Below are 57,671 nucleotides of genomic sequence, written 5' to 3'. Positions count from 1 at the left end.
GTGCTTTTTGCAGCAGATAGAACTGTGCTGTGGTTGGCATCGAAGCGCTGTTTCACATGTTGTTGCTATTGTTGTTGCGCATTGAATTTGTTGTCGATGGCCTCCAACACAGATTTTGGATTGGCGGACTGATCATTCGTCACATTGCTTTGCGCCTGCAACAGGTCATCCCACAGTTCGCCGCCAAAAGGTGTGACAGGGCGCGTGTGGGTTTCAGGGAGCAGTTTTGCCGCCAGTTTATCTACCGTCTGATTGACAATGATGTCACCTGGCTTCCCCAGATTTTTAACCATGGAGATGAGCGGCGGATACTCAGTGCTCACCTTGTTGAATTCCATCTCTTGCTTGGGTTGATTCAACCACTTCATAAATTCAAACGCCGCTTTTGGATGCTTTGATCCTGTAGGAACAGCCCAGGAAATGCCCCCTGACCAGGTTGTCCCTTTGCCGTCGACGGTTGGAATGGGCTCGACACCGTATTTCAGATTGGGCGCCTGTTGCCGCAAGGTCGCGATGGCAAATTCTCCGTTAATCTCCATCGCCAGCTTGCCGGCATTGAACGGATCGATACTTTGCGGAACTGAACTGACAAACGCGTTGAGGCGTGAAATGCCGTATTTTTTGGCAAACTGCTGCTGCCAGACAAATGATTGCACCCCTTTTGGACAAGCCAAGTTCAGTTTCCCGGACTTGTTGACAAAGTTTGCGCCAAATGCCCATGCCCAGGTGTAATAGCTTGCACCTTGGCTCTCCCAGGGAACGAAGCCAGCTTGTGTGATGTTTCCCTGCTGATTGACTTTGGTCAGCTTAGCCGCGTCTTTGTCCAGTTGCGCGATGGTTTTTGGCGGATCGTTCGGGTTGAGACCAGCCTTTTGGAAGAGTGTCTTATTCCAAAATAAAAAGCGAACATCTGTATACCAGGGCATGGCGTACAAGTCGCCGTTGTAACTGTTGGAATCCCACACGGCAGGGATATACTGTGATTTTTTCACACCATCCGCTTTCGCGTATGGAGCGAGATCGACCAATGCGCCTTTGGAGGCGTATTCAGGAATGGTCAAACTGTCGACTTCGGCCACGTCAGGCGGGTTTCCTCCGGCGATGGCGGCAATCAGTTTTTGCGCATTTTGGCCATTTGAGGCCACATACGTGGCATTGACATGAATATTTTTGTGGGTCTCATTAAACTCTTTGACCAATTTCAATGTTTCGTCGCCCGTGGCGGATCCTTCTACATACCACGCAGTCAGTTGGATGACATGGTTGGCAGATGATGATGTTTGCTCGGAACCACATCCACTGATCAGGCTTAAAAGACCGACGGTACAAAGTGGGACAGAAATCGCTTTCTTGTTCATGATTACACCCCCATCAAATTGATGAATTGATGAGTCTACAATTTCTTGTTTCGGAAATTTCTATAAACGAAATAATGGTAATGCCTATGCACAGTTGAGCGTTACACAAGGCTGATTGCGCCCTCTAACCAATGGATTCGGTACGGAAAAGGTATTTAGAAGGAAGTCGTGCTGCAAAGTGTGAGGAGATTGCTTCAAAGAAGAAATGGATTTGCCAATTGTGGTGTTCAGTGTAAACAAAGATGTGTTCCCGTGACCATATTGGTTGAGGGATACATAAGCCACAATATTGAATTGTCAAAATCCAGGTCGATTTTACCAGTCTTACTTTGATTGCGCCTAAACAGTTGTATGTTTGAAATTTGTTATATATTATACGCCCCACTTTCTCATTTGTCTAGTTTATAAACAAAATTCAGCATGAAAACATATGAAATATTATGTGTTTTCATGCTTTGATTTTCGTGCGTAAAAAACCGGGCACACGAATGACCGTGTGTCCGGATCCATCACGCATGGCGGTCTATCAACGGAATACATCTGTACTGTTTTGGTACGCCACATCTTTTCGCACATGTCTTGCATTGACCGCGCGAGCAAGGACGAAAAGCAGGTCGGATAGACGGTTTAAATATTTTAGCGTCGGCGTGTGGATTTCCTCCACCTGCATCAATGCCACCGTTCGTCGCTCTGCTCGACGCACAACTGTACAGGCGACGTGCAGGTGGGCTGCGCCAAGCGTTCCGCCACGCAGTACGAACTTCTGTATTTTATCAGCTTCCGCTTGGAACTGATCAATCCAAGGTTCTAATTCAGCCGCAGCTTCTTCTTTTGTGCGAAAGGTATATTTTTCGTCGTTGATGGCTGCCAGATCCGCCCCGACATCCCACAAGGTCTGTTGGATTGTGGTTAAGACATCGACGATGTCGGTCTGCCCTTCCTGTTCCAGATAGCTGCTGGCAAGACCAATTACTGCACCAGCTTCATCAACCGTGCCATAGGCCTCCACCCTTTTGTCATTCTTATATCGCCGTATTCCGCCAATGAGCGCGGTCTGTCCTTTGTCTCCGCCTCGTGTGTACATACGCATATGATGTGCTCCTTTTGTTTGCATTTTGTAAAATGACGATGTGCAGATGTGCAATGGATACTTAAATCTTAGCAAATAAACTTGTGATCCCATATACCAAGTGAAAGATAGATATCATTTGCTGCTTGCGCGTGAGTCTGCAATACTGGAAATGATATAGAGCAAACAAAGGAGGCGGTTGCAATGCATTTGCGCGCACTCACCATCCAAGCGACTGATACTGAACGCTGTCAGTTCCCATTTACCATTCCTTCTATTGCACCTTTGCATGAAATGACACTCAATCAATCTGTCACGCTGTTTGTCGGAGAGAACGGCACGGGAAAATCTACGCTTTTGGAATCTGTTGCGGTGGCAGCACAGTCCATCACGGTTGGCATGGAAAGCGTGCAGACCGACGCGCACATGGAGCCAGCTAAGTCGTTGGCGGATGCATTGAAACTCGTATGGAACAAACGAACACGGACAGGGTTTTTTTTGCGGGCTGAAGACTTTATTGGCTATACGCGACAAATTGATTGGATGCGCAAAGATCTAGAAGCGCGCTTGGCGGAGGTCACTGAGGAATACAAAGATAGAGAAGGGCTGTCTGCTTCGCTAGCCAAGCTTCCATTGCTGAAATCACTCTCTGAACTGAAGCAGGCGCATGGGGATGGTCTGGAACACATGTCACATGGGGAAAGCTTTCTTTCACTGTTTCAGTCACGAGTCAGGCCGAATGGATTGTATCTACTGGACGAGCCAGAGACCCCACTCTCCCCTATGAAACAACTTGCTTTGCTGTCCATGATTGTCGATTGGACCAAGCAAGGCTGCCAATTTATCATTGCCACGCACTCGCCCATTCTGATGGCCATACCCGGTGCGCAAATTTACAATTTTGACGATCCGCCCATTCATTCGGTCGCCTACGACGATTTGGACCATGTCAATCTGATGCGCGATTTTCTCAATCGTCCCGAACAGTTTCTTCGTCACCTCAGCTGACAAATATTTCGCATTATTTCCGTTTGTGCTCTGTTCCCGCCAAGGCATTGCGCAGCCAGCTGAGGACATCCTGATATACCAGTTCGCGAATCGTTTCGTGCAATAGTTCATGTCGCGCTTTTGCATAGAGTTGATAATGTATATTTTTTAGGCCAGCTTTCCCGTAGGCGCGAACCAAGCGGCGAACACCTTTGCCGCGCCGACTCAATGGATCTTCTTCCCCGGAAATCAGTAAAATCGGCAAACGTGACGGAATCTGCCGCAAGGCCTGTGGACGGTAAATGGTTTGCAGAGCAGTAAACAGATCATACATGGAGGCGGCAGACAAGGGAAAGCCGCAGAGGGGATCCGCCAGAAAGGCCTGGATTTCGTTCGCATCGCTCGAAAGCCAATCATATGCGGTTTGATTGGGGCGAAATTGGCGATTGTACATGCCAAATGTCAATCTTGTGAGCATTTTACTTGAAGCGATTGGGCCATTTTGCCGCGCGTACAACTTGGCGATAAAGCGTCCCAACTGCAATATTGGCCCCTGAGATCCGGTTGTGCCGGATAAGATGCATGCATCCAGATGCTTGCCAAATTCATTCAGATACGCTTGCGCTACAAAAGATCCCATACTGTGTCCGAACAACACAACAGGTGTTTTACCATACTGAGCTCGGACATGTTGAACAACCAAATGCGTGTCTTGGACAAGACGTGTAAATCCGTCTACTCCTAAATACCCGCGAGTCCCCTCTTGCCCACCTGTATCTCCATGCCCTCGTTGGTCATATCCCACGACGTGATAACCGGAGGATGCCAGCGCGCGAGCAAACCCATCATAGCGGCCAATATGCTCACCCATACCGTGTAGTATGACAATGACACCCATTGTGCGCACCAAATCAGACGATGGCCAGTGACGACAATAGAGCATTGTGTCATCTGGCGTTCGCAGTTGAAACCGTTCTTCTTCCATGCGCGTAAGACCTCGCTTTACATGGATTTCCTAGTTTCCTGTGAATTGGCGTCGACCGATTTCATCAACCTGGTTTTGGGATAAAAATAGGCATAAAAATCATACATCTGATGTTTGTCATAAACGGATTGATCCGGCATCGGATTCGGAATCCTGATTTCCTGCCCCAACGAAGAACCGTAGTGGCTAAAAACATCTCCCTGATAACGGTAATCCTTTACGTCGGCGACATCGGCGACCTGCTTGTGGAAATGTGTTCCAATCGAGTCAAATACCGTTGCCCCAAGCACATGCCAATCCGTATATTTGGCATGGTATGCGAGATACATCCGCTGTGACAGCCATGCGCCCAAAGAATGGCCCGTGAAGACGACATTATACTGCCCTTTAGGCAAACTGGTCCGCACTTGCTCCACGAAATTCTTGGCAGGCTTGAGTTGATTGATCCAATCGGGCATATCAAGATAAATGCCTGCGTCATTGACCAGATCTGCAGCGTCATCCGTGCCCCGGAAGGCCACGACCACCGTATTTCCTTTTTGGAACGCGATCGCGTAAAATCCATTTTTGTTGTGTAAATCATCAATGGCGATGATTCGCCAATTGTTCAGATCAGAGAAAAAATAGCGATTTGCATCGGAATATGACACATGCCAATCATGTTTATTTACATATGCGACCTGGTGATAAATGCCACTTGGTCCCTTTTTTTCTGCCGACAGCGTATCCAGTGCCTGCAGTGTATCATTTTGATAACTGTCCAGATTGGCATATGCCAAATCCGACATTTTCATGAGCACACCATCATATACGCCGCCGGTGATATCTTTTGCTTGGTTCTCTTGCGGCGACGGGATTTTCTCGTGATTGACAACTGCATGGACGACAAGAAAGCGGCAAGGAATGAACAAAATGGCAAACATCACAGTAAAACCGATTATGCGTCTAAAATATGTGGAAGCCAACATGTTAAAGCTTGTCTCATCCCTTCAGTGGCTGTTCTGCTGTACGAATTTAAACAAACCAATTTACGCGCGCAGAATACAGTCCCTGGTACCAACTACCTGTCGTCACAGTATATCACGTACTGGAAATGGTGTGGACATTCTTTTCCGTGTCCTGTTGCTTGAGTATTTCCTGCCGCAGGCGCAGGCGTTGAATTTTACCAGTGGCCCCGGTGGGCAATTGTTCGACAATGCAGATTTCGGATGGTCGCTTGAATTTACTTAATAACTCCAAGCAAATTTTGTTGAGCGATTCGCGCATGTCGGATACAAGCATTGCTTGATGCACCGTGACATATGCGACAATTCGCTCACCGAGCACTGCATCTGGAACGCCGATGACTGCGGCCTGTTTCACGTTGGCGTGCGTCAACAAGACTTCCTCGATTTCCCGCGGACTGACTTTTTCACCAGCTCGATTGATCAGTTCTTTTTTGCGTGCGACAAGGTAGACGTACCCATCATTATCACGATACCCAATGTCGCCAGTTAAAAACCACCCATCGACAAATGAATCTGCTCCTGCACCACCAGCGTATTCCGAAATGACAGATTGACCACGCAAGGCGATTTCCCCTGTTTCGTTTGGCGGCAATGTTTCAAACTGGTCATTGACCACCTTCAATTCAACGCCATATGGCAAGCCAACAGAACCTGCTTTGCGCGGTTGCGGTGGCAACGGATTGACGCAAATTTGGCTTGCGGCTTCCGTCATGCCATACGATTCAATCACTGGAATGCCAAAACGCTGTTCAAACTGCCGCAAGGTGTTCGCTGGCAGGGGCGCTGAAGCCGACCTGACAAAACGCAACGTCGTCGTTGAAACCGGTCCTGAAGTTTGCAGCAGAATGGTGATGATGGCTGGAACCGCTGAGACCCACGTGATCTGGTTTGCCGCAATCGTGGACCAGAAGCGGCGGGCGCTGAATTTGCGCTGTAAAATCAGCTGACCACCAGACAACAAAGTCGACCACAGCACGACCACCTGTGCATTGATATGAAACAGCGGCAAAAAACAATACGCAGTATCTGCATCGGTCAGCGCATGGCTGCGAATGACATTGTCCGCGTTTGCCCGCATAATCCGATGACTCAATGTAACACCTTTTGGTCGCCCAGTTGTTCCGGAAGTAAAGAGCATAACGGCGGCTGCCTCGTCGTCTATTTCGTAGGCAAAACCGGAATTTTTGGATGTCGCCATCAGTGGACAACCGAGGAGCACGCCGTCGGCTCCGACCCGAATATAAGGCAAATGATGCATAGACGCTTCCCGGCAAAGGGCATCGCCATTCTCTGTGTCCACAGTCACGACGGCCGCTTTCGCTTCGCTTTGTTCCATCAAACGACTCCATTCGTGTTGTGTGGCATCCGCATGAACGGGCACTGCCACGCGACCAGACAATATCACGCCCAGATATGCCGTCACAAACGCGAATGTGTTGCTGCCAGCAACTAACACGCGCTCACCTTTCTGCACGTGCTCCTTTCCCAACCAAGTTGCCAACTGTCCGGTGCGGACCAGCAGCTCATTGTGTGTGAACCAGCGGCCTTGGCTATCGTCCCAGATTCGTGCGTTGTCATGGCTTGTGGATAAACGTTCAAGCGTATCTTGAATCAGTTTTGACATGGTGGTCACCTCTGGATGGGATTTTTATCTTAAAAATGCATTTCATTGTCCGATATTATTTTGTTGAATAAGCTGCGCCGACAACCCTGTCCAATTGACGTTGTGTCAAACGTGTTCCTGCTTCTTCCACAGACATATTGGCCGTTTCCCTTCCCCAGATGATAAAGGGCATTGCCAAAATGATGAATACAGCGGCGATCCCGATGAACAGGCGGTCAGGTCCAATATGCGCAATCAGAGTCGGAATGAAAAACAGTGTGACACAGCCACTGAGTGCGCGTGCGGTCATTTCACTGATATAGACCCCTTCCCCACGCAAGCTGTTCGGATATTGTTCCGCAACGCACAGTTTGCTGACCGGGAAGATGCCAAGTCCGAAAAAGGAAGCCAGAAATGCGGCCAGAATCGCAATCCCAACCGAAATGTGTGTCGCGAACAACAGACAGCCAATGGTAGAGAGAATCACGTACATGCAAAGCACGCGTTTGCGTCCAAATTTTTCGGCTAAATACCCTTGTACAAGTGAGCCGATCCCCGCCGAAAGCATCATCAGTCCGGCATATAAAATCGCATGGCTCTCATCCATTCCTCGTGCGACGAGCAAAGTTGGCCCGTACACCTGTAAGACGTAAAACAGCAGCAGCGCGGCTGTGAGTTGCGCGATGACGAAGATGGTCCGCTGTAGATACGGCGGTTTGCGCAATTGCGCAAAAATGTGGTGCGTATCTTTCTCGTCGCGCCTTGCTGTTTGTATCCGCACATCGTGTAACTTGGTGTCATGCGGGAGATTTGCCTCTTTTTCCAAACGCTCCACCAGTGTTTGCACCTTGTTGAATTGCCCTTTTTGCAGCAGATAACGCGGCGATTCTGGCAACCACAGGAACAGCGGAATCAACATCAACAAAGGAATGCCGCCGAGCAGAAAGGGCACTCGCCAAGAGATGTCGGCCGAGAAGGTATTTAATGCCCAACTGGAAGCCAAATTCGGAATCAGGTAGGCAGCTGTCAAAATGCCGTTTGAGTAACCTACACTCACAGCCCGGCGGCGATTGTGGACAAACTCTGACAGGAACAAATAGGGCATTGGCAGAACCGCGCCTTCGCCAAGTCCAGCAACGAGGCGAATACACAATAATTGGCCGAAATCGTTCACCAACGCGCCCACCAACGTGACGACAGCAAACAGGGCGATGCCGAAAAGGACGACTTTGCGGCGACCAAATTTACCGGCCAAAAGGCCAGCAGGCGCCATGCCGATGACGACGCCGATGGTGGAAATCACACTCAACCAGCCCATTTGCGTGTTATCTAGCTGCCAGTGTGTGTGCAAAGAAGTCAATACTGGACCAAGAACCCCGATGTCAAAAGCTTCAGCGAGCCAAACAAGTGAAAGGAGCGCGATGACACCGACAATAGAGCGCGTGATTGGAATGCGAGACAAACGTGTTAGCAAATTCTCTGCCTGAAATTCTTTGTTCATCGTTGTTCCCTCCATCACGCTGATTTAGATGTTGAAGCGTTCACCAGACGTAAATTGTTGCGGCGTGTATAGCGTCTGCCGACTAAGTAAGAGAGCGCCGGCAGATTGCTAAGTCCTGCGGCCACCAATCCCGCGCACGCATAAATGACGACTACTGTTGGCAGGATGAGAAGTGTGAGTCCCCAATGTGGCCAATGGAGCTTGTTTAAGACAATTTCCGCATAGTGCAATCCAAACGGATGCAAGAGAAAAATGCCAAAAGAATGTTTGCTGAAAAACTTGAGTATATAGTTGATAAATGACGGCACAGACGCTTGATTGGCGACCCAAATGCGCCCCACTTGCCATAAAAGGACAGCCGTGATGAAGCTGTATGGAATCATGATGGGTTGCAACACGGAAATGGCCATGTCGTCCGTTTCATGCAGAACCAGTCTGTCCAATAGCAAATGTCCCCATAGAATGGCGGTCATGCCAAGGAACACGTATAAGATCATGCGGCGCCGCGCTTCCACCCACGCTTTGACTTTGTCGTAGTGAATGGCAAGCAAGCCGCCAGCGACAAACCAGAACTGATAAGTCAGCACGAATCGATCCCGATAGTGATCTAACCAGGCAATCCATCCTGGCAGCTTGTATACATCGACGACCTGCAATACCTCTTTGTTGAACACCATCATGGCGATTTGCAAGATGAAGCTGCCGATGAGCAATGTCATGTGATGGCGTTCCAACTTGCGCAAAAGCGCGACCAAAGCTGGAAAAACGACGTACAATTGCATAGTGACCAATACGTAGTAGAGGAAAAATTGATTGCCGGTAATGAGCGCATGAAAAATTTTGTGTGAGAGCGGCCCAATACTCCAATTAAAATTGTGCACGTACATACCTTCAAACAGAATATAGAGAATGGTCCATCCGATATAAGGCACTGCGATGAACGCAAACCGTTTTTTCCAAAAAGCCAAAATGGAAGTAGGTCGGTTGTAGTACGTAATGAACAGCACGATGCCCGTGATGAACATGAAAGCTTCACGCGTGTAGTGGAGAGAAGAAAGCGCTGCTTCAAGCGACAAATTTAAATGTGAGAGATTGGCCGTTTTGGCATTGATAAACGAACTGACATGAACAGCGACGACGGAAAACATAATACATGCCCGCATCAAATCAATTTCCAGTAGATAGGGCCGTTTTTTCTTTGGTTTATCATGTGCTAAGGCTGTATTGGCGCTAGACATCGACCGCAAAGCCTCCTTTTATTTATCAAATCCCGTGGGTTGTTATGCTCAAAATTGCTTCTTGAATAAGATAACGAGGAAAGATTGAATTCGGATTGAAACCACATCATGTGGAGACAATTGGAGTCGTTTCCTAACCGTAATTCTCTTATATCAAAACAAGCAAGTTTTGTCATTGAGCAATTGATAACATTCAACCCTATGGCGATTTATCTCAGAATAGCCTACCGGGATCGAGCACATGATGCAAGCGGTCATGTATGTCATTGACGCCGTCCTTTTCTAATGGTCTGCCTTCTCCGCTTGTTTTTTGATTTCACCTTCTAATATTTTCAATCCTTGTTCGGCTTGGCGTCTTTGCTCATCAGATTCCGAAAGTCTTGTATAGCGCACGGCCATGTACACTTTTGTCAGTGTATCAACCGCCATGCTAAATGTTTTTGTGCGTGGTTTTGCATTGTCTTGTTGCAAGCGCCGAGCGTACTCGGCTGCAGTTTCACTCGGCCGCGGCGGCATTCCCTCCACTGTCATCAGACGCAAAAGCCCCTGATACTTTGCGCGCACAAATGATTGTGTTTCGGCGAATTGTAAAGTTGTCGAGGTTTGCAAGCGTTGCCGTATAGTAGTGACCTTCATCCCCTCCGTTTCCTTCGAATCATGATGTTCTATCCGGTAGACAAACCATAAAATCGCAATGATGCCAAGCAAAATCAAGAGCCAGAGCCAAAATGGAAATGTCATGGTCGCATGCTGGCTCTTACTTTGAAGGAGATGTACAGTGTTGTCGCGTGTACTCGTGTTGGATGCAACCGGCTTGGTGCCTGCTTGTTTTGGTGTGACGGCGTGCGCCGGAATCAAAAAGCCAATCACATAGCCAACGGCTCCACCGAATAAGGCCAAATAAGGAAGGATAAACTCAATGGCCAAGAGCGAGAGCGCGATGATGGACAAAAAGGTCAGCGAGAACCAATTTGGTCGATAATGATCCCGTTTCATGACCAGACGTTGAACGGTGAGCAAAGAAATCAATCGAAGGCCAAGATAAGCGGCCGCCGCCACCATCATTGATGCATGCGGGAGATAGCTGTGCGGGAACACGACCAGGGAGAAGATGATAAATACCGGCAGGATCATCGATTCCAGTCGAAACAAGGAGACGATAAATTTACTCAAACCTGCTTCTTGATAAGCATGTTTTTCATCACTTACTTCAAATTCGTAGCGAACTTTAAAGAGAAGAAGCCGCTGCAAGTAAAGAAAGCTAAAGATAGGTATTCCTAATAAGAGGAACGGATTATTTTGGAACACGATTGCGCTGACAACTGTGCTGATGAGGGCGATGCCACCGCCAACACTCCAAACCCACTTTGTACTTCTTGCGGCAGCTAAACTGATAAACACGATGGCCAACAAGGCGAGTATCATAGCAATGCCGGCACATGAGAGAATGCCTGCAAAATCATCTGAAAGCGCCGCAAACTGCACCAGATATGTGACCAACACGCACCATTCAATCATCGCCAAAAAAAATCGCATCGAGGTATGTAACATCTGTCATCACCTCACAGAGACCGACTCATAGGAAACTTGAGACGGAGATTCAACATATATTGGAAATTGAGAAATTTGATGTGGGTGGATATGTGCATCATTCAATAAATATACGTGTAAACTGCGGCGGCTTTGTTGCAGTTGCGCGCATCTGGCTGCCACAGCGTCGTCCCAGTACCCTGTGACGAGAATTACGAGATCGCCATTGGAGGTGTAGTGAGGAATGTGCTGCAACGCATCTGCCAGAGAAAAGGACGGAAATTCAATCGCGCCCATGCGAGTTCTAATTTTCTCCAATTGCCAATTTGCGGATGCTGGCGGTTCAAAGTGCGTGTGTGACATATTGTCGTACATATTCGTATACAAGCCTACGGCGATGCCGGCTTGCAACAATTGTTCTGTCATTTGTAAAACCCGTGTGCACAATAAGTCGAACAGCGTTTCGTTCACGCCGAGCCAAAATGGATTGTCAAACTGTCCAGATAGGATAATCAGACAGCGCGCGGTGGTCGTATAGCCGAACTGTTTCACCATCAATTGCTGGCTGCGTGCTGTGGTCAACCAAGAGATATATTTGAAGGGGTCTCCAGCTTGGTACGGGCGAATGCCCAGCAGCAAACTGGGATCTTCATTGTAAAATCGCTGTGTGCGCACATCGCCCAGTAAGTCCAACAGTCGGATGGGTGTCTGCGTCGGGGCTACTGGCGTCGGACGAACGACGACACCGACGGAAAGTGGGATGGTGTGATAAAACTTGCGCAGGCCAAAGCCGTCGATAAACATAAAATCCCCTTGTACAATTTTCCCATAGCCCCGCTTTACACTCTTTAATGTAAAAGTGACATCTGTTTTTTGACGGGCCCACACGTAGGTCGAAAATTCGACGAACTCCACTCGATCCGGCAGATTGCTTTCGAGTTGCTGCGGCAACCGGATGGAACAATGGACGCGTGGACAAGGCAGATACGATTCGTTGATGATGGTGCAACGCACATTCACGGGCGCCCCTTTGTCGACGATGGGATCTAGAATTTCGACCGACAAGCGAATTTTTGGTTTGACGAGTCGCTCCCAAAATTGGGGCCAAATCCAGATTGCCATTAAAATAGCCGCTAGGAAAAGCCACATCCTGGCCCGCCTTCTTTCACACTGGGTTCTAAGCGTTTGTGTGGAACTTAATTGGAAACCGAATCTGTGATTTCTGTGGGTACGCTCACTTCCTCCAACAAAGCGGCAAGCATTGCTGCTTCCGTTTTTCCTAGCGCGCGCTGTTCTGGCGCAATTTGCACGCGATGGCCTAAGACCGGAATCATCGCTTCTTTCACATCATCTGGCAGGACGTAATTCCGGCCGTCGATGAACGCAAGCGCCTGCGCCATGGCCGTGAGCGCCAATGTGGCGCGTGGGCTGGCGCCCATGAGAAATTCCGCTTTTGTGCGCGTGGTGCGAACGATGGTCAGAATGTACGACTCTACGTCAGGATGGACGGTGATGTCCCGACATGCTTGTTGAATTTGTAAGATGTCGCTTGCATCGAGCACCGGCTGTGACGGTTGTATTTGCGCTGTCTGCGGAGTGCGAAATCGTCGAATGATGGACTGCTCCTCGTCCCAAGTTGGATATCCCAGTGTCACTTTGATGAGAAAGCGGTCTAGCTGAGCTTCTGGCAGAGGAAAGACACCTTGGGATTCCAGCGGGTTTTGTGTCGCCATGACGAAAAAGGGCGGATTTAATGGATCCGTGTTGCCGTCGATGCTGACTTGGTTCTCGGCCATTGCCTCCAAGAGCGCTGCCGCCGTTCTTGGTGTGGCCCGATTGATCTCGTCGAACAGCAAGATCTGCGTAAAAATCGGCCCGCGCCGCAATTCAAAATCTCCAGTTTGCGGACGGTATATGAGCGCGCCCAGCAAATCCTGCGGCAGCAAGTCGGGGGTTGCCTGCACACGCCGAAAATCCAGTCGAAGCGCTTCAGCCAGTGTCTTTGCCAACGTCGTTTTCCCAACACCAGGCACATCTTCCAGCAGCACATGGCCGGAAGCAAACAAAGCAGCTGTAATGAGCCGCAGCGGTTTATCCTGTCCAATCACTTGTTTATGCACTTCGTTGGTCAAATCTTGAAAAATCTGGTCATTTGTCATGCAAAGCCGCCCCCTGTTCGAACGCTCTGATAATTTCGCGTGTACCGATTTGCACTGTTGCTTCGTTGTTCACATCATTAAAATATTCCATCCCGCCGCTTCCAAGAAGCTTGGCGTGTCTCCATTTGCGATCCGCCCAAGTTTTGAAACTGCACATGCAGGCAAATTTCCCATCAGTAAGCGCATACATAAAATCGTATATAAATTGTGAAATAGCGGATAGTGTTTCGTGTTTGCAATGTTTACAGTTGATGATTTCGGTTTCTGACGTGTCACATGTCACAATATGCCGGGATGCCTTGAACACTGGTTGCTGCGCGGATGGCGCGCGCCACTGCGTCAGCGAGCACATCGGCAGCCAGTGTGCCAACCAAATCCACCGTTGATTCCATTTCGCCAGTCGCGAGCGCAAACACCGTATCCCCATCGTGCATGGTGTGGATGGGGTAAATGCTGCGCGCAAGTCCATCATGCGCCATTTGCGCAACTTTGCCAGCTTGTGCTTTGTTCAGTCGCGCGTTGCATGCGACGACAGCAATCGTCGTGTTGGTGCCAGGAAGCTGTCGCTCCGCTGCGCGCGCAAGCAGATCAATGTGGTTTTTCATCAGTCTGCCATGCGCATCACGCGGTCCAGCCAACTGAACGTTTGTGCGCGGATCAAAAACACTGCCCACTGCGTTGACCGCCACCAGCGCCCCCACTATCAACCCGCTTTGATGGCGATAGGACGTGGAGCCGATCCCGCCTTTCATCGCGCGGTGTATCCCCGCGAGTTTGCCGACTGTCGCGCCTGTGCCTGCCCCCACGTTCCCTTCGGCGACGGGGGTCGTTGCTGCTTGTGTCGCTGCCAGATAGCCCATTTCCGCATCAGGTCGCACCTGCGCGTTGCCCACACCTAAATCGAACAATACTGCGGCCGGAACAATCGGCACTTTGGCCACACCGACATCTAACCCACAATCATTATCTTCCAAATAGCGCATCACGCCGTCGGCTGCTGCCAATCCGTAGGCGCTTCCGCCAGTCAAACAGATGCCGTGCACATACTGAACGAGGTTGAACGGCGACAGGAGATCAGTCTCGCGTGTCCCTGGGGCCGCGCCGCGCACATCGACACCGCACACGGCCCCTTTTTCGGTCAGTATCACGGTACAACCGGTTAATGCTTCTGCATCTTGGGCATGCCCTACTTTAATGCCAGGTATGTCGACAAGTGAACTCATCTTTTGCTCCTATTCTGGAGATCTTACACCATTGTCATTTGTTCAATCGCAAAACCGATCTGAAATAATCTTGCTTCGTTGTACATGGGGCCGACCACTTGCACAGCCATCGGCAATCCGGCTTGTCCTCTGCCACAAGGGACAGACAATGCTGGATGACCAGTCAAGTTGAACGGCGATGTACAGCGAAGTAACGCATCGCGTACAGTAGTTTGCTTTTCGTCGACGATGATGTCGCGTTCATCGATATAAGGCGCAAATATCGGCAAAGTCGGCGTGAGGATGCAATCCACGTTCGCCCATAACTCATCTACCATTCTTTTTGCTTCTTGCTGAAATGATTTGGCCTGAACGTACTCATAGCCAAATACTTTCATACTCAGGTTCAATCGGTCAAGCAATTCTGCATCCATCACGGCGGCAAAATCACGGATGTGCACTGTATGGACAGTATAGGCCTCACTTCGTTGAATGGCTTGATGGGCTGAGACAAATTGCGTGATGTGCGTCAAATCGACTGGAACGATGACTGCGCCTTGCCCCTCTAATTGCTCAATCACCCACGTATTTCGCTGCCTGATTTCAGGCTCAAGCATATCCCAGAAATACTGGCGCGGAACGCCGATCCGCAGCTCACTCACACCGTCGTACAAAGTCTGGCGGTATTGATCTGTAAAATGGAACTTGCTGTCGGTGTTGGTCTCGTCACTTCTCACCATGGCCGCAAGCATGTGTGCGCAATCGCTGACCGACTGTGCAAGCGGACCCACGTGATCGAGCGAAGCAGACAGTGGATAGACGCCGGTTCTGGCGATGAGATCATATGTGGGTTTCAACCCCACGACACCGCAACATGCTGCTGGAATGCGGATGGAACCGCCTGTATCCGTACCGACGCCAGCGGCAATCCAATCCAGTGCCACGGCTGCTGCTGCGCCCGAGCTGGAACCACCTGTCACGCGCGCTGGATCATGAGGGTTGCGGGCCGGGCCGCAAAAGGATCTGTCTCCAGTGGGACCATAGGCAAATTCGTGCGTGTGCAACTTGCCAAGGATAATGGCCCCTGCCGCTTTGAGACGAGCGACAACCAGCGCGTCCTCCTGCGGGACGAAGTCCTGGTAGACAGCGGACCCCATCGTCGTCCGCATTTCATCCGTGTAGATGATATCTTTGATGCCAATGGGGATACCGTGCAGAAAGCCGCGGACGTCTCCTCGGAGAATTTCGCGTTCTGCGGCGCTGGCGGCTTCTAAGGCTTGTTCTCTGGCAACGGTCACAAACGCATTGTACTTTTGATTGTCGGCTTCCACTTTCGCGAGGGCGTCTTCAACCAGTTCGACAGGTGAAATCTTTTTGGCGATGATATCCGCGTGCAATTGTCCGATATTCATCTGGTTTGACACTCCCTTGTGAATGATAGGAAAACGCGCCCTAGGGGACTTGTGAAAAAAGTTTCAATATTGATGGATTTTCACATGTCCCCAAATCTATGCAATTGGGCGCTCGTAAGTTGGAATCCGTCTTTGTTGAATCTGAGTGCTACGCTGCCAACCAGGCGGTCATGCTTGCGGCAGGCGGTCGTTGATATAACCGAAAATGGCTTCCAGGCGCTTCACGCGCAGTTTGGGTTTGCCATCCCGCGACAAGCCGTGACTGGCGTTTGGAATCCGCAACAATTCAGTGTCTTTGCCCCGCCGACGCAACCAGGTGTAAAACTGTTCAGCTTGCTCAATCGGGCAACGCAAATCTTGCTCTGAGTGGAGCATCAGAATCGGCGTCTCAACTTGTTCTACGTACGCTAGTGGCGACATCCGCCACAAAGCATCCAAATTGCCGCTGGCGGCCTCCACCAACTGCGATTCCACAAACAACGGGCCGATGTCACTACAACCGAAGAAGGAAATCCAATTGGAGATGGAGCGCTGCGAAACAGCGGCAAAGAAGCGATTGGTATGTCCGACAAGCCAGTTGGTCATGAAGCCGCCGTAGCTGCCGCCAGTGACAGCGACGCGCTTTGCATCGATGAAGTCAAACTGCTCACAAGCGACTTCCAAGCCATTGAGGACATCTGCGGCGTCGCCTTCTCCGTAGTGGTGCCGCACAGCATTGACAAAATCCTGGCCATAGCTTTTGCCGCCGCGCGGATTGGTCAATACAATGGCGTAGCCTTGCGCGGCCAACCACTGCATCTCGTGGAAGACGGCGTAGCCGTAGTTCAATTGAGGGCCGCCATGGATTTCAAGAATGGTTGGATACTGATTCCCCGCTTGAAAATCTGTCGGGCGCATCACCCAACCTTGCACCCACCAATTGTTTGCCGATTGATACCAAAATGGCTCTGGTTCAACCAGGTTTAATGATTCGACCAACGCTTCGTTTGGCGCGAACAACAACTGCTCGTTTTGCGGCGCAAACGGTGTTGCAGCCACTTGGTTCATCGGTTCTGTCGGCCCGCGGTATGTTCTTGTGGCAAACGGTCCATTGCCAAGTTCGGCGACTGCCAGGCGACTAGGATTGGTCGAAGTGGCATAAGCGAAGACAAACTGGGATTCGCCCACAAAATCGTAAGCGTAGATGTCGCGTTTCCCGCCGAGCACAACTTCTCCCTGCGGCGTTGAGCCATCCGTTTGGAAGCGCAAGATCTCGCTTTGGCCTTCACGTGTCGACAGCAAATAGAGCGCTTGGCTGTCTTCTGCAAAGCGCAGATATGTCGATCCGACCGACGCACGCAAGTCTGTCAGGTTGGAATTGGACAAATCATCGGGAAAATCTGCAGTGAGATGGCGAATCATCTGCCCTTCTGGCGTCAACAAATACAACTTTGTGTGGGTTGCCGACTTGTATGTATTGTAGGTGTCATCATACGCGAGGGCAGCCAATGTTTTGCCATCTGGCGAAAATTTGACTTCGTGAAATAGCAATTCATCAGACAGGCGTTCTATTTGTTCGCTGTCGACGGCGATGCGGTATAAATCCGAGTACCACCATTCTAAATCAGATTCATGCCCTTGCGTAAAATAGACGTACTGACCATCTGGCGAAGGTGTGATGCTGCGTATGCCAACATGACCCTTTGTCAATTGTTTGACTGTGCCGTCAGCGACATCAATGGCCACCAACTGCGGGTAAAGATGTTTGGATAAACCGGAGCCATCCATTTTATAATGCAGTTTGCCAAATCGTTTTGGGTTTTCTGCCCATTCTTTTTGCGCCTTGTCCATTGTATCTTTTGCTTCCGTTTCGCTTGTGTCGTCGGCAAAACAAAGGACCTCATCATCAGCCTGTGTCGGAACCAAAGCGAAAATGGTGCTGCCGTCGGATGACCAGCGCGGGGACTGTACGCCGTTTTGGAAACGGGTTAGTTGAACCGCTTCACCGCCGTCCGCTGGGATGAGCCAAATTTGGGAACCCATTGCCCTGTCGCTGATAAAGGCGATTTGTTTGCCATCTGGCGACCACTGTACATTGTGATTGCGTTTTCCCGCCGTGGTGAGTAAGCGTGTCTTCTGACTCCGTACATCCGCCAACATCAGCTGTGTGCGGTACCCATCTTCCTTCAGCGAGGCGGTCTGATATTCGAAGATAACCTGTTGACCATCTGGCGAAGCCGCAAGTGAACCGATCAGTTTGAATGATGTGAAATCTTCTACAGTGATTTTTCGCTTTTCCATGGATTCACATGCCCCTTTACTTCGGTGAGCGAATGATTGTATCTAGGGTATTATGACATAACTCTCGTAATCTTTCATTTAAAAATAAAATAGAAAGAAACTTTAAGCGATATATCCTCAGGCGTCATAGCGGGTATGATTTTATCATTTTTTTTCTGCCCCGTTTTTCTATACATGGAATTTTCGAGTCTTTGATCTGAGGCGGTCTGTGAGGAGTTGGGAATCCAGGTAATCACGCGAACTGATGGTGGGTGTCGCATCTGTATTTTCGGCGGCAAATGTGAGGAACAGCCGCTTTGGCTTGCCAAACTGTTCAATCAGTCGCGCTTTGGACAGCCCATGTTCCTTGATACAATGCACAGAGGTAAGTTCTTGGAGTAATTCTTTACAAATCGGACAGGTAACCACCTAGCATTCCTCCTTCATCGCCGCTATGGCGATTTGTCTTCGGATAGGAACTTTCAGTGAACTGCTTATATTCAGTTTAGCGAATATACCGACAAAAGGAAACGAATTGATTGTTCCAATTTTATGACGAGATCGAGAACATGATTCGGTCTTTTGTCTGGCATCCGCCCTGTCGGCATTGTCAGCGCATCAAGTACAAGAACCAGGAACAGAGGGATCTTTCACGCACAGCTTCCCCCGTTCCTGTATTCGTATGAATGATGTTCGTCGATTTGCAAATGGCCTCAATGAGGAAGTGATCAGATCACTTTTCTGCTGTCCCCACTTCAGATGTGGTCAGCGCCGCGACAATTCGTTCCAAGTGCATACCGCGCGAAGCTTTGACCAGTACAGTGGTTTGCGGTTCTATCCACGCTGCCAACTGTGAAATCGCCGTTTCCACTGTCGGCGCATGGATGACGTCTTTTACACCGCCAGTTCGGGCCGCTTCGGCTATCCAACGAGCGTCATCACCGACAGCCATCAGCCGTGATACGCCGACTTGGGCAGCGTGTTCTCCAACTTGTCGATGGCCCTGCTCGGCAAACCATCCGAGTTCGAACATATCGCCTAAAATGGCGATCCGCTGGTTTTCCGGCGCCAACTCGGCGAGCACATTCAAACTGGCTGTCACAGATAAGGGGCTGGCATTGTAGCAGTCGTCGATGATGGTTGTCTGGTCTTTGCCTTGTAGGATGTTCAACCTGCCGCTCAGTTCTTCAAGCGCAGCCAAACGCTCGCTGATTTGCGGCAGCGGAATGTCCGTGGCGTGGCCGACTGCCGTCGCGGCCAGCGCGTTTAAGATGTTGTGATGTCCATAGGTCGGCAGAAACATCTGCTGTGTCTGGCCGAAGACGACCGCAGTAAAACGCATGCCTTCTTTGGTCCAGGTGATGTCTCGTGCATGCACGTCCGCATCCGATTGTAGCCCGTACCAGATGACGGGCGCCTTTGTCTGCTCGGCTACTTGTACTAAGAAATCGTCGTCTTGATTGAGAATGGCGCATCCGCTCGCCGGTAAGGCCGCCAGCAATTCCGCTTTGGCTTTCGCGATGCCGGCTTGACTGCCTAACAGTTCAATGTGACTTTGGCCGATATTTGTGATAATGCCGATATTTGGTTGGGCAATATCGCAAAGTGAAGCGATTTGACCAAATCCACGCATCCCCATTTCAAGGACCATGGCACGATGTGCAGGTGTTCGTTGTAATATAGTCAGAGGTAAGCCCAATTCGTTGTTGAAATTGCCCTGCGTGTACAGACAGGATTTGGCGCCCCCCAGCACGGCGGCCACCATTTGTTTGGTCGTGGTCTTACCGTTGCTGCCAGTGACGCCGACGACAGGTCCTGTAAATGTCGAACGCTCATGCTTTGCCAACGCCTGAATGGCCGTTAGCGGCGCTTCAACCTGTATGACGCAACCGCCATCTGTCTTGACGGGCTTGCCAACAATCGCTACACTGGCACCGCAGTCAAAGGCGTTGTTCACAAACAGATGTCCATCCGTTTGTGCGCCTTCAAATGCGACAAATGCGTCACCAGGCTGGATTTTGCGAGTGTCCACCTGAACGCCGCTGACTGTGACCGCACGGTTGTTATCGTCGCCAGTGACGGCTGTGGCGTGGACAATTTTTGCGAATTCGCGAACTGTGATAGGAATCATGAGCATCCCCTATCCTTTCTATGTTGAATGAACCTTCCTGTACAAAGGAGTTGCGACACGTGCCTTTTAAACGAATTAAAGTTGGCGTCGTATTTGGTGGAAAATCTGGCGAACATGAAGTCTCACTTCAGTCCGCGAAGTCAATGATCGAGGCGCTTGATCCACATCAGTATACCATTGTTCCCATTGGCATTTCGAAGGCAGGCAACTGGCATATCGGGAAGAATGCCATGAAAACGTTGGAGGAAGAGCAAAAGCAGGCAAAGAAAGTCTCCTCTTCGTCTCCCGTGCGCTACATCAATCAACAAGTCGGCGGATTGACACCCATCGCCGAACAGCCTTCGCCTGACCCTGTTCCGTCGAATCTTGTGAACGACGTAGATGTCATCATACCGGTCATCCATGGCACCTCGGGGGAAGATGGATCGATTCAGGGATTACTTGAACTGCTTGACGTGGCCTATGTCGGGGCTGGCATTCTTGCTTCAGCGGTCGGATTGGATAAGATTGTCATGAAACAACTGTTTGGAGCAGCCGGATTGCCGCAAGTGTCCTATATCGGAACTACGCGAAAAGTTTGGAAGTCAAGTCCCAACGAGACGATGGAACAGATTGAACGGAAGATTGGCTATCCCTGCTTCGTGAAACCGGCCAATCTTGGTTCGAGTGTCGGCATTTCCAAAGCGAAAAATCGCGCGGAACTGGAACGGGCGATGGAACTGGCTGCACAGTATGATCGCAAAATCATTATTGAAGAGGGCTTGGATGTCCGCGAAATCGAGGTTTCCGTACTCGGCAATGACGATCCCATCGTATCTGTAGCTGGTGAAATTCTGCCTTCAAATGAATTTTATGATTACAAAGCGAAGTATGTGGGCGGCACGTCGACACTCGTGATTCCGGCAGAATTGACAGATGAGCAACGTCAGCAAATTGAAACCTACGCGATTCAGGCATTTCAGACCATCGATTGCAGTGGCTTAGCACGTATCGACTTTTTCATCGAGAAGTCGAGCGGGCGCGTATTGCTCAACGAGATCAACACCATGCCAGGGTTCACGCGCTATAGTATGTATCCGAAACTGTGGGAAGCATCGGGCATGGCGTATTCAAAACTGCTTGACACCCTGATTCAGTTGGCGATTGAACGCCAGGCTGAAAAGCGTCAAACCGTCCGTACATTTGATGTGGAGTAAGTGGCAACTGAATGGGGTTTCGCTCCGTCTGATGGGAAGTCAGGCGGAGCTTTTTTAGGTGGACAATTGTTCAGGCGGGATCGAAAATGGGATGGGTGCAACGTCAAACGTGTCATATAGGCGGTTTGGCGCGCTGCAGACATTGCCTTCGCGCAGCATCGTCAGTTGATCCGCCGTGAGTGGAAAAGCGGGCATCCAGCCCAGAACTTTGACCAACTGCTCCATCACTGCCAATGGTATATGTACGGTCGGCTTGCGGGTATTCAATCGGTCGGTGATTTTCTCGACAATTTCTTCGTACATCACCACTTCAGGACCGCCAACTTCGAATGTCTCGCCTATTGTTTCATCCTTTTCGAGTGCCTGTGCAAATACAGAAGCCACAGTATTGATGTGAACAGGCTGTAAAAGCGATGATCCGTCGCCGATGATGGGCACAAAAGGGGCTTTGCGGATGGCGGCTGCAAGTTCAGTGATGAAATTCGGGCCTGGACCGCCTGCCCCGAATACGATGGATGGACGAAAGACGGTATACGACATCCCCGATTGGCGAATAAGCGTCTCCGCTTCCCACTTGCTGCGATGATAAGTGCTGGTTGCACTGGGCCGCGCACCTAGCGCGCTCATGTGAATGATGCGGGAAATACCGACTTGCCGCGCCGCTTCGATGACGTGCGCTGTTCCATCGGCATGTATCCCGTGCATGGTCACACCGCGTCGCTTGTCTTCGCGAATGATGCCCACAAGATGGATGATGGCATCCACTCCTTGCATCCCACTGCATAGCGTGGAGATGTTCGACAGATCCCCCTCTACTTCCTGTAGCGAACCCGACAGCTCCATAGGACGCCCACCGCGGCGGCGCAGCAAACGCACAGCATGTCCGTGCTTGAGCAGTGCTCGCACGACAGGTTGTCCAACATACCCTGTCCCACCTGTAACAAAGACTTTCATATTTGCCAGCCTCTATCCTGATATGAAATCGGTGGCTTTGCGTGCGCCATCCGCGATGCTCCGATCGACTGAAATCAGTTTTCCGGAAAGAGTTGATAGAAATTTGCATAACGTTCATCCCGGCTGGCAGTCGCTTTCTCCTGCGGTTTACGCTCGGTTGAACGCTTGTTCTGATGCGTGGCAGATTGGGTTTCATTTCGCTTCTTTGGCTGCGTATCTCGTATTCGATCCCGATATTGCTGTCGATATTGTTCCAAATCCTGCCTGGACCGAACCTGGTTGCGTTGCCAATCAAACAGCACTCTGTCAATGTATTTGAAGCTGTATTTATTCGCCAAAACGGCTTCGCGCAGCGCTTCCACAACCATCCACTCGGGGCAGCCGTAGCCGTCTTGACTTAACCACGTGCGGAGTTGCTCACATTCCAAAGCAGACAAAGGACGGCCAAACTCTTCTTCAAACATGGTAAAAGGTTCTGTGCGCCATGTTTTTGACTGCTCCTGCGGCGTTGGTTTGCCGCGCAGGCGTTCCCACAGCGGCTGCAAATCAAAGTACGTCACATGGGCTCCACTGTCGTCCCAACGTTCTCCAATTCCCAAAAGCCCTTCGTGTACCAATCGCTCAACTGCAAACAACACCTCTTTGCTGCTCATGCCACATAAATCGCCAACCTCTTGGGCGGAGAGCTCCGTCGTTCCATGAACCTGACCATTGGCCAAGATTTGCAACAACATGACCATTTCGTGTGCATGAATGCCCAAATTGGCATAGCTCGATAGCAGGTCGTATGGAACTGAGACGAAGGGCGTGCTCAGAAAATCTCCGTACGTAGTGTGGCGTGCGGATGGTTTCATATGCACAGCCCCTTTCAACTTGATGATTATGGGTAAAGCCGATACAGCATACGTGGAAAACCAATCGCCTCGCGAATATGTTCAATGCCGCTCAACCAAGCGATGGTTCGCTCTAAACCAAGTCCGAACCCAGCGTGTGGAACAGAGCCATATTTGCGCAAATCGAGATACCAAGCGTACGTATCCTGCGGCAAATGATGCTCCTCAAAACGCTGCTTTAACAAATTGTAGTCATGAATACGTTGGCTGCCGCCGATGATTTCACCATATCCGTCTGGCGCCAACATGTCTGCGCAAAGCGCAACCTCTGGACGGTCAGGATCCGGCTGCATATAAAACGCTTTGATGGCTGTCGGGTAGCGTTCAATGAAGAGCGGGCGATCAAATTGACCTGCAAGGGCGGTTTCGTGCGGCGCGCCAAAATCGTCTCCCCATTTGATATCATAGTCGTGTTGCTGCAACCAGGTAATGGCCTCGTCATATGTCATACGCGGAAATGGCGCCTGAATGGCCCGCAATTTATCAATATCTCTCTCCAGTACATGCAGTTCTGGTTCGCAGTGCTCAAGGACGTGATTGACCACATGTACAATCAGATTTTCTTGTACCCGCAAGTTTTCCTCGTGATCGCAAAACGCCATTTCAGGTTCAACCATCCAAAATTCGATCAAATGACGGCGTGTTTTCGATTTTTCGGCGCGAAACGCTGGACCGAGGGAGTAGACCTTCCCCAGCGACATCGCAACTGCTTCCATGTACAACTGGCCGCTTTGCGTGAGATAGGCTTCTTCGTCAAAGTATTTGGTCTGAAATAATTCAGTCGTGTCTTCACAGGAAGATGGTGTCAGCACAGGTGGATCCACCCGTGTAAAACCGTCTCCATCCAAGAAATTCATAACGGCACGCTCGACTTCGGCGCGGATTTTCAGCAGTGCTCTTTGTCGGGGGACACGCAGCCAAAGATGGCGGTGATCCAACAGAAAATCAACGCCATGTTCCTTGAGGCTAACCGGATATTCTTCGGCGATTTGGATGGCTTCCACAGCCTGAACGGTCAATTCATAACCACCAGGCGCCCTGTCGTCGGCGCGGACGAGACCAGTTACACGCAGAGAAGATTCCTGTGTCAACGAAGCGCATGTCGCAAATGTCTCCTCGCCGACCTCCGCTTTTACAGCTACACATTGGACAAGCCCAGTGCCATCTCTCACTTGAAGAAATTGAATTTTGCCGCTGGAACGTTTGTTGTACAGCCACCCTTGTACTGTCACTGCTTGTCCAACAAAGTCCCCTAAGCGTCGAATCGTTGTCGTCGTACTCACAAGTTTCCCTCCACGTTCTGTACAGTTCACGTACATGATTATAACAAACCCCGCAAATCGCCCACAATCATGAAAACAGGCACGCCAATCATATTCGGCGCACCCGCTCTCGCAAATATTCTGCTGATTACATAGATGGTGTAACTTCTGCTGAAATGTGTGAACGAGCGACGGCCGCAGATGCCAGTGGTTGCGGTTGTAGACTGTCCATCCATTTGCGGAACTCTTTGCCGTCAATGCTCTCTGCTTCTACCACATGTTCGGCGAATCGCTCGATATCCTCTTTAAATGGCTGCAGCAAATCGCCAGTCTCTTTTTCTTGCTCGGATAGAATGTGACGAACTTCCTGTTCAAGCGTTTGTTCTGGCAAATGTTCTTCATCGACGATGCCAATGCGAGAAAGTCCGCACTTCACCATGGTTCCAGCAAGCGAAGACGCCTGAACGAAATCGTTCTGCGCGCCAGTGCTGCGGTTGCCGTAATGCAGTTCCTCCGCCAAACAGCCTGCCAAGGCGACATTGATCTGCTGCGCGAGTTGTTGTTTTGTATACAGGTACTGGTCTGCTGCGGGAATCTGGCGCACAAAGCCAAGTGCATTGCCGCGCGGCGCAATGGTGATGTGTGACACCGTCCCCGGCCGCATCAGTTCGCTGATGATGGCATGACCCAACTCGTGCACAGCGACGCGACGCAGTTCCTCATCTGTGGGGCGGCGACCCGTCTTTTCACCCATCAGCACCTTATCGACAGCATCGCGAAACATTTCTTGTGTGATGGTCTGCTTATCCTGCCGCAGCGCGATAATTGCCGCTTCGTTGACCAGCGCCTCCAACTGCGCGCCGGAAAAGCCATATGTTTCACGGGCGATATGTTCGAGATTCACGTCACTCGCCAGTGGTTTATCTTTTGTGATAATGCGCAAAACATGCAACCGACCGTCTTTGTCCGGGAGATCCACTTTGATTTGGCGGTCAAAACGTCCTGGCCGCAGCAAAGCGGAATCCAGAATATCCGGACGATTGGTCGCCGCCATCACCAAGATGAACGGTGTCTGCGTCGTGCTCATGCCGTCCATTTCGGTGAGCAGTTGGTTCAATGTTTGGTCATATTCCTGATGGCTGTGCTGTCCCCGTTTGCCACCCACCACGTCGATTTCATCGACGAAGATGATGGCGCTGTCCTTATTTTCCTTTTTCGCCATTTGCCGTGCACGGCGAAACAGATCCCGGACACGCTGTGCGCCTACACCGACGTACATCTCCACAAACTCTGAACCTGACGCAGATAAAAAGACAGAATCCGTATAAGTTGCAGCCGCTTTAGCCATGAGTGTCTTGCCCGTACCTGGCGGGCCAGACAACAAAATCCCTTTCAGCGGACGAATGCCAAGCGCTTTGATGCGATCCCGATGGCGCAAAAAGTCGAGTGCTTCCCGCAACTCGTGTTTTGCGGTTTCTTGACCGCCAATCTGATCAAAGGAAATTGAGTGACGAACGGGTGCGTCACGCGATGCAGGACTGGTCGCTGTACGACGATCCATCATCACCCACAAGAGCACACCCAATCCGACCAAGAACAAAATCGGTAGAATGTTGATGCGTAGAATCCCTAAAAATGCAATGACCGCAATTGCAACTCCAATGAGCCACTCCTTCATCAAGATGCGGCACCCCCTTGGCGCGTTGTGTACGGCATCACAGTGTAAAGGTAATATTTTCCCTTTGCTAACTGGATGTAAATGTACTGTCTGTCCATCGTGATGCGACATTGAATCCCTTGTTTTTTTGCCTCATTTGTTACCTGAGCAATCATGGTCGTGTAGTTGCTTTTGTCGATCCCTTGAAGCAAAGCTGGATTAAAGCTCTCCATGGCTTGTGTCAAGACCTTGTTTCTGTTGTCCAGCAGATGCGGTGTGACATCCGCGCCCAACTTCGCCGAGATCTGATTTTCTAAATCGTTATATGTCTGTTGCAGATCACCATTTTTCAACTTGGAGAACGGCCCCAACTGCACATCGATGATTTCCGGATTTCCAGAGGAGACGTTGACCATCTGCACCCCTTCTACTTGCTGGAGATCGCGTTTGAGCGGAGTCACCATGTTGAAATGTTCGTACGCCTGCCACCCGCCAAACAAGACAGCGAGTACGAGCACTGCAATCAAGACAATGGGTACGAGGCGAACACGTGACAAAGGAAACTCGCCTCCTTTACATAACTTAGGAACATGCGTTTAGTATAACATGTAACCGAACGTATGTTCACAGTACATATTTCCATGCTGCAAAAAAGTGTGTCAGTCAATTGTTGTCGGCTTCCCTAAAACACGCCCAGTCACCGCGTCGAGATAGACAAACGTCGATTTGCCTTTCATTGTACCATGTATCTCAAATACGACGTCATCCGTTGGATGCAAAAATTTTGCCGACTGGTCAGTCACATAGCCAATTGTACATTGTTGTGTATGTATATGCAGTTTAGACATCTGGTCTGCAATTTGTTTTTGCGTGACAAGTTTATTGGCTTCAATGCTGTAGCATGTGCCTTCTGTCGGAATGTAAAATGCATACCACGCGTGGTTGAACGTGTCCGTGCCTTTAAACACATCTTCCACGCCGGAAGCCGTGAACACTTGATAGCTCTCCAGCTTGGAGATGGGTGTGTGATCCAACACATACTGTGCTGCACTCGTTTCTGCAGCCCAGTAGCTCGACATGTTCTTCCACAGAGCAACACAGACGGCGGCACAAATCATGGCTAGTATGAGCGGAATGGTGATAAGCCACACTTTCCACATCCTCATGCCAAATCGGTCCGGTATAGCGTAATTTGCATCCTGTCCGATCCATCATCAGCTTTTGCCAAGCCAAAAATCACATCTTTGTCCTTTAAATTGCGATTCAAAAAGTCGACGAACAGGTACAGATCCTCTGTCTTGTCACACATGTGCGTCGCGATTACATGTAATTTTGTATCCACAAGTTCCACCATCCGTCGATGCGTTATGATTTCATTTGCGCGTAAAACTGCTCGTTCATAAAGCGGTATTGCAGTGGTGTGATGCTGATATAACCTGCTGCAACGGCGTCGATATCGTTTGTACCATCGCCCTTCTCGTCAATGATTTCCCCATCATAACGATAAACCTCGTTGCCTTCAGCGTCCAGTTCCACAGCGAATTTGTCGTGGTATTTCCGGACGCCCAATACGGTCCATACATGCTCTGTGGATTTAAGCGTCGTTGGAAAATTGACGTTTAAAAATGTTTCCTTTGGCAGTTCCACCGAATTGAGCAATTGAAATATCCGGCGCGCGGCCACCGCTGCTTGGCGAAAGTCAAACGGCGGTCCGACGGCAGAGAAGGCAATTGAGGGCACGCCCTGCAAAGCCGCTTCGCCTGCCGCTGCAACTGTTCCAGAGTACAGGACGTCTGACGCCAAGTTGGCGCCTGCATTGATGCCAGAGAGCATCATGTCAAACGGCGTTTTTCGGTGTAATGTGCTAAGCGCCCATTTGACACAATCCACAGGCGTTCCTGAAGTGGCGTACGCTTCCTGTATTCCCGGAACATCAACTGCTCGAATTCGCAGGGGCTGATGTAAACTGATGCCATGACTGGAAGCGCTGCGTTGGCAATCCGGTGCCACAACCACCAGTTCGGCGTCGCCGCTAAGCGCATCATACAGCGCGCAGATCCCCTCTGCTTCAATCCCGTCGTCGTTGCTGATAAGTATGCGCATGAACTGTCCCCTCTCCTGCCATCTTTCGTGTGACATAGGCGCCACAACACCGCTCATAATAGGAGTACTTCAGCGGGAGGTGGTGTTATGACTGAGTCGATACAAAGTCATGAGACAAATATTGCGGACACACAGGAACATCTGTTTAAAAAAATGGAATCGGCATTCCTGATTTCTGCACTGTACGATGAAATGTCAGACACGCTTCGGCAGAACATCACACTGCGCCTAGATCACATGACCGCAGCCACACCTGACAATACCTCCGATGAGCTCAGTGAATAATTTTTTTCAAGCGTGCAACTTCACTTTTGACACGCTCGGTGTCGATGGTCAGCGGTTGGCCATTGGCGACCACTTGCCGGCCTTGAATAAATACATCACGAACATCGTCAGCGCCACACGCGTAGACCACGTCGGACAATAAATTGTGGCGAGGCATTAAATGAGGACTGCTGCCATCAAGCAGAACCATGTCACATGGCGAACCAGGCTGCAGCGTCCCGAGCCCTGTTTCCAGGCAACATGCTTTCGCGCCCAGTTCCGTCGCCATTTGAAAGGCGGTGGCTGCAGGAATCATCTCTGCGTCTTGGTGCACCCCTTTGTGCAAGGTTGCCGCCAAACGCATCTCTTCAAACATATCCAGGTTGTTGTTGCTCGCTGCACCGTCGGTGCCGAGGCCAACCACCATGTTGCGCTCCAGCATCTTTTGCAGCGGCGCGACACCGGATCCCAATTTCAAATTGCTTTGTGGATTATGTGCCACGCGAACGCCATGTGTTGCCATGATATCCAAATCCGCGTCGGTCACATGCACGCAGTGCGCTGCCAGCAGGGGCAAATTGAACAAACCCACTTTTTGCGCGAGTTCAATCGGTGTCACACCGTGTTGTTTTAAGCAATCTTCCACTTCCGTCTTCGTCTCACTGAGATGAATTTGGATTGGCACATTGAGCACAGCGGCCAATTCTGCGATCTCGGTGAGGAAGTCAGGCGGACAGGTATATGGCGCATGCGGTCCAAGCATGACCGTGATGCGTCCCTGCGCTTTTTGCTGCCAATCCGCCACAAACTGGCGACTGCGCGACAGGCCCTTCGCGCGCGAGTCCTCATCAAAGCCAACGACACCGACCGAAAGCACGCCGCGCATCCCGCTTTCCGACACTGCGCGCGCCGTATTCTCCATCATCATGTACATGTCCGTGTAGGTGGTTGTTCCAGAAATTAGCATTTCCCAAGCTGCCAATTGTGTACCCCAGTAAGTGGCCTCTTCAGTCAGTTTCTCTTCTAATGGAAAAATTCGTTCATGAAGCCAATTCATCAGCGGCATATCGTCTCCTGCGCCGCGCAGCAAAGTCATCGCTGCATGTCCATGTGTATTAATCAGCCCAGGAATTGCGATTTTATCCGTCTTGCGAATCAAATCCACCGGCTCTTCACCCGGTTGTTGTTGATATCTGCCGCGTACATAAGCACGGATGACACCGTCCTCCATCACGAAGTAGATGGGTTCGGCAATCACAGTCGCGCTATCAATGATGGCACCGCCTAGTTCGATCACGGTTTGACGTGGTTTCACTTTGTTTCCTCCTGTGTTGCCAAACTGGCCAATGATTTGTCAAACGGTCCTTTGGCAACGCCACGCTCGGTGATGATACCGGTAATGAGGGCTGCAGGTGTCACGTCAAATGCCGGATGCAAAGCAGTTGCGCCAATTGGCGCAATGGGGCGATTAAAAATCTCTGTCACTTCTTTGGCGCTACGTTGTTCAATCGGAATGTCAGCCCCTGTTTCGGTCGTAAAATCGATGGTGCTCATCGGTGCAGCGACGTAGAACGGAACTTGATGATAGTGCGCCAAAACGGCCAGCGCGTATGTGCCGATTTTGTTTGCAGTATCGCCGTTTTTGGCCACTCTGTCTGCGCCCACTAACACGGCGTCAACGAGGCCCTGCTGCATCAGATGGCCCGCCATGCTGTCGGTGATGATGTCAAACGGGATGTTTTCGCTGGCCAGTTCGTACGCGGTCAACCGCGCCCCTTGCAGATAAGGCCGTGTTTCATCGACATACACATGTCGCAGCAGGTCACGCGCAAACAAGGAGCGAATAACACCAAGCGCGGTTCCATATCCTACGGTTGCGAGCGACCCAGTATTACAGTGTGTCAAAACGCGTGCGGAATGTGTGAATAAATCAGCGCCTTGTTCGCCAATCGCGCGGTTGGTGGCGACGTCTTCATCCGCAATTTTGACAGCTTCCTCGCGCAGTCGCGCCGCTAATTGATCCACGGGGGTCTCTTTGACGATTGCACGCATGCGATCCATCGCCCAGCCCAAGTTCACCGCAGTCGGTCGGGCGCTTTGCAACATGTCTATCGCCTGCAGCAAATCTCCGCCCAGATTGGAGTGCTGCGGGAGGCGATTGGCTTCCAAAGCGACGGCAAAAGCAGCGGACGCGCCAATGGCCGGTGCGCCGCGCACTTTCATGCAGCGGATGGCCTCTTTGACCGCTTCGGCAGATTGATAATCTTCCCAAATCTCTTCCTGTGGCAATTTGGTTTGATCCAGCAATTGCAACGTGTTTTCACGCCAGCGAATGGCTTCCATGCATTTTGCCTCCTGTTGTTGTCCCCTGAACGTCAGGACACACTTCACGGTTGGTTGTTCAAAGGAACTTGTCCAGCCACTGCATTTGGACATGCGCATGTGCGCAGATCTTTGTCCTCGGAGATAAAATTGTAAAACAAATCGCGTATTTTGCGCACATTTTGCTGCATCGTCTCAATCACTTCGTGGTGTGTCAGCGGTGCGTTGGATAGACCCGCAGCATAATTGGTGACCATACAGACTGTGGCATAACACAATTGGGCCTCTTTGGCGAGCGTCACTTCCGGCATGCTGGTCATGCCAACGACGCTGGCGCCCAACTGCCCATACATCTGAATTTCGGCTTTTGTCTCAAAACGAGGGCCTTCCGTACAGACGTATACACCGTGATCGTGCATCGAATAGCCCAGATTGTTCGCCGCTGCCATCAGTCCCCTACGCAAACGTCCGCAGTAGGGATCTGACATATCGACGTGGACAACAGGCTCCCCGTCGAAAAAGGTATTCACGCGCGATTTCGTCATGTCGATCACATCGTCGACCAGGACCAAATCACCTGGCGCACAAGCCAACTGAAGCGAACCGACGGCAGCTGTAGCCAATACCTGCTCGACGCCAAGCTCCTTTAAAGCCCAGATGTTGGCCCGATAGCGAATTTTATGGGGAGGTGTTGAGTGGCCAGCGCCGTGCCGTGCCATAAAAGCGACCTGTTTTCCCGCATACGCACCGATTGTCACTGTTGCGTCACCGTAGGGTGTATGTATGGTTGATGTGGTTGCGTCTGACACTTGACCCGCTTCATAGACGCCTGTCCCACCGATAATCGCGTACTTTGCTTGCATGCGCTCACTCCTGCCAAGAATTCCGAAACATCTTGATTATACGCAATTTGAGCCCAGTGCGCATGCGTCACTTCATTTTGTGTTGGTTAAACTTACAAATTGATGTCCGAGTCTGTCCAAATGTGCAAATCATGCCACGAACGCGGAAAAGAAAATTCTTTCTTTGCCAAAAGCAGCATGACGATAAACAGGATACAGTTCAAGTACACCATCCACATGTCCGTCGTAGGATTCGGTTCTCCATAGCAAACCGTCCACAAGTTGCAGAACGACGTCAATGTCAAGCCAGCGGCAATCCAGGTCCATTTGCGGTCATGGAGGGAGGCTGCAATCGCAAATATCACGGCCATGAGAATATAGCGTTCATGAATTTCTGTCGGCAACATGTAAAATGCGAAACTGACAATGGTGCCGGCTTTGATCAACTGTTCCACGGATAATTTTGCACTGCGCCAAATGTAGACTGCCATGTACAGTGTTGCGAGGAACAACAAAAAAAGCCCGATGATTTTATAGGTGACCCCGCCAAGCACCGCCGTGCTGTCCGGAAGATGCGGGGATGAATCCACCAAGTAGAACCAGATGTTCATCGCGTTCATGTCGAGATAGGGGTACTGAGCCGTCGTTGCGAGATACGCGTTCTTCATCATCGCAAAAAAAGTGCCATGCCATGCGAGAAACAGTCCAGTGCCGCCAAATGCAAGGCAAAAACCAACGATGATTCGCACCGGACTCGCTGATCGTTTGGTCATCAACCAACCACGCAGCGTCACCACGGCCAAAACTGGGAAAATCACAATGGATTGAAACTTGCTGAGCAGTGATACGGCAAAAAGGAACCCACTGGTCCCAGGGCGTTTGAGGAAATTTGCGATTGCGAGCAGTGAAAGCATGCCGTCCAATACGTCAACTTGCCCCCACACCGCCGTATCAAAGATGATGGCAGGATTCAGGCAAAATAACGTCAAAATGAACATTCTCCATTTGCTTGCTGTGTGCGCGGTCATAACGAAAAAAGCGATCATTGCAGCAGCGTCCAGCGTGATGCCCGGTAATTTCGCAGACAATGCGCCAGGTTGGATCGAGTAATGAAGCGCGTTCGCCGCTTTGCCATAGATGTCGAGCACCAGCAAATATACCGGCGGATAATTGACTTGATTGGATTGATAGATATGCGCGAAACCAGTTTGTTGCAGTTCATTCATCCAAGAGATGAAAATCATCTGATCACCGACATATCCTCGGAAGTGGGTAGCCAGATAGAGTTGCAGCGCGACAGATACAATCCAAAGGCCGCTGAAATACAGGATGGATGTCCTTTGTTTCCGAAACCAAGCCATATGTAAAACTTCCTCCTGCCAAATCATTGTGCATATGCGTATATCTATTATCGGAGATAAAACTGAGATCAACATGAGTATAAGCTGAAAATTTGCTGAAAATATTTGCCCGAGCGCAAAGCCCACATCCTGGCGCCGTCCGCCTGAGCCGCAATAGAATTGGCGTATTTGTCATGTTGCAGAAGCGAATGCTCGCACCGCTTGATTGTCTAATGCACCTTTTGGCGGATAGACGACATGGGATTTTTACGTTTTTGGGCAGTTGTAGATTCATTTGAATCGTTGCCCGGCCGCACAGCCATGAACGAAAGACATGCTGCGCAAGCGCAGATGCCACTGATGGTGAAAAAGACCGTTTGGTGAGAAATTTTGGTAAGAAACGATACCAGTGGCGGCCCCACTGCAACCCCAATATAGCGAACGCTGCTGTACAGTGAGGTCATTGTGCCCCGTTCCTTTTTTTCGATCCCTTCGGTAATCATGGAATCCAAGCACGGCAACGCCAGCCCGATTCCAATGCCACCCAAGAAGAGGGCGCTGATCAAAAAATAGATGTTGGTGACTAAGGCGCCAAACACAATGGCGGTGGTTTGAATCAGACAACCAATGAACGTCAGCCATTTCATGCGAATTTTATTCGACTTGATTTGTTTGCCGGTAATGAACGAAGTCAAGCAGAGCGCCATCAGCGGAATGGCCAAAATCAGCCCCTTTGTCACACCTTTGATTTGAAAGCGGTCTTCCAATTCAGAGGAAAGATAAAACAGGGTACCAAAGATGACGAGCATCGCGATGCCGCCAATGGCAAAGACTGCAAACAACCATCTCCCCTTTTGACGGAGGAGTTGTTGAATCGAATGGACAAAAAGGCGAAATTCAATTTTCTGTTGCCGCTTGTTTTGCGGCGCTTTCACGAGAAAGCAGACCAAACCGATGGAGATCAGACAAAAAATAGGAATGGACAAAAAGGGCAAATACCAAATGAATGTCGCCAAAAAGGCGCCGAGAATGGGACTTAGCACTTTGCCAAATGTATTCGCGGTTTCGATGAGACCAAGTCCGCGGCTGACGTCGCTTTCATTGCGAAACATATCGCCGACGAGCGGCAGTACAATGGGCGCAGCGCCAGCTGCGCCAATACCTTGCAGCAGCCGGCCGATGAGAATAAACCAATAGCTGTCCGACATGAACCACGCCGAAAGACCGGAAATCAGCCCACCGATGCCCGTGATGATGAGACTGGGAATGATGATCACTTTCCGACCATATTGATCGGACAAGTACCCTGCAATCGGGATGAAGAAAATCGCCACCACCGAGTAGACGGTGATGATCATACTGACCTGCAGCGAACCAATGTGCAGTAACTTCTCCATTTGCGGCAACACTGGGATAAGCATGGAATTTCCCAATGTCATAATGAGCGGAATGGAGGCGAGGGAGGCGAGCGCCCACCGTTTGTCAGATTCCATCATGATCACCCAATCTCATGTAATATCGATTCACGAAGTCTTTTTGCTGCTGCGTTTGCGCCCTTTGACAGGTGACTGGGTCATTTTTAGGCTCTGTTGTAGGGCATCCATCAAACTCACCACATCGGAAGAAGCTTTCTGTGCCGCTTCAGCAGGTTGTTTTGTGTCGATGTGCTGCAATTTTTGTTCGACCAACTGCTCGATTTGCTGTCGTCGTTCATCGTGGAATAGGTCGGGATCAAACGGTTTGCTCAACTGCTCAATCAGCTTGACGGCCATGTCGAGTTCTGCCTCCGCCACTTCCATGGCTTGATTGACATATGGCAGTTCCCCTGTCTCGCGCACCTCGTCTGGCCAAAACAAAGTCTGTACAATCAATACGCCGTTTTGCATGCGCACGCAGGCCAAACTTTCACTCTGCCGCAGCACGGTCTTAGCCACAGCAATTTTCTGGGTGTCCCCCAACGCTTGAGCCAGAAGCGCATACGCTTTGCGCCCATTGGTTTCCGGTGCCAGATAGTATGTTTTGTCGTAATACACGGGGTCGATCTCACTGCTGTTCGTGAAGTACACGATGTCGAGCGTGTCCGATCTCGTTTTGCTCAACTCCGCAAGTTCTTCATCGTCAATGACGACAAACTGTCCTTTCGCATATTCAAATCCTCGGATGAGATCTTCCGTTTTGACTTCGACTTCACAGGTTGGGCAGATTTTATGATATTGAATCGGTGTCTGGCAGGTTTTGTGCAGTGTTCGAAAGCGTACATCTTTGGATTCTGTCGCCTTGTACATGCGCACCGGCACGTTGATTAACCCGAAACTGACAGAGCCTTTCCACATCGTGTGCATCGCCGTTCACCCCGCTTTGACTATTGGACGCCATAGACATCTCTTAAGAGGATGTCCGAAATACGCAAAACAAGTCGGTCAGCGGTTGCCAAAATCTGAACGGTGTTTCTCGGAGAAAGCGCTTCTACGGGTCAAAAGAAGCACTGGTTGGATTGCTGCGTAGAGGGAAACAGTTGGAGAGCGGCATTGCGCCTTCCAACTGTTTGGGGATGCTTAGCTTAAAAATCCCTTGACGTGTTTGAGCACTTCTTGCTCGGGCGCGACAAATGGTCTGACGCCTGACAGGGATTGAATGAACGTTTGACCGTAGCGTTGCGTGATGATGCGTTTGTCATAGACCACCACCACACCTTTGTCTTGGCGCGTGCGAATGAGGCGGCCAAAACCCTGGCGAAAGCGGACAACGGCCTCGGGCAAACTGGCAATCCAAAATGGACTTTTGCCGTTTGCCGTCAAGCGCTCATGTCGCGCTTCGGTCACTGGGTGTGATGGCGGCGCGAACGGCAACCGGACGATGACGAGGGTCGTCAACTGATCCCCAGGCAAATCGATGCCCTCCCAGAAGGACTGGGCTCCGAGCAAAACGCTGTGCGGATTCTTGCGAAAGGCGTCGAGCATAGCCGTGCGGCTCCCATCGATGTCCTGCGCGAAGACCGCAATGTTTTGCTGACGCAGCGGATCGCGCAGTAGTGTCGCTGTATCGCGCAGCATCTGATGGCTGGTGAACAGTGTCAGCATGCGCCCTTCGCTCGCGATGGCCAACTGATACAGCGAGTCGCCCAGCCAGGCCGCCGCATCCGCTGAGCTCATCTTGGCCAATTCGGGGACATCGCTCGGCACGCACAGCCGCGCTTGTCTGGCAAAATTGAACGGCGAAGGCACATTTGCTGTCAGCAGCTTTTCATTTTCTGCTGAGTTTCGCAGCCCCAATTGCGCTACGGTGTAATCAAAACGTCCTTTGATGGAGAGTGTGGCTGAGGTCAGGATGATGCGCTCCATTGGCTCAAACAACGTTCGCTGCAGCGTATCCGATACATCGATGGGCGCTGTATGTAGACTGTAGCGCGGCCGCTGCGCGCCGCGCCGTTCCACCCAAGCGACCATTTCTGGATTGGCCACCGTCATCTCCTCAAGCAGGCGGACGCCCTGTAGCCATTGATCCAAATAACCCGCTGCGTCGACAATCCTTCCGGCTTCTTCGTCGGTTGCCGCTTGCTTCGACCATTCCTGCAAGGACCTGCCTAACTCTGCAAGCGCGGCAAGCGGCGCTCGCAAACTAGACATGCACTCGCTGAAACGAAGAAAGTCCGGATGTTCGCGAAGTTCGTCTGTCAGGCGCTGTTCATTGCGTCCATATGGCACCAGCGCGCCAAGATATTGAAATGCCACTTCGGCCTGACGGTGAATTTCGTCGATCCACTCTTGTGCTTTATGCAGTCTCTCTTCCATCGCGAGCGGCATCGACTGTGTATTTTGGAAATAAGTGAGCAATTCCGGCAAAATGCCCGTTTTTCCTTTGTCACGTGTTAATCGATAGGATAAGAAGGCCAGTTGCGCCGCATGCACTTCCCCGCCCAAATGTTTGGTCGCCTGCTCTTCGAGATGATGCGCTTCGTCGATGATCAGCGCTTCATATTTTGGCAAAACGCGATGATCCGCCTTTATATTCGCCAACATCAGCGAATGGTTGGTCACCACAATGTCGGCCATTTGACCACGCGCTTTGGCGCGAAAGTAGTAACAGGGGCGAAAAAAGGGGCAACGTTTGTTGATACAAGTATCTGTTTCGCTTTGCACCCGCGCCCAGATGGCCCGCTTGACCACGCTGCCTGTGAGTTCCTCTCGCACGCCTTCTTTGGTGTTCACCAGCCACACGAGCAACGACATCAAGTTTTCAATGTCCTCTTTCGGTGAAATAAAGGACAACTGTGCTGCTTCTGCCTTCACCTTGCGCATACAGACATAGTGATTGCGCCCTTTTTGCACAGCCAAAGTGAGCTTGTCGTCAAAGATTTTTTGCAATGTCGGAAAGTCGCGTTGCTCAATCTGATCCTGCAAGGCGATGGTATGTGTGCTGACTGCGACGCGCTGACCGGTCTGTTTTGCGTACAATGCTGCAGGTATCAGGTAGGCCATCGACTTCCCTGTGCCTGTCCCCGCTTCAATCAACGCGTGCTTGCCATCATCAAATGCATTTGCAACCTGTTCCACCATTTGTAATTGCCCTTCACGCGCTTCGTAGCCTGCCAACATCTCACTTAATTTGCCGCCAGTGGCCAAGATGGCGCGCGCCTGCGCGCCAATGGGTTCGCCGTGACCACTTGAGTTGTTCTCCCGTGCTTGCGATGGCCCTGCTGCATTTGGCATGCCAGACAAGCTGTAGACGAGTCCATCGCGAACCTCACATGTATCGGGGATGTCATCCCCTTTTTCGCGCATGACGCTTTCCGATTGACGGATAAACCAGTCGGCGGTCACTTCCGATAAAAGGCCAGCCATTTGTGTCAAATGCTGCAATACCAACAGTGGCAGTTGACGCGCCGCTTGCTCCAATTTTTCCAATAGGCGCGCGCACGTGGTCGCGTCATCCAGCGCCCGATGAGAAGCGCCTGTTTCAATACCGCAATGCGCTGCAATGCCTGCCAAACGATGACCGGTCAAAGTTGGAAGAAGCACGCGTGACAACATGAGCGTACACAAACCGTCTGCCCGGCGCAGGGACAGTCCCTGCCGCTCACACGTTTGCTGCAAAAATGAAATATCAAATTCGGCGTTGTGCGCCACAATGGGCTCATCACCGATAAAATTCAATAGTTCTGGCAAAACGTCCTCAATAGATGCCGCATCTTGCAACATGCTGTTTGTGATGCCAGTCAAAGCGACAATTTCATCGGACAGTGGACGGCTTGGCTTAAACAAGCGATGAAAAGTATCTGCGATCTCGCCATCCACAACGCGGACGCCGCCCACTTCGATGATTTCGTCAGTCGTTGCGTTTAGTCCGGTTGTTTCAACATCGATTGCCACATAGTTCAATGAAGGCCCTCCTGGCCAATTCGAATTTCTCTACCCTGAATATAAAGTCGATACCTTTGCGTGCGCCATCCGCGATGCCTTGATTGACTGGTACTTTCGCGATTCTGCTGGCGCGGGACCCATCACGCATGGCCGTCTACTATAATTCTAGCAAATGACATTCAAACTGGACATGGAGAAAGCTGGCCTTAATTGATTTCTTGACAAAGTTGGCGTGTTTTCACTTTCGTTCGGGCAATTTGAATCCAGTTTTCAGGGATGCCCAGTTGTTTGGCGCGATGAAAATCCGCATTGGCCAATTGTAGTTTATTTTGATGGAGATAGAGCATACCGCGATACAATGTGGCCAGGCGTTTGGTCTGTGCGTGGCCTTCTACCGTCAAACGGTTAAACTGTTCTTCGGCTAGTGAGTGATCCCCTGTCATGCTGGCGATTTGCGCGCGAACCAGTTCCAGCAAACAAGCCGTTTGGCTCGTGGAATCTATCTTGTTCTCCACGGATGTCAACGCAAGTTTGGCGCGGGTGATGTCATCTAGCAGAAAACTGGAGAAACCAAAAATCAGCGTGGCTTGCACGTGATTTGGCGCTAATGTCATGGCGCGTTTGGCGTAAACGATGGCTTGTTTCGGCTTGGCGTTCGTCAACTCGCACAATGCGAGTAGATAATCACCTGTCGCATCGGTTGGCGCGTGATGGCGCAGATATTCTGCCGCTGCGCGAGCTTCTGGGTAAAGGGATGCGCTGAGGCAGACAACGACAAAGAGCAAGGAAGTTTGGGCGATGAAATCGGGATCGAATTGGGTATCCTGAATCAAATTTTGTGCTTCCTCGCGTCGATTTGTCAGACACAGGCACAGTGCGCGCCACAACCGTGCTTCATTGTCTGCGGGATCAAGGTGCATGGCTTTGGCAAAACAGCGCTCGGCAGCGGACAACTCATCCAATTGGGTGTGACAGACACCCAAATTAAACCAAATATCAGGACTTTGAGCGGACGTGTGCAGTAGTTCGTAGAACACGTGAATGGCGGCGTGCCAGTTGCGTTCGGCTGCGTATAGCTGTGTCTTTGCTTCAAGTATCGCTTGGCGTGTGAGGTCATCCGACGCGTTTTCACCCGCCTTTTTCAATTGAAGCGCCGCACTGTCCAAATGCCCTGCCTGCAGATGGCAGAGCGCCAAATAGATGCGGGTGGCTGGTGTGTCATTTTGGGCAACCGCATCGTGCAAGGCATCTGCGGCCGCACCGTACATTTCTAAATCATAGTAGCCAAGGCCTTTGCGCAAAGCGCACTCCGCTTTGAGCGACAAGTCAAACCAAGGTTCCACGAGGTGAATGGGGCTGGGGATGAGCGGTTCACCCCCTGTGCGCGTCGCGTCAGCGGTGCGCGAGGGGGGCGTTTGTATTTGCGATTCAGAGGATTCGTATGCATTTGGATTGCTGCCGATCTCGGCGAGCGCCTCTTCGATGGTGTCGTCTACAGCCATCCAAGCATCCAACACGGAGGTGGCCATCGCGCGCAATTTTGCGAGTTCATCCAGCATTTGATCGCGTCGTTGTTCATCTGCAATGGGCACTTGTTGTCTGATTTGTTCGATGGCGTTCGCAATGGCTTCTAATTCAGCGTTTGGCACGCGGTTGACCTCCCAGAGACTTCAAATCGATAGTTCTAGGGTACTGAGCGTGCCAAAGATTATACGGGCCTATACTTCTTCAGCGGCGGAAAACAGAACTTCGCCACTGTGGATACGGTGGATTTGACCGTCATCACCGTGCAGGTACAGTATCCCTTGTTCATCGACATCTGTCGCTACACCGCTCAATAGGTCATCACCCACCTTGACTTGGATCTTCCGATTCAACGTGTGCGCTGCGTCTTTCCATTCATCGCGTACAGTGTGAAATCCGCCCGCCCCAGTCTGGAGATCTGTGTAGAGCGTTTCCAAGCTGCTTAAAATGTCCGCCAACAGCTTTGGGCGTTCGATTGGATGACCCAGTTCCGTCTGCAAAGTGGTTGCGCGCGCCAAAATGTCATTTGGCAGTTGCGTGTTGGCGAAGTTGGCGTTGATGCCAATGCCGATGACCGCATAGTCCACCTGTTCGGCGTCCGTGCGCATTTGCGCCAGAATACCGCACACTTTTTTGCCGTTGACGAGAATATCGTTTGGCCATTTGATCTCGACATCAATGGAACCACAGGCGACCAGGGCGCGCCGTACAGCGACACTGGCCAGTAACGTCAGTTCAGCGGCTTGTGACAAAGCGCATGGGGTCCGAACGATGACAGAAAACCACATCCCTCCTGCCGGCGATGTCCAGTTGCGCCCTTGCCGCCCTCTGCCGCCTGTTTGCTCTCCAGCAGTGATCACGACGCCCGTTGGTGCGCCCGTCCGCGCCAGTTGAGTCGCATCGTCGTTGGTCGAGGCGCGGGCGGGCGCCCATAGCACGCTGTGGCCAAATGTGGCGTTGGCAGGCAAATACGGCGTGATCAAAGGTTGCATCAGTTCGTCGGGAACGTGCACCACTCTGTACCCGACTCGTGTCGTCGCCTCAAACCGGAAGCCATAGGATTCGAGCTGTTTGATTTGTTTCCAAATGGCGGTGCGCGACAGGCCGAGTGTTTGACTGAGCGCTTCGCCGGAAATCACTGCGTCTTTTGTTTGGAGGAACATTTTGATCATGCTGTCCCGTGTGGTCAAACCTTGCTCATCTTTCATGCTTTGACAGCCTTCTCGTCCAGGGCGCGCAAGTACAACGCTTCATATTCACCGACTTTGTCCCGCACATGGAATTGCGTTTGGGCCCTCGTGCGGGAGTTGATGGAAAATTGTTGATACAGCTCGTCGTCGCGCAAGAGTTGCAGCACTTGTGCAGCCATCTGATCCACATCGCCAACTGGCGACAGAAATCCGGTTTCCCCATGTTGTACGACCTCGGGAATGCCACCTGCAATCGTGCCAACGACGGGGACGCCACAGGCCATTGCCTCCAGTGCGACTAAACCGAAACTTTCTTTTTCCGAAGGCAACAACAATACGTCTGCAGAGTCAACCAGCGGCGCAACCTCGTCTTGTTTGCCTAAAAAATCGACAGAATTGTGCAAGTTCAACTGATGCACAAGATCGCGGGCGGCGTTGTAATCCGGGCCTTCACCCACCAAGACCAGTCGCGCATTGACCTGATTCGCGACGCGCGCAAAGATTTGAATGACATCACAAATGCGCTTGACTGGCCGGAAATTGGAAATGTGCAACAGCACGCGCTCATCTGGACGAGATAAACATTTGCGCACTTCGTCTCCCGCACGCGGTTTGAACACGTCGGTGTCGACAAAGTTATACAAGCATTCAATCTCTTTATCTGTCTCGAAGAGTTCTTTCGTTTGCGCGATCAAGTCTTGACTGACTGCGGTCACTCTGTCGCTTTTTTCAATGCCCAGTTTCATCACTTGTTTCAAACGCAGATCCTGCGCGAGCACGGTGACATCTGTCCCGTGCAGCGTGGTGACCACTTTGACATCCCGCTTCGCCATTTGCTTGGCCAAAAAAGCGCAGACCGCGAACGGCAGCGCATAGTGCGCGTGAAGGATATCCAGTTCGTACTCGTCAATGACATTGGCCATCAGCGCAGCCAATGAAAAATCGTATGGCGGTGTGCGCAATACCGGGTAAGTGGTCGTGTCCATTTCGTGGATGTAGACGTGATCGACAAATGTGCCAAGTCGAAAAGGAACGTCAGTGACAATAAAGTGGACCTCATGTCCCTTGCGAGCCAATGCCTTCCCCAACTCCGTGGCCACCGCACCGGAACCCCCAATGGTCGGGTAACAACTGATTCCAATTTTCATTGCTTCACCCCTAACCTAAAAATAGTACGGTACCTTGGCGCTGCGCCATCCGATGCCATGATTGACTGGCATTTTCACGATTCTGCTGGTATGCGGGGCGCATGACGATCTCACCAGAGCAACTGCTCCAAACCATATACCATGCCGCGCAATCGAATGACACGCTCACAGGCGATGACGACACCAGGCATAAAACTTTCTCGATTCAGTGAATCGTGGCGAATGGTTAGCAATTCGCCAGTCCCGCCGAATATCACTTCTTGGTGTGCGACCAAGCCTGGCAGGCGGACGCTATGTATGGGAATTTCGTAATCGGTTTCCATTTGCTTCGCCGTGCGCAATGCGGTGCCAGACGGTTTGTCTTTTTTCTGGTCGTGATGCAACTCGATGATTTCCGCACTTTGCATCCACTTTGCCGCTTCGCGGGCAAAACGCATCATCAACAATGCGCCTAGCGCAAAGTTTGGGCAGGCGAGGCCGCCGATGTCGTTTTTTTCGGTGGCAATCTGCCATCGTTCGAGATCTGCATCTTGATATCCTGTTGCGCCAATCACTGGATACACACCATGTTCAATCGCTAAGTCCACATGGCCGACGACGCTTTCCGGCGTGGTGAGATCTAACCAAACGTCAGGCTTTTCAGTCTCCAACAGACGCAAGGGATCCGTGTAAACACTCGTTTGGGGGATGTCCGCCTCGTGGCCAGGACGATGAACCAATGCGCCTGCCAACTGCAGCTGTGCAGCGTTTGTCACAGCCTGAATCGCCTCGCGGCCCATCCGCCCCTGCGCGCCGGCAACGGCGACACGAATGGTGGTAGATTGAGTCAAAATCAATTCTCCTATCTTAAAATAATACAGCACTTGCTGTTGCGGGACGCATCACGCATGGTCTTCTTCGCAGAAATTCTTTATGAAAAAGATGAGGTCAGCGTCCAACAAACGCCGACCTCAATATCATACTTGGAATGTGGGCCAAAGTCATCGTCCCTCTAGCGATCCCGTCATCTTCATGACCTCTTTCGTAGTAAAGGATACATTGACTGTTGTATCCAAATCCAACGTGTCCTCTGTGAAACGGCAAACGACCGTATAGTGAAATGGCGTTTCCACAAACCGCCACGTCATGACATAGGTCTCATCATCGCGCCATGTGCCGCTTGCAGCGACTGATTGTGGTGTCTCAGACAACAATGCCAAATCATGGGCGATCCACTCGCCCGCCGCACAGCGAATCACTTGTGCTCCACGTGTGTCCCACAGTGTACACTCAGCGGTTTGCCCGTCGAACGAGAAAGAGATCGCCTGCAGGCCATGTTCATTGTCAGACAGTGTATAACGCTTGCCGGACACTTTGTCTGCCGTGATCGAACTGGATTGAATCACTGGCGGATGCAACTCGAGTGCGGCAAGTTGATCTTTCAAAACATCATGGTCTGTTGTGTCATCATGGGTTTTGTCGTGTTCCATGGCTGGTAGGATATACTGCCAAACCAGGTTCAGGACCGCTTGCAAGTCCTCCGTCCCACTCGTCATGGCCAACACGGCATCTTGCTCAGGCAGCACGACACAGAATTGTCCGAATGCGCCGTCTCCGCGATATGCCTGATGGCGGCAGCGCCAAAATTGGTAGCCGTATCCTTGTTGCCAGTCGCTGTCGATGTCATCTCCGTTCGAGATGTGTTTGGAGGTGGCTTCTTCAATCCAGGCTGCTGGCAGGATGCGTTGTCCTTGCCACACCCCTTTTTGCAGATACAGTTGGCCGAATTTAGCGATGTCTTCTGTTTTGATGGACAGCCCCCAACCACCAGTGTTGATGCCCTTGGGGCAGACGTCCCAGGTCGGCCCTTCGATGGACAAAGGTTCGAACAAGCGCGGTTGTAAATACGAAAGCAAGGTCTGTCCGGTCACTTTCTGGACGATTGCGGACAACATGTAGCTTGCGCCGCTGTTGTACACGAAAAGCGTTCCCGGCGCTTCTTCGACTGGGGCGTCTAGGAAAGCAGCGACCCAGTCGCCGTCCTCGCGCGCGCCGAGCAGCCCCATTGTATCCTGGCGATGTCCGGTAGACATCGAGAGCAGATGGCGCACGCGCATCGCGGCCAGATTGGGGGAGACAGTCTGCGGGTGTTGATCTTCAAAGAAGGACAAAACCGGATCATCCACGGATAATCTACCTTCGCTCACTGCGAATCCGATGGCTGTCGAAGTGAAACTTTTGCTCAAGGAGAATAACATATGCGGTTTTGTTGCCGCGTAAGGCGCCCACCATCCTTCGGCCAGCACATGGCCGTGGCGCAACAGCATCAAGCTGTGCAACTCGATAGGACTATTGTTCACTGCGTCCAGAAAAGCGCTGATTCCCGCCGATGAAACACCTTGTTCTTCCGGTGTGCTGCGCGGCAAATGAATGCTGTTTGAAATCGTGTTGTTTGACATCGACTACGTTCACTCCTATCTTACAGTTGATAAAACGGTTCATCATGCGCCACTCTGCGTTTTCATCCATTGCTGTTGCGCGTTCTGCACTTCTTCCCAAAAGTGATCCAGTTCGTGTTGTGCGACAGTGCGGACAAATTCAATGTCTTCGCCCAACAATTCTGGCGTCCATTTACGGCCCAGGTTGGCGTGGACCACCTCGTCGGCCCAATCGTAATCTTGAAACTGCGTCATGAGCGGATGCTTGGCTTCATCGCGGCAAAATTCATATTCGGCCCTTTTGCCTGTCCGTTTCATGGCGCCCTCTTCAATGCCGATGGACAACCACGTGTATTTCACGCCAGGAATTTTATGGACGTTGACATCATAGTCCGATGTATATTGCGGCTGATGCATCCAATCAAAGCCCGCTGCTTCCAGCGCTGCTTGACCAAACATACTGTGTCTCGCTTCATCCCACAAATGGCGGGCCAAATCGTGATAAAATTCCCAAGGCATGTTTTGCTGGGCATACAGGACGGCGGCAATCAGTTCGACGGCCGTCATTTCTTCCTGGCGCACGCGCATCATCATCACCAGGCGCTGTTGCACCGCATCGTCCGGCAAGTTCGGCACGCTGGTGCGCGCCCAAGTCGTCGGCCCCATCTTTTTCGGATCCCGCACGGATTTCATTGGCAACTGATAGGTTTGCTGTGAACGCCAGCGGCGCGGCAATTCGGTGGACTTTGTCTCAGCGCCATCAATGCCGCCAGCAGCTGCCAGCAATGATTGCAGATTTCTTTTAAATTCGTCGAGTCCTTCATGTGCTTCGCCTTCCGCTCGCAGGGATGCGATCATTTCGTTCCCCCACTGGATTTGCGCCTCCAGATCCAGAACAATGGTACGCAATATGCGGATGGTCGGTTGGTCGACAATCTGTTGCGTAGTGGACATATGTTTCTGGTAGGTGGCTAGTAAGGCCGGGCGTACGACCTCGTAAATGCCGACCAACAGTTCGAGATCATTCTGCGCGTGAATCAACTCTTCTAGCAAGAGCGACAATGCCGCGTCTGGCGCTTGTTGGAGCGAGGCTTGTGAAGAGCGCAACTCCCGAATGCGGTTGCGCAGTTCATCTGTCGCTTCCGCGTCTTCGTAGATGTGCTTGGCCAAAGTGAGTTTTAAATCCCAGTTTTCTCTAGCAGGGAGTTGGCCAGCCGCCAGACGGACAAGGCCATCGTGGACGAAGCGGTAACGCTGTAATACTTTTGCGTTCGTGTCAACACTGTAAGCGCCAATCTTGTAAGGGTTTTCAATTCCGGAAAACGGTAACATATGCGAACCCTCCCCAAAAGTTTAAGACAACATATAAGATACGCGCCCTACGACTGAACATGTGTGAAGGCTTCGTCGCCAATCGCCTATGTTCCTGCGACAATGCAGAATTAGCAGAGAAAGATTTCTCTATGGTTCGTTTTCTCATCAACGTCAGGTCCATGGGAATACTTGCGCGCCCCATGGACCTACCCTGAAAATCATATGGCGCCTTGGTGCTGCACCATGCGTGATGCCTTGATTGTCTGGCATTTTCACGATTCTGCTGTACGGATGCATCACGCATGGCGGTCTCGGACAAATCGATTTACGATCTCGCCGTCAATTCCCGTTTCTGCTGCATCAACTGCTTCGCTTCAGCATCGAACTTCGCGTATGCCGGATCGACAGATGTCAATTGGCTGAGTTGACCCAGGACATAGGCGATGCGGTTTTCCAGCACAATTAATTCCTCTTGTTGGTTCGCCTTGTCATTTGTCCGTTTGTTCCTTTGGCGAGCGGGACTGTCTAGTTTTTGTGTGTATTCCTGAAAACTGCCCTCAAATTTGCGAATCTGACCGTGTTCAAACACCAGCAGCTTGTTGCACAACCGCTCCAGCATGTATCTGTCGTGCGTCACCAGCAAAAGCGTGCCGCGGTAAGTCTCTAGGGTTCTCTCCAATTGTTCGCGGCTGTGCAAGTCCAGGTGGTTGGTCGGTTCGTCCAAAATCAGGATGTTGTTTGCCTGTGAGATAAACATGGCGATTTTCAGACGTGTTTGCTCACCTAAACTGAACGTTCGAATATCATTTTGAAACATGCTTTGTGCAAATCCCATGTTCGCCAGCAGTGTGCGCATCTCTGTCCGTTCTTGAGCAGTGGCTTGTTCAAGCAACTGCGCGATGGTGTCTTCTGCGGCTAAGTCATTGACATCTTGGCTTAAGTAAGCCATTTTTGCCGATGGACTGACCCATATCTCGCCTTCCTGCACAGACAGTTGTCCGAGTAGTATACGCAACAAAGTCGTTTTACCGCTGCCATTTTTGCCGATGATACCAACCCGTTCTCCTCGCAAGACCGTAAACGAGCTGTCACGAATCAAGGGGCAGTGATGATACCCTATTTCGATCTCGCGCGCTTCGATGAGACTGCGGCCATGTTTCGAAGCGTCGTCAAACTGGAAGTAAATCTGTTGTTCCTGCTGGGGTTTGGCCACGCCGTTTGTGCGCATGGATTCCAGCCTTTTTAACTTGGATTTCACCTGTTTATCCATCTTTTTGGCCTTTACGCGCTCAAACTCGCGCAGGCCCATCTGCCGCCGCTCGGCAGCAGTCCCTTTTTTGCCCGCCGTGCGATGCGCCTTTTCTGACCAGTTTTGCAATTGGTTGATTTCTGCTTCAATCTGCGCTTGTCTCTTCTTTTCGACATTGTATTGATGCAACTGGCTTTCGTATTGGCGCGCTTTTTCTTCCCGATAGAACGTATAGTTGCCAGCGTATGTGCGAATTTCGCCCCCGTCCAGTTCGATGATGCGCTGGACACTTCTGTCAAGAAAATAACGATTGTGTGAAATGTTGAGCAGCGCGCCTTGAAATGCGGCCATTTCAGCAATCAGCCATTCCACGGCTTGAAAGTCGAGATGGTTGGTCGGTTCGTCCATAATCAGGAGATCTGGCTTGGTCATCCAAATGTTCGCCAACGCAAGTTTCGTCTTCTCGCCGCCGCTCAGTCCCTGAAATCGTTTTGCATCCCAGTCTTGGACCTGTTGCAGTCCGAGTGTGCTGCAAATTTTGAGAAATTCCTCAATTTGCTTCACGTCATCTTGTTCATGGAGCATCTGGGCAAAATGATTGGTCGTATAGGCGGTGGATTGCAACAAGTAGCCAATTTGAATGCCTTGTCGCGCTTGGATGAGGTGGCCTCCATCCGGTTGAATGGTCCCAACGAGGATGTTTGCCAGTGTGGTTTTACCGGCGCCATTGACGCCGACCAAACCAATGCGCTCCCCTTCTGCAATGTCCAAGTTTACATTCTTCAATATGTTGCGTTCGGCAAAATCCTTGCTGATGCTTCGGCAACTAAGCAATATTTTTGCAGTCATGTCCAGGCCTCCTTGTTGTGTGATGACATCGACAACAAATCACAACAAAAAAGCCGTGGAGCAGACGCGCCCACGACGAAAAGATGATCAATCGCTTCTTTTCACAGTCCTACGCTTAAAGAAACGTCAACTGCGCTATCCAAAGAATGCATGGCATCTCGTCTTCTCATGGGATCTTTGAGCATGGGCGGACAAACTCCACCCCAACTCGCCACACAAATGGTGGGCGTCTGCATTTAACGTACCTCTGTTGTGGGTCCATTAGCATACAAACAAAGTCCACATAGCGAGAGACTGGATACCACCTTTCCGAAATTCAGAAGAGTATCGTGTTACACGAATAGTATACGCGCTGAGTGTTCAATTTTCTACCTCTGGATGCAGCAGCTTCAGTTTCTGCGAGAAAGTGTCTGCCTCCTCATTGAGCGGATCTGCTGCTTGCGCCAATCGGAAATATTGAAATGCCTCGACTGTTCTACCGGCAAAATACGCAGATTTCCCATGTTCGACACACACTGATGCGTAAATTGCCGCAACGTTGGATCGATACAAGTCATTCTCCGGGCAAAGGGAGACGGCCTTGGTCGCCAAAGTGTGTGCTTCTTGCAAGTCACCATTGCGATGTGCCGTGATGGAAGCGTGAAAATAAAGCTTCGAGTTGTTCGGTTCTGCAGCGATGGCGCGCTGAAACGCCGCCTTTACTTCATGGTAATCGCCAATGAAGAGGTATGCGTATGCAGCTTGGACGAATCGTTCACTAGTCATTGGGATCACCTCAATGTAGCGTATGGTCCAAGCGGCGAGAAGGTTTGTACCTTGGCCTATACGTCGGTTGTGCTGTCGTCCTTGCGCGTCCACCTGTCTTTGTCCCGTATTTCAAATTTGTTCATGACAGCGGCAAACGCTTCATTCAAATCGATTTCAAGCCGGTTTGCCAGACAGGTGATGACAAACAGCAAATCTCCCAGTTCAAGGGCAATGCTGCCTTCTCCTTCTTCCTTTTTCTTCGGTTTCTCTCCATAGCTGTGATTGATCTCGCGCGCCAATTCGCCCAATTCTTCGGAGAGTCGAACAACCAATGTCATCGGGTGAAAGTAACCTTCTTTAAATTGGCCGATATAGTCGTCTACACGTTGTTGTACGGCTTCTAAATCCACGGGGAAACGCTCCTTTATCTTTATAGCTCTTCTCATTATAGCGGACATGATGGAGCTTGAGCCAAACATAAAAGACAGGCCCCGGCATATGATGTATGGACAATTGTGGACCAGCTCGTACAGTAGTTTAGTTGAAAAAAGGAGTGAAGAGCTTGAGCCGAGGCAGAAAGAGCCACTGGTCCACCCTGTTCCTCGCGACAGCCGCCGCCATCTTTACCATCGCGTTGGTTGTATACCCGGAACAGGGTTTTGCGGCCGGTATGTCAGGCTTAAAACTATTTTGGAGGAGCGTCTTCCCTGCCCTGCTACCTTTTTTTGTTCTATCAGAAATTCTGTTAGGCTTGGGAATTGTACGTGGATTGGGCGTATTGCTGGAACCCCTGATGCGACCCTTGTTCAGTGTGCCAGGCGTGGGCGCGTTTGCACTTTCCATGGGGTTGGCAGCAGGATTTCCGATGGACGCGGTCATCACGGCGCGGTTTCGGGAAACCAAACAGTGTACAAGGGTTGAGGGTGAACGACTTTTAGCGTTTACAAACACGGCGGATCCGCTGTTCATGTTTGGTTCGGTTGCCGTCGGGATGTTTAAGTCCCCTGCTGTCGGTGGATTGCTCGCCATTGCCCACTACATTTCCGCGTTTTTGGTCGGCTTTGTATTTAAATGGTGGGGGCGCAAAGACCCGACGCACATTGCCGAGGTCAAAGCACGCGCCAATGAAGAGCGCCGCGATTTTATTCTCGTGCGCGCTTATCGGGAACTGCTCAAGGCGCGTGAAGAGGATGGTCGGCCATTTGGCAAACTGCTCGGCAACGCTGTCACCGAATCGATGCAGACCTTGCTGATGATCTGTGGATTTATTGTGTTTTTTGCAGTGTTGATTCAGGTGATGCATTTAAGTGGGATGATGAAAGTCATCGGCTGGCCCATCGCTGCTGTCTACCATCTGTTCCACATCAACAATGGCTTGGTGAACCCCACCATCGCGGGGTTACTTGAACTGGATGTCGGCAGTGCACAAACCGCGGTGGTGTCTGCCCCAATGCTGCAAAAATTGGCCTTGGTCAGCGCCATCATTGGTTGGAGTGGGTTGGCGGTACACGCACAGGTGGCAAGCGTGCTCACAAACACGGACATCCGCATGACGCCCTATGTCATCGCGCGGTTCTTGCAAGCCGCCTTTGCCGCTGTGGTCACAGTCATCTTCTATCAATTGGGCATGGGCCATGCAGCCGCCGCCGCATTTGCGCATATGCCTGTGATGACAGCTGTTGGGCGTGCAGGCAGTGGTCAATCGTTCTGGCATGTCGCCTCTTCCAGCTTGTCGTTCTGGTTGATCGCCCTCGCTGGTATGGTTGTTCTTGCGCTTGGCCTAGGCATGTTTCGCCGCATCCGAGTCATCGCCTTTCACACGCGTCTCAAGTGAGAATAGACAACATCGAGGCTGTCCCCGTCATTGCGCATAGGGCGCTCAAATGGGACAGCCTGCATGATTCTGGTCGCCTAATCACCAGCAGCATCAAACAGTACTTCCTCCTGTGCCTTTTGAATCACGAGGTTTTCGTCGCCGGGCATGAGACGCTTGCCCTTTTTGAGCACGTACCGCAGCCAACCACCGGCCATCCAGGAAGTGACCAAAGCCAACATCACCAGGATGGCGAAGAAGTTTTGATTGATGATGCCAAGCGCATACGCGGTTGAAGAGAGGACAATGCCGGGTCCGCCGCGCGCATTCATGGACGCCGCAAAGTTGAGACTGGTCAGTTTGTCGGTTTTAATGATGCGACAAGTGTAGTAGACGACGACACTTTGCACAATGGTGGCAAAAATCAGGTAGAGAATAAAGAACCCGAAACTGAAGTTCTTGGCCAAATCCAGTTGCATGCCGATGATGGCAAAGTAAAGCGGGATGAAAAATGCAAAGGATATGCCCTGTATGCTCTTTTCCAGACGCTGAAACAGTGGTGTGGGCAAACTGAACTTTGTCGCGATGCCAGCGAGAATGGCACCGTACATCACATCCACTTTCAGATAGCCTGCAATGTCTGACAATGCGAACAGGATGACCAAGAAGTAACCCAGAAACGAGGCGCGAAACAAGAAATTCCCCCGTTTTGAGGTGATTCGTCTGAGCAACCAAGGGACAACGACGATACAGACAAGCAGAAAAGCGAATGTCACAATCAGGCTCTTCGAGACCACCCAGGTGTTGATGCCACCTTGAGTTGATGAGACGATACCGGATGCAATGGCCAGCGACACCCACAAAATCAAGTCGTGCACACCGGCAATGGCGATGATGATCTTGGCAAAGCGCGAGTGCATGATGCCGAGATCGGCAAAGATCTTTGAAATGACGGGAATGGATGTCACCGCGATGGAGATGGCGACGATGATTTTCAAAGCGATAACGCTGTGATCCGGTCCCAAAAATTGATTCGGATCGAACAGATATGTGGACAGCCAACCCACAATGAACGGAATCACGGTCGATCCGATGATGATGGCGATGCCTGTTTTCACATCCGCTTTGGCAAACCTCGCTTGAAACTTTAAGCCTGCATTGTATAACAGCAGAAGCTCGCCAATGTAGTATATCAGGCCAAATAGGTTGCTCTCTGATGAAAATCCGAGATAGAGCCAATGGAACGCGCTTGGAAAAAGCGCACCCAAACAGGTTGGGCCGAGAATCAATCCCCCGACTACCTCCCCGATGACGCGCGGGATGGATAATCTTTCGGCGATATAGCCGAATAGGTTTGCCGCTGCCAACAGCAGCACCATGCCAAACAGAAAGCGTGCCAAATCCCCAGATGCTAGCGTAAACACTCCTTATGCCCCTCTCCCCATATTCGTGCCTGCAGGCAAACGTACGTTACTTTATGTAGCGGGGAGAAATCTGTCCAAGACAGAAACCTACTAGGAACAAGCATCCACGGGTGCTTGGGCGATAAATTCAACAGATGTCCCCTAGCGGACGGCCTTTTGCCAAGAAGTGTGCACACCAAAGTGAAAGAACAAACAAAAATGACCCCTGACAAATCGACATCGATTCGTAGGGGCCATCATCCTCCGCAGAGGCGCTTCGTGGTGAGCTCCATCACCAATATGGAATTGATGCTGCCATTATAGACAAAAAATCGACACCGGTCACCGCTGAAAGCCTATTCCGCACATGAAACCGGTATGTAGTGCGCCCCATGCGCGATGCCCCCATTTTCACGTCTGCTGGTACTGGGAGGCATCATGCATGGCTCGGTTTCAAGTCAAAAGTTCCATCTATGTGCGATGGGCTGAAAACTAGACGCCGCAAAAGAAGCTCAAGAGATATCCAGCATCCGCTGGATGGCCACTTTGCTCCACTCTGCGATATCAGGGGCCACCTCAATCACATTTGTTGTCTCACCAGCTAGGAGATTTTCCAGCGCTGAAAGCAAGTGTGGTCGATCAATTCGATTCATGGTCAGACACGGACACACCATTTCATTGACCGAGACAATGAATTGTTCAGGGTGCTCTTGCGCCAAGCGATTGACCAAATTGTGTTCGGTGCCAATCGCCCACTTTGTGCCTGGCGGCGCTTTGGCCACCGCTTTGATGATGTAATCGGTCGAACCAAATTCATCAGCCAATTGTACGGTTTCATACATGCACTCCGGATGGACGAGCACGCGAATACCCGGATATTTTTGGCGAATGCGCTCAACGTGGCGCGGTTCGAACCGCTGGTGCACAGAACAGTGTCCCTGCCACAGAATCACGCGCGAATCGCCCTCACCGTGCGGGAAATAGAGCGCCATCTCGTGCGGGTTGTAGACCGTCAGATCCGACAGATCAATCCCCAATCCCACAGCCGTATTTCTCCCCAGGTGTTGATCGGGCAAGAACAAAATTCGCTCTCGCTGCGCCAGTGCGTACTCAAAAACCCGTTTGGCGTTGGACGAAGTGATGGTCAAGCCACCGTGTTTGCCCACAAACGACTTGATGGCCGCTGTGGAGTTGACGTACGTCACGGGGATGATAGATTCGCCAAACCGGTCGGTGATGACTTGCCAGCATTCTTCGATTTGGTGGGCATCGGCCATATCCGCCATTGAGCAGCCAGCACGCAGATCCGGCAAAATGACCTTTTGCGTTGGTGCCGATAGAATGTCCGCTGTCTCCGCCATAAAGTGGACGCCGCAAAAGACGATGTACTTGGCGTCAGGCAGTTCTGCCGCAATGCGCGCAAGTTGCAGCGAATCTCCGCGATAGTCAGCGTACATGATGACATCGTCCCGTTGATAGTGGTGCCCCAACACGACGAGCGACTTGCCGAGAGCTGCTTTTGCAGCCATGATCCGGCTATCCAACGCTTCTGGCGTCAGATTGGCATAGGTTTCATCAATTTGATCCGGCAATCTGAGCATATCTACAGCCATCATCCATCAACCTCCTTATCGTACATCCAAGCTGATATCGAGTGCTTTGACAGAGTGGGTCAACCACCCCAGGGAAATGGCGTCTACGCCTGTGCTGCCATAACTGGCGACGTTGGCTGGCGTAATGCCGCCGGACGCTTCTGTCACAGCACGTCCGCCCACCAGCTTGACCGCCTCGGTCACTTGCGCTGGCGTCATGTTGTCGAGCATTATCACGTCCACTTGCGCGGCCAAGGCTTCCTCGACCTGCTCAAGCGTGTCGGTCTCCACTTCAATTTTGACCAAATGGCCAAGGCCGCGCTTCACGCGCTCCACTGCCAGCGTCAAAGAACCTGCCGCCGCAATGTGATTGTCCTTAATCAGCACCGCATCGTATAAGCCAAAACGGTGATTCCGCCCACCGCCGACGGTCACCGCATATTTGTCGAACAAGCGCAGACCAGGCACTGTCTTGCGGGTATCCACAATTTGCGTGTTCGATCCCGCTATCAGCCTGCACACATTGCGCGTTTCGGTGGCGATGCCGGACATGCGCTGCACCATGTTCAAAGCCACTCGTTCGGCGGACAGAATCGCGCGAGCGCTGCCTTGGACGCTGGCGAGTACGGTTCCTGGTGTGACGTCGGCGCCGTCTTGCACCATGCACTCAAATTCGAGTGAAGGTGCCATCAACTTGAACGTTTCCTCCACGACTTCCAAGCCAGCGATGCGGCCGTCGGCCTTCGCTAGGAAGATGCCTTGCATCGTCGCGGACGGATCGAAAATCAATTCTGTGGTCACATCGTGGATGCCGACGTCTTCAAGAAGTGCTTGCTGCAAGAATTGGCGTATTGCTAACGGATTCATGTGTCCCCTCCTGAATGAAATGCGTTTCAAAGGCTGGTGAGACATCCGGGAAATCTGTTCGATAATGTGCGCCCCTGCTTTCTTGACGCCACAGCGCCGCTCGCACGACGAGCAAGGCCGTCGTCAGCAGATTGACATCTGGTCCTGGTTGCACTGCTGCTTTCTTTAACCAAGCGGACAGCGTCTCTTCTGCCAACGCGAGTTGTTCCTGATTGCGCGTGATACCGACATGTGTCCACATCAAATCCTGGACGCGCTGTCGCAATGAAAGGGACGCTGACCTATCCCATGTGTGCGGCGCAATTTGACCAGCGGCCCTGTCGGTTTGACGGCCTTGCAGTCGTGGCAATTGCACCATCCGTTCGACGGCTTTTTTCGCCATCACCAGGCCTTCCAATAAGGAATTGCTAGCCAGGCGGTTGGCGCCATGCAAACCGCTCGACGCGACTTCCCCGATGGCGAATAAGCGCAAAATGGACGTCTGTCCTGCCACGTCTGTCAAAATGCCACCCATCGTGTAGTGCGCCACGGGCACAATCGGAATGCAATCCGTGCTTGGATTGATCCCACGCGCGCGGCAAAATTGATAAATGGTCGGAAACCGCTGTTCAAACTTTTCAATCATGCGGGCGTCCAGATAGACGTCACGGCCAAGGCTCATCTCTTGGTAGACCGCCTTGGCCACGACATCGCGCCCCGCCAGGTCTGCCCAGGGATGATATTTCGCCATAAATGGCACTTGTTGCGCGTTGACCAACCGCGCGCCTTCGCCGCGCACCGCTTCGGATACCAGGGGGACCGGGTTTGTCTCGCTCTTGAGTCCAGTCGGATGGAACTGGACAAATTCCATATCCCGCAGTTTGGCGCCTGCGCGGTATGCCAGCGCATAGCCATCCCCTGTCGCGTTTACGTCGTTGGTGGTATATTTATACAATTGGCCTAAACCGCCAGTGGCGAGGACAACGCTGTTGGCGCAGAACCACATTTGCGCATTTGAAGCATCGACAGCAAGCAGCCCTGTGCATTCCCCATTTTCCACAACCAGTTCACAGGCGTACGTGCGCTCGTAAATCTGGATGTTTTTGTGGGCGTGTACACATGCCAACAGGACGTCCATGGTCGCTTTGCCAGTCTGATCTCCACCGCTGTGCACGATGCGATTGCGACTGTGCGCACCTTCGCGGCCCAATTGCAGTTGTCCTGTATCGTTGTGATCAAATTGCACACCGATATCTTGTAAAAACTGAATCATCGCTGGCGCTTGTTCAACAATCACTTGGACGACTTCGTCGACACACAACCCCTGCCCTGTTCGCAGCGTATCGGTCTTGTGCAGATGAGGTTCATCATCTGCGCCAAGGACCGCCGCGATGCCGCCTTGCGCGAGCCGACTGTTGCCGTCTCCGAGTTCCCCCTTTGTAATCAGCGAAACACGGCCGTGTTCTGCGGCCAGTAGCGAGAGTGTCAGCCCAGCAATGCCTGATCCGATGACGACAAAGTCCGTGTTCAAGCGATTCCACATATGGCAAGCCTTCTTTTCTTCAGCCTGATTGAGATCACTAACTTGAAAATCATGCAAGACTTTGATGCCGCGCCATACGCGATGCCTCGATTGACTGGCAGCCTCGTGATGCTGCTGGTGCGGGAAGCATCACGTATGACGGTCTAGTTACCATTATTAGTCGTGCATTGATTACTGTCAATACACCTGTATATACTGATTGTATTCATATGTTTAATCGATTCTCCCGAGTACACTGCTCGGCACCATTAGTCTTAGGGAATGAGGTGTATCATCATCGACACATTAAAATATTTCGATCACGCTGCGACCACGCCGATGCGCGAAGAAGTGTGGGACTTGCTGCATCAATTTTCGCGCGATGTGTTTGGCAATCCCAACAGCCTGCACCAATTTGGCCACTTGGCGAAATATGCGCTGGAGGAAGCGCGCGCTTCCGTTGCGCGTTCCATCGGTGCGAACGAGACGGAAATCGTTTTTACTGGTAGTGGGACCGAGGCCAACAATATGGCCGTCATCGGCGCTGCAAGGCGCATGAGGCGATTGGGCAAAGGGAATCACATCATTACAAGCGGGATCGAACATCCTTCTGTTCTCCATACTTGTCGGGCATTGGAACAGGAAGGGTTCGAAGTCACCTATGCGCCTGTCGATGAGGCGGGACTTGTAGCTCCGGCGTTTATTCAGGCGGCCATCAAAGGCAGCACGGTGCTGGTCAGCGTCATGCACGCGAACAATGTCGTCGGGACCATCCAGCCGATTGAGGCAATCGGCGCCATCACGCGTGCAAAGGGTGTCCTGTTGCACACGGACGCTGTGCAGACGTACGGCAAGATTCCGCTCGACGTGGCGCAACTGCAAGTGGATTTGCTCACGCTCAATGCGCATAAAATCGGAGGGCCCAAAGGCATTGCTGCGCTGTATGTGCGCACAGGCACGCGCCTAGACCCTATCTTGCACGGCGGCGGTCAGGAGCGCGCCATTCGTTCTGGAACGCAAAATGTCCCTGGCATTGTGGCTTTTGCTAAAGCAGCTACGTTGGCCAGTGAAGAACAGCCGGCTTTTGCCGAACGGCTCCATCCGTTGCGCGAGCGTCTGCTCTCTCAGTTGCAAAACAGCATTCCCGGATGCAAGTTGAACGGCCACGCGACGAAAACACTGCCGACATGTCTGAATATCAGCATTGACCAAATTGAAGGCCAGGCGCTGATGCTGGAACTGGACAGGTTGGGCTTCGCGACATCGAGTGGATCCGCCTGCAGTTCGACAGAAAATGAACCCTCATATGTGTTGTTGGCGATGGGCAAATCACGTGAGGTGGCAGTAGAGAGTCTGCGGATTTCCCTGGGCAGGACGACGACCAAAGAAGCGGTCGACACTTTTGCTGTGGCATTGACGGAAG

Annotated in this window: 49 protein-coding genes and 1 riboswitch; of the genes, 6 read left to right on the top strand and 43 right to left on the bottom strand. The window is 51.3% G+C overall.

Going from position 1 to position 57,671, the window contains the following annotated elements:
- Positions 1-65 precede the first annotated feature (65 nt).
- Both ACFSB2_RS07050 and ACFSB2_RS07045 read right to left on the bottom strand, forming a co-directional pair.
- Positions 66-1,358 (bottom strand): ABC transporter substrate-binding protein, encoded by a 1,293-nt coding sequence (locus ACFSB2_RS07050; protein ID WP_377942329.1) that lies wholly within the window; start codon positions 1,356-1,358, stop codon positions 66-68.
- A gap of 526 nt (positions 1,359-1,884) precedes the next feature.
- Entirely contained in the window at positions 1,885-2,448 is a 564-nt protein-coding gene (locus tag ACFSB2_RS07045; protein ID WP_377942328.1) for a cob(I)yrinic acid a,c-diamide adenosyltransferase, read from the bottom strand.
- 183 nt (positions 2,449-2,631) lie between these two features.
- On the opposite strand from ACFSB2_RS07045, the gene ACFSB2_RS07040 reads away from it, so the two are divergent.
- On the top strand, positions 2,632-3,435 hold the full coding sequence (locus ACFSB2_RS07040; RefSeq protein WP_377942327.1) for an AAA family ATPase: 804 nt from the start codon (positions 2,632-2,634) through the stop codon (positions 3,433-3,435).
- 13 nt (positions 3,436-3,448) lie between these two features.
- Here ACFSB2_RS07040 and ACFSB2_RS07035 read toward each other — a convergent pair whose 3' ends face one another.
- The 13 genes from ACFSB2_RS07035 to ACFSB2_RS06975 all read right to left on the bottom strand — a co-directional run bounded on the left by ACFSB2_RS07035 (position 3,449) and on the right by ACFSB2_RS06975 (position 20,441).
- Positions 3,449-4,399: an alpha/beta hydrolase gene (locus ACFSB2_RS07035; RefSeq protein WP_377942326.1), complete on the bottom strand. Its 951-nt coding sequence runs from the start codon at positions 4,397-4,399 to the stop codon at positions 3,449-3,451.
- 17 nt (positions 4,400-4,416) lie between these two features.
- Complete coding sequence (locus ACFSB2_RS07030) at positions 4,417-5,367, bottom strand: Tle-like phospholipase domain-containing protein (RefSeq protein ID WP_377942325.1); 951 nt, start codon at positions 5,365-5,367, stop codon at positions 4,417-4,419.
- A 112-nt stretch (positions 5,368-5,479) separates the two neighbouring features.
- Positions 5,480-7,030 carry an AMP-binding protein gene (locus ACFSB2_RS07025; RefSeq protein ID WP_377942324.1) on the bottom strand — a complete coding sequence of 517 codons (1,551 nt, stop codon included), beginning with the start codon at positions 7,028-7,030 and terminating at the stop codon, positions 5,480-5,482.
- Between the two features lie 55 nt (positions 7,031-7,085).
- Positions 7,086-8,510: an MFS transporter gene (locus tag ACFSB2_RS07020; protein ID WP_377942323.1), complete on the bottom strand. Its 1,425-nt coding sequence runs from the start codon at positions 8,508-8,510 to the stop codon at positions 7,086-7,088.
- Between the two features lie 14 nt (positions 8,511-8,524).
- On the bottom strand, positions 8,525-9,748 hold the full coding sequence (locus tag ACFSB2_RS07015) for an acyltransferase (RefSeq protein ID WP_377942322.1): 1,224 nt from the start codon (positions 9,746-9,748) through the stop codon (positions 8,525-8,527).
- A 282-nt stretch (positions 9,749-10,030) separates the two neighbouring features.
- On the bottom strand, positions 10,031-11,299 hold the full coding sequence (locus ACFSB2_RS07010) for a DUF4129 domain-containing protein (protein WP_377942321.1): 1,269 nt from the start codon (positions 11,297-11,299) through the stop codon (positions 10,031-10,033).
- 6 nt (positions 11,300-11,305) lie between these two features.
- Positions 11,306-12,400: a DUF58 domain-containing protein gene (locus ACFSB2_RS07005; protein ID WP_377942320.1), complete on the bottom strand. Its 1,095-nt coding sequence runs from the start codon at positions 12,398-12,400 to the stop codon at positions 11,306-11,308.
- Positions 12,401-12,474: 74 nt separating this feature from the next.
- Positions 12,475-13,437, bottom strand: a complete 963-nt coding sequence (locus tag ACFSB2_RS07000) for an AAA family ATPase (protein ID WP_377942319.1) — start codon at positions 13,435-13,437, stop codon at positions 12,475-12,477.
- A gap of 272 nt (positions 13,438-13,709) precedes the next feature.
- Positions 13,710-14,660 carry a P1 family peptidase gene (locus ACFSB2_RS06995; protein WP_377942318.1) on the bottom strand — a complete coding sequence of 317 codons (951 nt, stop codon included), beginning with the start codon at positions 14,658-14,660 and terminating at the stop codon, positions 13,710-13,712.
- A 23-nt stretch (positions 14,661-14,683) separates the two neighbouring features.
- Positions 14,684-16,051: an amidase gene (locus ACFSB2_RS06990; protein ID WP_377942317.1), complete on the bottom strand. Its 1,368-nt coding sequence runs from the start codon at positions 16,049-16,051 to the stop codon at positions 14,684-14,686.
- A 168-nt stretch (positions 16,052-16,219) separates the two neighbouring features.
- Positions 16,220-18,331 (bottom strand): alpha/beta hydrolase family protein, encoded by a 2,112-nt coding sequence (locus tag ACFSB2_RS06985; RefSeq protein ID WP_377942316.1) that lies wholly within the window; start codon positions 18,329-18,331, stop codon positions 16,220-16,222.
- Between the two features lie 168 nt (positions 18,332-18,499).
- Complete coding sequence (locus ACFSB2_RS06980; RefSeq protein ID WP_377942315.1) at positions 18,500-18,739, bottom strand: RING finger protein; 240 nt, start codon at positions 18,737-18,739, stop codon at positions 18,500-18,502.
- A gap of 304 nt (positions 18,740-19,043) precedes the next feature.
- Positions 19,044-20,441, bottom strand: coding sequence for a UDP-N-acetylmuramoyl-tripeptide--D-alanyl-D-alanine ligase (locus ACFSB2_RS06975; RefSeq protein ID WP_377942314.1), 1,398 nt, complete (start codon positions 20,439-20,441; stop codon positions 19,044-19,046).
- Positions 20,442-20,500: 59 nt separating this feature from the next.
- Between ACFSB2_RS06975 and ACFSB2_RS06970 the strand changes: the two genes are divergently transcribed.
- On the top strand, positions 20,501-21,637 hold the full coding sequence (locus ACFSB2_RS06970; protein WP_377942313.1) for a D-alanine--D-alanine ligase: 1,137 nt from the start codon (positions 20,501-20,503) through the stop codon (positions 21,635-21,637).
- A 54-nt stretch (positions 21,638-21,691) separates the two neighbouring features.
- Here ACFSB2_RS06970 and ACFSB2_RS06965 read toward each other — a convergent pair whose 3' ends face one another.
- From ACFSB2_RS06965 to surE, 8 genes are all read right to left on the bottom strand, one after another.
- The gene (locus tag ACFSB2_RS06965) at positions 21,692-22,591 is read right to left on the bottom strand and encodes a complex I NDUFA9 subunit family protein (protein WP_377942312.1); all 900 of its coding nucleotides are present in this window, start codon (positions 22,589-22,591) and stop codon (positions 21,692-21,694) included.
- Positions 22,592-22,665: 74 nt separating this feature from the next.
- Positions 22,666-23,445 (bottom strand): DnaD domain-containing protein, encoded by a 780-nt coding sequence (locus ACFSB2_RS06960; protein ID WP_377942311.1) that lies wholly within the window; start codon positions 23,443-23,445, stop codon positions 22,666-22,668.
- Between the two features lie 26 nt (positions 23,446-23,471).
- Entirely contained in the window at positions 23,472-24,803 is a 1,332-nt protein-coding gene (gene asnS / locus ACFSB2_RS06955) for an asparagine--tRNA ligase (RefSeq protein ID WP_377942310.1), read from the bottom strand.
- 91 nt (positions 24,804-24,894) lie between these two features.
- Positions 24,895-26,430, bottom strand: coding sequence for an AAA family ATPase (locus tag ACFSB2_RS06950; protein ID WP_377942605.1), 1,536 nt, complete (start codon positions 26,428-26,430; stop codon positions 24,895-24,897).
- A complete protein-coding gene (locus ACFSB2_RS06945) occupies positions 26,424-26,960 on the bottom strand; it encodes a hypothetical protein (protein ID WP_377942309.1) in 537 nt (178 codons plus the stop codon). Before ACFSB2_RS06945 ends, ACFSB2_RS06950 begins: the two co-directional genes overlap by 7 nt.
- Positions 26,961-27,062: 102 nt before the next feature.
- Positions 27,063-27,563 carry a hypothetical protein gene (locus tag ACFSB2_RS06940; protein WP_377942308.1) on the bottom strand — a complete coding sequence of 167 codons (501 nt, stop codon included), beginning with the start codon at positions 27,561-27,563 and terminating at the stop codon, positions 27,063-27,065.
- 2 nt (positions 27,564-27,565) lie between these two features.
- A complete protein-coding gene (locus ACFSB2_RS06935) occupies positions 27,566-27,745 on the bottom strand; it encodes a YpmA family protein (RefSeq protein WP_377942307.1) in 180 nt (59 codons plus the stop codon).
- Positions 27,746-27,768: 23 nt separating this feature from the next.
- Positions 27,769-28,506 (bottom strand): 5'/3'-nucleotidase SurE, encoded by a 738-nt coding sequence (gene surE / locus ACFSB2_RS06930; protein ID WP_377942306.1) that lies wholly within the window; start codon positions 28,504-28,506, stop codon positions 27,769-27,771.
- An 87-nt stretch (positions 28,507-28,593) separates the two neighbouring features.
- On the opposite strand from surE, the gene ACFSB2_RS06925 reads away from it, so the two are divergent.
- A complete protein-coding gene (locus tag ACFSB2_RS06925) occupies positions 28,594-28,791 on the top strand; it encodes a hypothetical protein (RefSeq protein ID WP_377942305.1) in 198 nt (65 codons plus the stop codon).
- Here ACFSB2_RS06925 and ACFSB2_RS06920 read toward each other — a convergent pair.
- The 16 genes from ACFSB2_RS06920 to ACFSB2_RS06845 all read right to left on the bottom strand — a co-directional run bounded on the left by ACFSB2_RS06920 (position 28,781) and on the right by ACFSB2_RS06845 (position 49,482).
- A complete protein-coding gene (locus tag ACFSB2_RS06920) occupies positions 28,781-30,085 on the bottom strand; it encodes an amidohydrolase (RefSeq protein ID WP_377942304.1) in 1,305 nt (434 codons plus the stop codon). The two genes, ACFSB2_RS06925 and ACFSB2_RS06920, sit on opposite strands and share 11 nt — an antisense overlap.
- On the bottom strand, positions 30,082-31,113 hold the full coding sequence (mtnA, locus tag ACFSB2_RS06915) for an S-methyl-5-thioribose-1-phosphate isomerase (protein WP_377942303.1): 1,032 nt from the start codon (positions 31,111-31,113) through the stop codon (positions 30,082-30,084). The genes ACFSB2_RS06920 and mtnA overlap by 4 nt, the downstream gene beginning before the upstream one ends.
- Positions 31,114-31,157: 44 nt before the next feature.
- The gene (gene mtnP, locus ACFSB2_RS06910; protein ID WP_377942302.1) at positions 31,158-31,955 is read right to left on the bottom strand and encodes an S-methyl-5'-thioadenosine phosphorylase; all 798 of its coding nucleotides are present in this window, start codon (positions 31,953-31,955) and stop codon (positions 31,158-31,160) included.
- A 92-nt stretch (positions 31,956-32,047) separates the two neighbouring features.
- Positions 32,048-33,295 carry a transporter gene (locus ACFSB2_RS06905; protein ID WP_377942301.1) on the bottom strand — a complete coding sequence of 416 codons (1,248 nt, stop codon included), beginning with the start codon at positions 33,293-33,295 and terminating at the stop codon, positions 32,048-32,050.
- 209 nt (positions 33,296-33,504) lie between these two features.
- A complete protein-coding gene (locus ACFSB2_RS06900) occupies positions 33,505-34,767 on the bottom strand; it encodes an MFS transporter (RefSeq protein ID WP_377942604.1) in 1,263 nt (420 codons plus the stop codon).
- Positions 34,768-34,797: 30 nt separating this feature from the next.
- Positions 34,798-35,616, bottom strand: a complete 819-nt coding sequence (ku, locus tag ACFSB2_RS06895; RefSeq protein WP_377942300.1) for a non-homologous end joining protein Ku — start codon at positions 35,614-35,616, stop codon at positions 34,798-34,800.
- Between the two features lie 213 nt (positions 35,617-35,829).
- A complete protein-coding gene (locus tag ACFSB2_RS06890; protein WP_377942603.1) occupies positions 35,830-38,643 on the bottom strand; it encodes a helicase C-terminal domain-containing protein in 2,814 nt (937 codons plus the stop codon).
- Positions 38,644-38,840: 197 nt separating this feature from the next.
- Positions 38,841-40,283, bottom strand: a complete 1,443-nt coding sequence (locus tag ACFSB2_RS06885; RefSeq protein WP_377942299.1) for a tetratricopeptide repeat protein — start codon at positions 40,281-40,283, stop codon at positions 38,841-38,843.
- A gap of 69 nt (positions 40,284-40,352) precedes the next feature.
- Positions 40,353-41,366: a biotin--[acetyl-CoA-carboxylase] ligase gene (locus ACFSB2_RS06880; protein WP_377942298.1), complete on the bottom strand. Its 1,014-nt coding sequence runs from the start codon at positions 41,364-41,366 to the stop codon at positions 40,353-40,355.
- Complete coding sequence (gene bshA, locus ACFSB2_RS06875; RefSeq protein ID WP_377942297.1) at positions 41,363-42,496, bottom strand: N-acetyl-alpha-D-glucosaminyl L-malate synthase BshA; 1,134 nt, start codon at positions 42,494-42,496, stop codon at positions 41,363-41,365. The genes ACFSB2_RS06880 and bshA overlap by 4 nt, the downstream gene beginning before the upstream one ends.
- Before the next feature lie 110 nt (positions 42,497-42,606).
- Positions 42,607-43,326: a 4-hydroxy-tetrahydrodipicolinate reductase gene (dapB, locus tag ACFSB2_RS06870; RefSeq protein WP_377942296.1), complete on the bottom strand. Its 720-nt coding sequence runs from the start codon at positions 43,324-43,326 to the stop codon at positions 42,607-42,609.
- A 150-nt stretch (positions 43,327-43,476) separates the two neighbouring features.
- Positions 43,477-44,934 carry a serine hydrolase domain-containing protein gene (locus tag ACFSB2_RS06865; RefSeq protein ID WP_377942295.1) on the bottom strand — a complete coding sequence of 486 codons (1,458 nt, stop codon included), beginning with the start codon at positions 44,932-44,934 and terminating at the stop codon, positions 43,477-43,479.
- Positions 44,935-44,976: 42 nt separating this feature from the next.
- The gene (locus tag ACFSB2_RS06860) at positions 44,977-46,245 is read right to left on the bottom strand and encodes a DUF455 family protein (RefSeq protein WP_377942294.1); all 1,269 of its coding nucleotides are present in this window, start codon (positions 46,243-46,245) and stop codon (positions 44,977-44,979) included.
- A gap of 307 nt (positions 46,246-46,552) precedes the next feature.
- Positions 46,553-48,325 (bottom strand): ribosomal protection-like ABC-F family protein, encoded by a 1,773-nt coding sequence (gene abc-f / locus ACFSB2_RS06855; RefSeq protein ID WP_377942293.1) that lies wholly within the window; start codon positions 48,323-48,325, stop codon positions 46,553-46,555.
- Positions 48,326-48,685: 360 nt separating this feature from the next.
- A complete protein-coding gene (locus tag ACFSB2_RS06850) occupies positions 48,686-49,090 on the bottom strand; it encodes a tetratricopeptide repeat protein (protein WP_377942292.1) in 405 nt (134 codons plus the stop codon).
- A 56-nt stretch (positions 49,091-49,146) separates the two neighbouring features.
- On the bottom strand, positions 49,147-49,482 hold the full coding sequence (locus ACFSB2_RS06845) for a nucleotide pyrophosphohydrolase (RefSeq protein ID WP_377942291.1): 336 nt from the start codon (positions 49,480-49,482) through the stop codon (positions 49,147-49,149).
- Positions 49,483-49,634: 152 nt separating this feature from the next.
- Here ACFSB2_RS06845 and ylbJ point away from each other — a divergent pair, with 152 nt between their 5' ends.
- On the top strand, positions 49,635-50,906 hold the full coding sequence (gene ylbJ / locus ACFSB2_RS06840) for a sporulation integral membrane protein YlbJ (RefSeq protein WP_377942290.1): 1,272 nt from the start codon (positions 49,635-49,637) through the stop codon (positions 50,904-50,906).
- Positions 50,907-50,983: 77 nt separating this feature from the next.
- On the opposite strand, the gene ACFSB2_RS06835 is transcribed toward ylbJ, so the two are convergent.
- The 4 genes from ACFSB2_RS06835 to nadB form a co-directional block, all read right to left on the bottom strand.
- The gene (locus ACFSB2_RS06835) at positions 50,984-52,309 is read right to left on the bottom strand and encodes a cation:proton antiporter (protein WP_377942289.1); all 1,326 of its coding nucleotides are present in this window, start codon (positions 52,307-52,309) and stop codon (positions 50,984-50,986) included.
- Between the two features lie 220 nt (positions 52,310-52,529).
- A riboswitch (Fluoride riboswitch) is annotated at positions 52,530-52,594 on the bottom strand.
- A 206-nt stretch (positions 52,595-52,800) separates the two neighbouring features.
- Positions 52,801-53,904, bottom strand: a complete 1,104-nt coding sequence (gene nadA, locus ACFSB2_RS06830) for a quinolinate synthase NadA (RefSeq protein ID WP_377942288.1) — start codon at positions 53,902-53,904, stop codon at positions 52,801-52,803.
- 12 nt (positions 53,905-53,916) lie between these two features.
- Positions 53,917-54,747, bottom strand: coding sequence for a carboxylating nicotinate-nucleotide diphosphorylase (gene nadC, locus ACFSB2_RS06825; protein WP_377942287.1), 831 nt, complete (start codon positions 54,745-54,747; stop codon positions 53,917-53,919).
- Positions 54,701-56,269 carry an L-aspartate oxidase gene (gene nadB / locus ACFSB2_RS06820; protein ID WP_377942286.1) on the bottom strand — a complete coding sequence of 523 codons (1,569 nt, stop codon included), beginning with the start codon at positions 56,267-56,269 and terminating at the stop codon, positions 54,701-54,703. The genes nadC and nadB overlap by 47 nt, the downstream gene beginning before the upstream one ends.
- On the opposite strand from nadB, the gene ACFSB2_RS06815 reads away from it, so the two are divergent.
- Together ACFSB2_RS06815 and ACFSB2_RS06810 are read left to right on the top strand one after the other, a co-directional pair.
- Positions 56,270-56,416, top strand: a complete 147-nt coding sequence (locus tag ACFSB2_RS06815; protein ID WP_377942285.1) for a hypothetical protein — start codon at positions 56,270-56,272, stop codon at positions 56,414-56,416. It begins immediately after the preceding gene.
- A gap of 114 nt (positions 56,417-56,530) precedes the next feature.
- The coding region (locus ACFSB2_RS06810) for a cysteine desulfurase family protein (protein ID WP_377942284.1) at positions 56,531-57,671 on the top strand (1,141 nt) is incomplete at its 3' end.

It is taken from the genome of Alicyclobacillus fodiniaquatilis, from assembly GCF_042678105.1.
GTDB classification, from domain to species: domain Bacteria; phylum Bacillota; class Bacilli; order Alicyclobacillales; family Alicyclobacillaceae; genus Alicyclobacillus; species Alicyclobacillus fodiniaquatilis.
This window is presented reverse-complemented; position numbering and strand designations above follow the sequence as displayed.

Bases quoted from the DNA above. Each gene is read 5' to 3' on its own strand.
- ACFSB2_RS07000 (WP_377942319.1), bottom strand. From the start codon at position 13,437: ATGACAAATGACCAGATTTTTCAAGATTTGACCAACGAAGTGCATAAA.
- ACFSB2_RS06960 (WP_377942311.1), bottom strand. From the start codon at position 23,445: ATGAAACCATCCGCACGCCACACTACGTACGGAGATTTTCTGAGCACG.
- ACFSB2_RS07005 (WP_377942320.1), bottom strand. From the start codon at position 12,400: ATGGCAATCTGGATTTGGCCCCAATTTTGGGAGCGACTCGTCAAACCA.
- bshA (WP_377942297.1), bottom strand. From the start codon at position 42,496: ATGAAAATTGGAATCAGTTGTTACCCGACCATTGGGGGTTCCGGTGCG.
- ACFSB2_RS07030 (WP_377942325.1), bottom strand. From the start codon at position 5,367: ATGTTGGCTTCCACATATTTTAGACGCATAATCGGTTTTACTGTGATG.
- ACFSB2_RS06985 (WP_377942316.1), bottom strand. From the start codon at position 18,331: ATGGAAAAGCGAAAAATCACTGTAGAAGATTTCACATCATTCAAACTG.
- ACFSB2_RS06815 (WP_377942285.1), top strand. From the start codon at position 56,270: ATGGCAAGCCTTCTTTTCTTCAGCCTGATTGAGATCACTAACTTGAAA.
- nadA (WP_377942288.1), bottom strand. From the start codon at position 53,904: ATGATGGCTGTAGATATGCTCAGATTGCCGGATCAAATTGATGAAACC.
- ACFSB2_RS07015 (WP_377942322.1), bottom strand. From the start codon at position 9,748: ATGTCTAGCGCCAATACAGCCTTAGCACATGATAAACCAAAGAAAAAA.
- nadB (WP_377942286.1), bottom strand. From the start codon at position 56,269: ATGTGGAATCGCTTGAACACGGACTTTGTCGTCATCGGATCAGGCATT.
- mtnA (WP_377942303.1), bottom strand. From the start codon at position 31,113: ATGGAAGCCATTCGCTGGCGTGAAAACACGTTGCAATTGCTGGATCAA.
- ACFSB2_RS06900 (WP_377942604.1), bottom strand. From the start codon at position 34,767: ATGGAATCTGACAAACGGTGGGCGCTCGCCTCCCTCGCCTCCATTCCG.
- abc-f (WP_377942293.1), bottom strand. From the start codon at position 48,325: ATGACTGCAAAAATATTGCTTAGTTGCCGAAGCATCAGCAAGGATTTT.
- surE (WP_377942306.1), bottom strand. From the start codon at position 28,506: ATGCGCATACTTATCAGCAACGACGACGGGATTGAAGCAGAGGGGATC.
- ACFSB2_RS06995 (WP_377942318.1), bottom strand. From the start codon at position 14,660: ATGAGTTCACTTGTCGACATACCTGGCATTAAAGTAGGGCATGCCCAA.
- ACFSB2_RS07010 (WP_377942321.1), bottom strand. From the start codon at position 11,299: ATGTTACATACCTCGATGCGATTTTTTTTGGCGATGATTGAATGGTGC.
- ACFSB2_RS07045 (WP_377942328.1), bottom strand. From the start codon at position 2,448: ATGCGTATGTACACACGAGGCGGAGACAAAGGACAGACCGCGCTCATT.
- ACFSB2_RS07025 (WP_377942324.1), bottom strand. From the start codon at position 7,030: ATGTCAAAACTGATTCAAGATACGCTTGAACGTTTATCCACAAGCCAT.
- asnS (WP_377942310.1), bottom strand. From the start codon at position 24,803: ATGTACGTGAACTGTACAGAACGTGGAGGGAAACTTGTGAGTACGACG.
- ACFSB2_RS06925 (WP_377942305.1), top strand. From the start codon at position 28,594: ATGACTGAGTCGATACAAAGTCATGAGACAAATATTGCGGACACACAG.
- ACFSB2_RS06940 (WP_377942308.1), bottom strand. From the start codon at position 27,563: ATGTGGAAAGTGTGGCTTATCACCATTCCGCTCATACTAGCCATGATT.
- ACFSB2_RS06860 (WP_377942294.1), bottom strand. From the start codon at position 46,245: ATGTTACCGTTTTCCGGAATTGAAAACCCTTACAAGATTGGCGCTTAC.
- ku (WP_377942300.1), bottom strand. From the start codon at position 35,616: ATGCACACGATGTGGAAAGGCTCTGTCAGTTTCGGGTTAATCAACGTG.
- mtnP (WP_377942302.1), bottom strand. From the start codon at position 31,955: ATGCAAGCAAAGTACGCGATTATCGGTGGGACAGGCGTCTATGAAGCG.
- ACFSB2_RS06850 (WP_377942292.1), bottom strand. From the start codon at position 49,090: ATGACTAGTGAACGATTCGTCCAAGCTGCATACGCATACCTCTTCATT.
- ACFSB2_RS07050 (WP_377942329.1), bottom strand. From the start codon at position 1,358: ATGAACAAGAAAGCGATTTCTGTCCCACTTTGTACCGTCGGTCTTTTA.
- ACFSB2_RS07020 (WP_377942323.1), bottom strand. From the start codon at position 8,510: ATGAACAAAGAATTTCAGGCAGAGAATTTGCTAACACGTTTGTCTCGC.
- ACFSB2_RS07035 (WP_377942326.1), bottom strand. From the start codon at position 4,399: ATGGAAGAAGAACGGTTTCAACTGCGAACGCCAGATGACACAATGCTC.
- ACFSB2_RS06990 (WP_377942317.1), bottom strand. From the start codon at position 16,051: ATGAATATCGGACAATTGCACGCGGATATCATCGCCAAAAAGATTTCA.
- ACFSB2_RS06965 (WP_377942312.1), bottom strand. From the start codon at position 22,591: ATGAAAGTCTTTGTTACAGGTGGGACAGGGTATGTTGGACAACCTGTC.
- nadC (WP_377942287.1), bottom strand. From the start codon at position 54,747: ATGAATCCGTTAGCAATACGCCAATTCTTGCAGCAAGCACTTCTTGAA.
- ACFSB2_RS06975 (WP_377942314.1), bottom strand. From the start codon at position 20,441: ATGATTCCTATCACAGTTCGCGAATTCGCAAAAATTGTCCACGCCACA.
- ACFSB2_RS06880 (WP_377942298.1), bottom strand. From the start codon at position 41,366: ATGAAAGATGAGCAAGGTTTGACCACACGGGACAGCATGATCAAAATG.
- ACFSB2_RS07040 (WP_377942327.1), top strand. From the start codon at position 2,632: ATGCATTTGCGCGCACTCACCATCCAAGCGACTGATACTGAACGCTGT.
- ACFSB2_RS06865 (WP_377942295.1), bottom strand. From the start codon at position 44,934: ATGTCAAACAACACGATTTCAAACAGCATTCATTTGCCGCGCAGCACA.
- ACFSB2_RS06905 (WP_377942301.1), bottom strand. From the start codon at position 33,295: ATGGCTTGGTTTCGGAAACAAAGGACATCCATCCTGTATTTCAGCGGC.